Source organism: Flagellimonas halotolerans, assembly GCF_035818535.1.
GTDB classification, from domain to species: domain Bacteria; phylum Bacteroidota; class Bacteroidia; order Flavobacteriales; family Flavobacteriaceae; genus Flagellimonas; species Flagellimonas halotolerans.
The window spans coordinates 1-57671 of record NZ_JAYKYV010000005.1; the positions used below are offsets into that span (position 1 = coordinate 1).

The 57671-nt window shown below is 44.6% G+C and carries 46 protein-coding genes and 1 pseudogene (1 of these 47 running past the window's edge); 12 read left to right on the top strand and 35 right to left on the bottom strand.

Annotation, left to right across the window (positions count from 1 at the left end):
- The 4 genes and pseudogenes from VM932_RS07295 to VM932_RS16750 all read right to left on the bottom strand — a co-directional run.
- A pseudogene (locus VM932_RS07295) lies at nt 1-216 on the bottom strand (hypothetical protein); the annotation flags it as partial.
- A gap of 102 nt (nt 217-318) precedes the next feature.
- Nucleotides 319-528 (bottom strand): hypothetical protein, encoded by a 210-nt coding sequence (locus tag VM932_RS07300; protein ID WP_326278134.1) that lies wholly within the window; start codon nt 526-528, stop codon nt 319-321.
- A 41-nt stretch (nt 529-569) separates the two neighbouring features.
- Nucleotides 570-956 carry a metal-sensing transcriptional repressor gene (locus VM932_RS07305; protein ID WP_326278135.1) on the bottom strand — a complete coding sequence of 129 codons (387 nt, stop codon included), beginning with the start codon at nt 954-956 and terminating at the stop codon, nt 570-572.
- A gap of 136 nt (nt 957-1092) precedes the next feature.
- The gene (locus VM932_RS16750) at nt 1093-1326 is read right to left on the bottom strand and encodes an ArsR family transcriptional regulator (protein ID WP_428979724.1); all 234 of its coding nucleotides are present in this window, start codon (nt 1324-1326) and stop codon (nt 1093-1095) included.
- A 325-nt stretch (nt 1327-1651) separates the two neighbouring features.
- Here VM932_RS16750 and VM932_RS07315 point away from each other — a divergent pair, with 325 nt between their 5' ends.
- Nucleotides 1652-1903 carry a hypothetical protein gene (locus tag VM932_RS07315; protein WP_326278136.1) on the top strand — a complete coding sequence of 84 codons (252 nt, stop codon included), beginning with the start codon at nt 1652-1654 and terminating at the stop codon, nt 1901-1903.
- Nucleotides 1904-2142: 239 nt separating this feature from the next.
- On the opposite strand, the gene VM932_RS07320 is transcribed toward VM932_RS07315, so the two are convergent.
- Nucleotides 2143-3840 carry an AraC family transcriptional regulator gene (locus VM932_RS07320; RefSeq protein ID WP_326278137.1) on the bottom strand — a complete coding sequence of 566 codons (1698 nt, stop codon included), beginning with the start codon at nt 3838-3840 and terminating at the stop codon, nt 2143-2145.
- A gap of 342 nt (nt 3841-4182) precedes the next feature.
- Between VM932_RS07320 and VM932_RS07325 the strand changes: the two genes are divergently transcribed.
- From VM932_RS07325 to VM932_RS07345, 5 genes are all read left to right on the top strand, one after another.
- Nucleotides 4183-4479 (top strand): hypothetical protein, encoded by a 297-nt coding sequence (locus VM932_RS07325; protein WP_326278138.1) that lies wholly within the window; start codon nt 4183-4185, stop codon nt 4477-4479.
- Entirely contained in the window at nt 4479-4739 is a 261-nt protein-coding gene (locus VM932_RS07330) for a hypothetical protein (RefSeq protein WP_326278139.1), read from the top strand. Before VM932_RS07325 ends, VM932_RS07330 begins: the two co-directional genes overlap by 1 nt.
- Nucleotides 4740-4744: 5 nt before the next feature.
- A complete protein-coding gene (locus tag VM932_RS07335; protein WP_326278140.1) occupies nt 4745-5581 on the top strand; it encodes a helix-turn-helix domain-containing protein in 837 nt (278 codons plus the stop codon).
- A gap of 206 nt (nt 5582-5787) precedes the next feature.
- On the top strand, nt 5788-6174 hold the full coding sequence (locus tag VM932_RS07340; protein ID WP_326278141.1) for a hypothetical protein: 387 nt from the start codon (nt 5788-5790) through the stop codon (nt 6172-6174).
- 266 nt (nt 6175-6440) lie between these two features.
- A complete protein-coding gene (locus VM932_RS07345) occupies nt 6441-7496 on the top strand; it encodes an alpha/beta fold hydrolase (protein WP_326278142.1) in 1056 nt (351 codons plus the stop codon).
- A gap of 367 nt (nt 7497-7863) precedes the next feature.
- Here VM932_RS07345 and VM932_RS07350 read toward each other — a convergent pair whose 3' ends face one another.
- The 8 genes from VM932_RS07350 to VM932_RS07385 all read right to left on the bottom strand — a co-directional run bounded on the left by VM932_RS07350 (nt 7864) and on the right by VM932_RS07385 (nt 20055).
- Complete coding sequence (locus tag VM932_RS07350; protein ID WP_326278143.1) at nt 7864-8196, bottom strand: hypothetical protein; 333 nt, start codon at nt 8194-8196, stop codon at nt 7864-7866.
- 119 nt (nt 8197-8315) lie between these two features.
- The gene (locus tag VM932_RS07355) at nt 8316-9392 is read right to left on the bottom strand and encodes an alkaline phosphatase family protein (protein ID WP_326278144.1); all 1077 of its coding nucleotides are present in this window, start codon (nt 9390-9392) and stop codon (nt 8316-8318) included.
- On the bottom strand, nt 9382-10986 hold the full coding sequence (locus VM932_RS07360) for a fibronectin type III domain-containing protein (RefSeq protein ID WP_326278145.1): 1605 nt from the start codon (nt 10984-10986) through the stop codon (nt 9382-9384). Before VM932_RS07360 ends, VM932_RS07355 begins: the two co-directional genes overlap by 11 nt.
- Nucleotides 10986-12356 carry a (R)-1-hydroxy-2-aminoethylphosphonate ammonia-lyase gene (gene pbfA, locus VM932_RS07365; protein WP_326278146.1) on the bottom strand — a complete coding sequence of 457 codons (1371 nt, stop codon included), beginning with the start codon at nt 12354-12356 and terminating at the stop codon, nt 10986-10988. Before pbfA ends, VM932_RS07360 begins: the two co-directional genes overlap by 1 nt.
- The gene (locus tag VM932_RS07370; RefSeq protein WP_326278147.1) at nt 12334-13605 is read right to left on the bottom strand and encodes a ComEC/Rec2 family competence protein; all 1272 of its coding nucleotides are present in this window, start codon (nt 13603-13605) and stop codon (nt 12334-12336) included. Before VM932_RS07370 ends, pbfA begins: the two co-directional genes overlap by 23 nt.
- A gap of 2 nt (nt 13606-13607) precedes the next feature.
- On the bottom strand, nt 13608-15203 hold the full coding sequence (locus VM932_RS07375) for an alkaline phosphatase family protein (protein WP_326278148.1): 1596 nt from the start codon (nt 15201-15203) through the stop codon (nt 13608-13610).
- A 94-nt stretch (nt 15204-15297) separates the two neighbouring features.
- On the bottom strand, nt 15298-16851 hold the full coding sequence (locus tag VM932_RS07380; RefSeq protein ID WP_326278149.1) for a SusD/RagB family nutrient-binding outer membrane lipoprotein: 1554 nt from the start codon (nt 16849-16851) through the stop codon (nt 15298-15300).
- Nucleotides 16852-16878: 27 nt separating this feature from the next.
- A complete protein-coding gene (locus VM932_RS07385; protein ID WP_326278150.1) occupies nt 16879-20055 on the bottom strand; it encodes a SusC/RagA family TonB-linked outer membrane protein in 3177 nt (1058 codons plus the stop codon).
- A gap of 282 nt (nt 20056-20337) precedes the next feature.
- Here VM932_RS07385 and VM932_RS07390 point away from each other — a divergent pair, with 282 nt between their 5' ends.
- Nucleotides 20338-20904: a helix-turn-helix domain-containing protein gene (locus VM932_RS07390; protein ID WP_326278151.1), complete on the top strand. Its 567-nt coding sequence runs from the start codon at nt 20338-20340 to the stop codon at nt 20902-20904.
- Here VM932_RS07390 and VM932_RS07395 read toward each other — a convergent pair whose 3' ends face one another.
- From VM932_RS07395 to VM932_RS07405, 3 genes are read right to left on the bottom strand one after another with little or no spacing between them, the layout of a single operon-like run.
- Nucleotides 20905-21579 carry a phosphonatase-like hydrolase gene (locus VM932_RS07395; RefSeq protein ID WP_326278152.1) on the bottom strand — a complete coding sequence of 225 codons (675 nt, stop codon included), beginning with the start codon at nt 21577-21579 and terminating at the stop codon, nt 20905-20907.
- Nucleotides 21576-22748: a TIGR03364 family FAD-dependent oxidoreductase gene (locus VM932_RS07400; RefSeq protein WP_326278153.1), complete on the bottom strand. Its 1173-nt coding sequence runs from the start codon at nt 22746-22748 to the stop codon at nt 21576-21578. The genes VM932_RS07395 and VM932_RS07400 overlap by 4 nt, the downstream gene beginning before the upstream one ends.
- A complete protein-coding gene (locus VM932_RS07405) occupies nt 22738-24018 on the bottom strand; it encodes a DUF5690 family protein (RefSeq protein WP_326278154.1) in 1281 nt (426 codons plus the stop codon). The genes VM932_RS07400 and VM932_RS07405 overlap by 11 nt, the downstream gene beginning before the upstream one ends.
- A 621-nt stretch (nt 24019-24639) precedes the next feature.
- Between VM932_RS07405 and VM932_RS07410 the strand changes: the two genes are divergently transcribed.
- Nucleotides 24640-25263 (top strand): HPP family protein, encoded by a 624-nt coding sequence (locus tag VM932_RS07410; RefSeq protein ID WP_326278155.1) that lies wholly within the window; start codon nt 24640-24642, stop codon nt 25261-25263.
- A gap of 237 nt (nt 25264-25500) precedes the next feature.
- On the opposite strand, the gene VM932_RS07415 is transcribed toward VM932_RS07410, so the two are convergent.
- From VM932_RS07415 to VM932_RS07430, 4 genes are all read right to left on the bottom strand, one after another.
- Nucleotides 25501-27744, bottom strand: coding sequence for a xanthine dehydrogenase family protein molybdopterin-binding subunit (locus tag VM932_RS07415; RefSeq protein ID WP_326278156.1), 2244 nt, complete (start codon nt 27742-27744; stop codon nt 25501-25503).
- Between the two features lie 58 nt (nt 27745-27802).
- Entirely contained in the window at nt 27803-30064 is a 2262-nt protein-coding gene (locus VM932_RS07420) for a xanthine dehydrogenase family protein molybdopterin-binding subunit (RefSeq protein ID WP_326278157.1), read from the bottom strand.
- Between the two features lie 19 nt (nt 30065-30083).
- Entirely contained in the window at nt 30084-30548 is a 465-nt protein-coding gene (locus tag VM932_RS07425; protein WP_326278158.1) for a (2Fe-2S)-binding protein, read from the bottom strand.
- 81 nt (nt 30549-30629) lie between these two features.
- On the bottom strand, nt 30630-31082 hold the full coding sequence (locus VM932_RS07430; protein WP_326278159.1) for a nuclear transport factor 2 family protein: 453 nt from the start codon (nt 31080-31082) through the stop codon (nt 30630-30632).
- Nucleotides 31083-31304: 222 nt separating this feature from the next.
- Between VM932_RS07430 and VM932_RS07435 the strand changes: the two genes are divergently transcribed.
- Nucleotides 31305-32216 (top strand): helix-turn-helix domain-containing protein, encoded by a 912-nt coding sequence (locus VM932_RS07435; protein ID WP_326278160.1) that lies wholly within the window; start codon nt 31305-31307, stop codon nt 32214-32216.
- A 490-nt stretch (nt 32217-32706) separates the two neighbouring features.
- Here VM932_RS07435 and VM932_RS07440 read toward each other — a convergent pair whose 3' ends face one another.
- Entirely contained in the window at nt 32707-33225 is a 519-nt protein-coding gene (locus VM932_RS07440) for a DUF5004 domain-containing protein (RefSeq protein ID WP_326278161.1), read from the bottom strand.
- Nucleotides 33226-33410: 185 nt separating this feature from the next.
- Between VM932_RS07440 and VM932_RS07445 the strand changes: the two genes are divergently transcribed.
- A complete protein-coding gene (locus tag VM932_RS07445; protein WP_326278162.1) occupies nt 33411-33656 on the top strand; it encodes a hypothetical protein in 246 nt (81 codons plus the stop codon).
- Here VM932_RS07445 and VM932_RS07450 read toward each other — a convergent pair.
- Nucleotides 33643-34407 carry a 3-keto-disaccharide hydrolase gene (locus VM932_RS07450; protein WP_326278163.1) on the bottom strand — a complete coding sequence of 255 codons (765 nt, stop codon included), beginning with the start codon at nt 34405-34407 and terminating at the stop codon, nt 33643-33645. The genes VM932_RS07445 and VM932_RS07450 overlap by 14 nt on opposite strands.
- A gap of 165 nt (nt 34408-34572) precedes the next feature.
- Here VM932_RS07450 and trxA point away from each other — a divergent pair, with 165 nt between their 5' ends.
- Nucleotides 34573-34872, top strand: coding sequence for a thioredoxin (gene trxA / locus VM932_RS07455; RefSeq protein ID WP_163626072.1), 300 nt, complete (start codon nt 34573-34575; stop codon nt 34870-34872).
- Between the two features lie 11 nt (nt 34873-34883).
- On the opposite strand, the gene VM932_RS07460 is transcribed toward trxA, so the two are convergent.
- From VM932_RS07460 to VM932_RS07500, 9 genes are all read right to left on the bottom strand, one after another.
- Nucleotides 34884-35744, bottom strand: a complete 861-nt coding sequence (locus VM932_RS07460; protein ID WP_326278164.1) for a universal stress protein — start codon at nt 35742-35744, stop codon at nt 34884-34886.
- 4 nt (nt 35745-35748) lie between these two features.
- Nucleotides 35749-36594: a universal stress protein gene (locus tag VM932_RS07465; RefSeq protein WP_326278165.1), complete on the bottom strand. Its 846-nt coding sequence runs from the start codon at nt 36592-36594 to the stop codon at nt 35749-35751.
- A gap of 166 nt (nt 36595-36760) precedes the next feature.
- A complete protein-coding gene (locus tag VM932_RS07470; protein WP_326278166.1) occupies nt 36761-38380 on the bottom strand; it encodes a sodium:solute symporter in 1620 nt (539 codons plus the stop codon).
- Nucleotides 38381-38386: 6 nt separating this feature from the next.
- Nucleotides 38387-39577, bottom strand: coding sequence for an aldose epimerase family protein (locus VM932_RS07475; RefSeq protein WP_326407836.1), 1191 nt, complete (start codon nt 39575-39577; stop codon nt 38387-38389).
- 22 nt (nt 39578-39599) lie between these two features.
- Nucleotides 39600-41105, bottom strand: coding sequence for an L-arabinose isomerase (araA, locus tag VM932_RS07480; RefSeq protein ID WP_326278168.1), 1506 nt, complete (start codon nt 41103-41105; stop codon nt 39600-39602).
- Nucleotides 41106-41119: 14 nt separating this feature from the next.
- Entirely contained in the window at nt 41120-41821 is a 702-nt protein-coding gene (locus tag VM932_RS07485; protein WP_326278169.1) for an L-ribulose-5-phosphate 4-epimerase, read from the bottom strand.
- Between the two features lie 3 nt (nt 41822-41824).
- Nucleotides 41825-43501 (bottom strand): ribulokinase, encoded by a 1677-nt coding sequence (locus VM932_RS07490; protein ID WP_326278170.1) that lies wholly within the window; start codon nt 43499-43501, stop codon nt 41825-41827.
- 268 nt (nt 43502-43769) lie between these two features.
- Entirely contained in the window at nt 43770-45767 is a 1998-nt protein-coding gene (locus tag VM932_RS07495) for a glycoside hydrolase family 127 protein (protein WP_326278171.1), read from the bottom strand.
- Nucleotides 45768-45773: 6 nt separating this feature from the next.
- The gene (locus VM932_RS07500) at nt 45774-47306 is read right to left on the bottom strand and encodes an alpha-N-arabinofuranosidase (RefSeq protein ID WP_326278172.1); all 1533 of its coding nucleotides are present in this window, start codon (nt 47304-47306) and stop codon (nt 45774-45776) included.
- A gap of 381 nt (nt 47307-47687) precedes the next feature.
- On the opposite strand from VM932_RS07500, the gene VM932_RS07505 reads away from it, so the two are divergent.
- Entirely contained in the window at nt 47688-48425 is a 738-nt protein-coding gene (locus VM932_RS07505; protein WP_326278173.1) for an NUDIX hydrolase, read from the top strand.
- A gap of 21 nt (nt 48426-48446) precedes the next feature.
- On the opposite strand, the gene VM932_RS07510 is transcribed toward VM932_RS07505, so the two are convergent.
- The 4 genes from VM932_RS07510 to VM932_RS07525 all read right to left on the bottom strand — a co-directional run.
- On the bottom strand, nt 48447-50597 hold the full coding sequence (locus VM932_RS07510; RefSeq protein ID WP_326278174.1) for a family 43 glycosylhydrolase: 2151 nt from the start codon (nt 50595-50597) through the stop codon (nt 48447-48449).
- A 30-nt stretch (nt 50598-50627) separates the two neighbouring features.
- Nucleotides 50628-53330 carry a DUF5695 domain-containing protein gene (locus VM932_RS07515; RefSeq protein WP_326278175.1) on the bottom strand — a complete coding sequence of 901 codons (2703 nt, stop codon included), beginning with the start codon at nt 53328-53330 and terminating at the stop codon, nt 50628-50630.
- 72 nt (nt 53331-53402) lie between these two features.
- A complete protein-coding gene (locus tag VM932_RS07520) occupies nt 53403-55157 on the bottom strand; it encodes a DUF885 family protein (RefSeq protein ID WP_326278176.1) in 1755 nt (584 codons plus the stop codon).
- Between the two features lie 27 nt (nt 55158-55184).
- Nucleotides 55185-57671 carry the 3' portion of a beta-L-arabinofuranosidase domain-containing protein gene (locus VM932_RS07525; RefSeq protein ID WP_326278177.1) on the bottom strand. 564 nt of this gene lie beyond the right edge of the window, so the window shows 2487 of its 3051 coding nt (coding positions 565-3051); its start codon lies off the right edge, out of view; it ends in the stop codon at nt 55185-55187.

Sequence of the window (57671 nt, forward strand, 5' to 3'; positions counted from 1 at the left end):
AGGTGTCAAAAATGTAGAGTTCTTCCTATTTAGATTAACAACAATTTTTGCATAAACACAACAATTGGTCTTGATCCCAAAATAGGGTCTGATCGGGTCGAGCCAAGAAAAGGTCGAGGCCAGCCCGCTCGTACCTGCAACAAGCGCCAATACGGGGGTGATACAGCAAAATGAGCTTAACAGAGCCGCCCCCATGGCCATAAAAAGATGCTTCATTTGTTCTCTGTTTTTGGTTAACCGTCAATGCATTCTTTATATTCCATCCCTTTAAGGTCAAGAAGTTGAAAAGGGGAGTGGAACTCCCACTCCCCTCTCCCTTTACTTTTTCTTACAGCAAGCCGGGTGTTCCACTGCTGTTGCATTTTCATAGGGGCATTGTGGTGTCCCCACCAATGGGCAACCAATTTTTGGACAGTCCGGGCTTCCTTCAAGCGGACAGCTGTTATTGCTGGGTGCGGTAAGTCCATAAGCAAGTCCAGTCAAGGTCAACATTCCTGCTGCTGCAAGCACTATCATTTTGTTTTTCATGGTCTCTGTTTTTAAATTGAACAATGCCTCCAAGTTAGGGCTCAGGGATGGGGGGTGTCCAAGTTTTTTTCGGATAAATATTTTTTCATGCGAATCTCGACCCCTTCCGCTTCTTTGAGCTTTTGTGGAACATCTTCAAGGGAAAACTCAGGGAACAGCCTTCGCAACCGTTCTATATTGACCTCCTCCCCACAGTTTCCAGGGCAGTTTTGGTGTGCGGCAGATATCTTTTCCGCCATGGCCTTTCGGTACACATCGTCCAAAAGTTCAAATATGGCTTTGTCCAAAATGGCCCGGACGGCCTTCAGTTGGAGCAGGATATTCTCTGCCCGCCGTTCGTCATCCACCTGTTCCAACACGTAGTTCAACTGGCCCATGGCCGTTTTGATGGATACTTTGATGTCCTTGGTCAAATCTGAAGAGATCATAACGCTTCTGTTGTTTTCCTTTCGTCCAATATTTCAAAAAAGGGCATGAACAGTTGCTCATATTCCCCCGCAAGGGAGTAAAAAATGGTCTGTGCATGTCTTTCCCTTTCAAGTAGCCCTCGATCCTTGAGCTTTCTCAGGTGCTGCGAACCGCCGGGACCGTCATCCCAAGGATGTCACTGAGATTGCATACACAGAGCCTTTCCTCCCCATGGAGCAGATACAGGATCTTCAATCGAACTTGGCTGCCCGCCAGTGCAAGTCCGTTGGACAGATGTGCGAACGGGCCGCTGAGTTCTTCAACGCTCTCCCTGCAACGATCGATCTGCTCCGCATCTGCTTGTTGTCGTATACAGGATATGTTGTTCATAACATAAAGATAGGTAAAGATATTATTTAAGCAAATACTTAAATAAAAGTTCACTTGATTAATGGTTTATCTTGCTTTGGCAGAATTTCTAAATAATTAAACCCATTTAAACTTTCTTGGTTTGAATTTTTCAATGCTATTATTATAAATGATAAGAAGTTGAATCCTTTCTTGCTTTCAATGGTCAGATCGAACCGGTTGAGCAGCGACCTGAAACTGTCAATCCATGCGTTGGTGTGTTCAACGGCATATCTCTGGTCTTAAAGTCCTGGTCAAAATATTTGTTCCTTTTACACTCTGCCGTTACGTTTGTTGAAACATATGTTTGGCATTGATGTCCCTTCTGGCACAGGCCGAGCGAAAGTTCTTGGAGTCGAATCCCGCCGTTTTTATGTCCGCTCTGTCAAGGGTGGCGGTGACCAATGCCCAGCGGACACAGGACTGGAACGAATCGGTGTTCACCTACAACAAAATAATCCAGACCTATCGAAGCTACCAATATGACCAAATTGAGGTTCCCAGGGTTGCTGTTCAGGAAAGAGCAGATTTTGTACTGAAGTCGATCAATTCCAAGTGAACCATCGCCAGTAACAAATCCTTTCATCAAAGCATCCCCCTTTTCTGGAAGGTAGCAGTGGTTCAGCAACCCAATTTTCCCAGAGAGGGATTGCAGTGAAAGGCCCTGAATCCTTGCCATCAGGCCTTGCAACGAAAAAGCCCGGCCCCGAGGGGACACGCCCAAAAAATACCCTTGTTGTGGTATTTGTATACCGCCCTTAGGGCATAGTTCCATGGACAACTGGTTATTATGGCCTTCTACACGGTGCTCTGTTTTGCCTTTAGGCGCTCCATAAAGAACATCGGGGTGATGCCCACCCGGGATTTAAAGGCCTTGACAAAGGTGCGTTCACTGTTGAACCCCGCCTCCCCGGCCAGGGAACTATTGCTGTAATGGGCCAACTTTCGGTCCTGTTTCATTTGTGCAATGATATGGTCCACCCTTAGGTCATTGATATATGCCATCACGCGCTTTCCCTTGTAATGGGTAATGATCTGGGAGAGGTATTTCCCGTTCACTTCGGCCTGGACCGCCAATTTGCCCGCGGACATCTTTCGGTCCAGAAAGTCCCGACGGCCTTCAAAACGTTCCAGACGGGCCAACACCGCATCGATTTTCTCCTGGGAAATTTCCAAAGAGTGGGAAGGAACAATATGGCTTTTTTCCATTTTCCGGGCAGGCGGGTTTTCCCCGGAAAGTATGGCCTCGAACCTTTTTTGGTACAGCTTCCGGCTGCGCTGGTAGCGCCAGACCAACCATAGCGACAGGATTGACAACAGCACCGCTGTTGCAATCCCGATGTTCTTCTGCCGCTCCCTGACCTTCAAAATTCCTTCCATCTGCTGTTTCTCCCGTTGCATACTTTTCAGATCGTAGCCATCCTTGATAGTATCGTCCAGATATTGGTGCTGTTCGTGCAAAAAATCAATGGCCTCGATATGCCGCTCCAAATAGGTCAACTGCAGGTCGGGCCTTTCCATGACACCGTAGTATTCAGCCAGGTAGCTATAGGCCCCCAGCAGTTCCGCTTTGATGTAGTTCCGCTCCCTAAAATGGGCATCAACCTGTTTAAAATATCCCACGGCCCTTTCCCATTGGTTCGATTCCCAATGGCAGCGCCCAAGGTAAAATTCGGTCAGCACCTCATTGGCAAAATCATTTCCTTTCTGTCGTATCAATCGAAGACTACTGTCCAGGTGTACGATGGCCATGGGATAGTTCCCCTGCAGGGCATAATTGATTCCCTCGGACTGCACAAAATACCTGTTCAAGCCGAGATACCCCAGCCTTTGCCCCTCTTCCATGCCCAAGGTATTGGCCTTACGGCTTAGGCCATAGTTTTCCATCTGCTGGTGACAACGTCCGAGCAACAATAGGGAATTCAGGTACCCGGGCACGCTATGGGCCTTAAAATACGCCAGACCTTCATCAAGCAGGGCGACGGCCTCATCATAATGTTCGGTGTAATATTTCACCAGGGCAATATTGTATTGAAGCTTATGGTGCAGGTATGCATCATCGGTACGGGCCAGGAATCCATCGGCCATAAGGTAATTTTCCAGGGCCCGTTTGTACTTTTTTTCGCTGTAGAACACAATCCCCTTGGTGAGATAGGCCGACCCGATCAAAGCAGTGTCCTTGGCAGCTCTGGCGCTAAGGACCATACTGTCCGCATAAGCCAGTCTACCCTTTCCCAAGGAACGATGCAGATAGTTTTTATAGCCTTGTACCCGTTGGGATTCATTGTTTTCTTTTACAGCCTTTTCCAGATAGGCCTTAAGATAGAGTTGTTGTTGGATGGTATCCTGCCCTGCGCGCTTGATCCGCTCAAATAGGACCGGATATTCGAGTCCCAGAAGGGAATCGGGATTGCCCAACGGATGCTGGGCACATAGGGTGCCCATACCCATGAGGAACATCAATAGGGTCAGTCTACCAATCTTTGGTCGTTGCATGGCTATAGAACTAAAAAGGGGGAACCATGGTACCTCCATCTTCGGGGAACGGACCGGCGATACACCGGCGTGGACGATGGAAGGGCGATATCCTTCGAAGATAGTATAAATTGTGGGTTTTCACTTACATAACCTGAAAAAAGCAGCTATGACGATTTCAGGAAAGGCACCCGTCCTTTTCGGGAAATCACCGAACAAGCCCTTGCGCCGATACCTTGATCGCCCCTAGTTTTACATCGAATTCAACCCTTAACACCTCCGTAGCAACGGCGGTCAGCAAGGTTCAGATTACCCGGGTGAGCATGGACCGATTCAATTATTGGTCAATTAAAATCCATTACAATGAAACATTCCTTTTACACCTTTGCCCTGGCCATATGCACCCTTGTGGCCTGCACCCCCGATAACCTCAATGATGACTATCCACTAGGGGATAGCCTCTCTTCACCATCAAAACAACAGTTGCCATTGCAACCAATGGCCCATGACACCGACTCGGTCATCGAAGATGAGGACTGGGACCTGTCTATCCCCAATGCTGTTGGGAAGCCACAGGATATTATACGACATCTGGCCAATCCCGATTTCGATTCCATAGCCCCCATGCCCGAGGCCGAACCCTTTAGTCTGGAAAACTGATGGAATCCCGTGACCGTTCACAACGAAAATGGCAGCTCCTTGGGCCCATGGTCCTGATGACCATCAACCTATGGGCCATTTGGATTGTCATTGAACTGTTCGGTTACGATCAATTGGTCGACCATTTCAATCCGGAAGGCATTACCAAACGTGTTCATCCCGGAAAACCGGCCCGGCTCTTGTTCATCAGTGTGCTGTGCAACCTTTTCCCAACGCTAAGCACATTGTTTTCAAAACTCATGGATATCGGGGAACGTTGATTCTTTTGGAACGGTCCGACTACCGTGGAAAGCGACAGATAGCGGGGCTGGTTATCCTTTTTTTCAAGGATAGTAAGCAAGTAAGTGCAGTCCATACCCATTTTGACAGGCTGCACGCCCTGCTGTTCCTGGTCAAAAAAGGGAGGGTACAAATAGTAATCGAGCAAGTCGCCCATAGGCTATATTCCGGACGACCACTTTTACTGCCCCGAGGTAGGAACTGGTTCCTCCGGCTATCCCTTTCCCCTATTGAAATGGGCATTGTTGGCCTTGATCCAAAGCAGCTCCATGGAGATACCAACAGGGTATTCCCCAGAACCCTATTTCAGCATTGGGAGCGACAGACCCGCACGATTTATCTTAAAACCAAAGAGCTCCTTTGGTTGTTCAAACTCTTCAAGATCCATCCAACCACTCCCTCCCCTGCCCATGGGATTGCCCTGCGGTACGGGCTTTACATGCTATTGTGGGAACTGGATCGTTTGGTCCAAAAAGAAAACCCTTTGACCTCGATCATGAACACCTCCGGACATTTTTTGGTATTGCAATTCATGGAATTGCTTACGCGCCATTACGGCTCGCAGCACCAAGTAGCTTTTTATGCCAAGCGTCTTCGGGTAACATCGGACCACCTCACCAGGGTCCTCAAAAACAATACGGGACGTACGGCCAAGTACCATATCCAGCAGCTCTTGATGGAAGAGGCCAAAGTACTGTTAAGCGGCCCGAGATCCATCAAGGAAATTGCCTATCAGCTCGGGTTCAACACTCCCTATGCGTTCAGTAAGTTCTTTAAGCGCAATGCATCCGTATCCCCGACTTCCTACCGTAGCAGATATTAGGCCCACAAAAGATCTTGACCTCACTTTTCAACTGGCGAGCTTCGCGGAGTTAGAAGGGTTAAGGGAACAGCTGATTGAAAAAGGATTTACACAAAGCGAAGAAGACATCGTGAACTATCGGTTTCGATATGAAGATTTGAAGGTTGATGTAATGTCCACTCAAAGTGTAGGTTGGGCTCCATCCAACCCATGGTTTGCTAAAGGTTTTGAAAAGCTATGACCAAAACCTTGGACAAAGTAGTCATAAAAGTGTTACCACTACCCTACTTTGTTGCTACAAAAATGGAAGCTTTTTTGACAGGGGAATCAAAGATATTTACGCCAGCCACGATTTAGAGGATATAGCCTATCTATTTAACTACACCTCAACTATTGATGGGCAACTTCTTGCATCTGAAAAAGAAGTAAAACAATTCTTGGTCAAGAAGCTAAGTACCTTCAAAAATGATAAGACTATCTTAACCGCGATTCGTGGAAGCTTATATTACGAACAGGCTGATGAACGAATGGAAATCATCCAGAAGGGAATTCAAAACATAGCCAATGACTCACAATGGTTACTTTTAATTAGATCAAGGTTTTATGCGGCGTAGGCTTTCTGTAAAATTCCTACATTTAGGCTTTACAGCCTCCCGAAAATTTATTGTCGTAACATGTGTAATGCTTGAAAAATGGCATCAAAATTCTGTACTCTCAACCAATTATCAGTGAGTGACAAAGAAAGAAAGGTATATATAAATTAAGTTGTACTTTGTATATGAAAAATTTAAAAACTCAATATTTACTTTTTTTTGTTCTGCCTTTTTAAACTAGTTGTAGTGCATTTAACAACTAAATTGTGAATAACAGCCATATGACTATGGAAAAATCATTATCCATTCTAATCCTTTTAGTTTTGCCTTTTTGCAATATTCATGGCCAAAACAAAAGTGATTCAAATTATAATAGTGAGTTTATTGAAGTCAACGGAATCAAAACTCATTACCTAGATTTTGGAGGAGAAGGTTTACCCATAATCCTCGTTCATTCAGAAGCGTGGAGCGCATTTACTTTCCAAAACTTTGGGCAACTTTTGACTGAACATAATAAGGTTCTTGCTATTACCCGATCTGGATATGGTGATTCCGGTATGGGGGATTATGATGTAGAAAGCCAAGGAAACCACTTGATCGCTTTTGCCGATGCAATGAAAATTAAAAAGGCTGTATTTGTTGGTAACGCTTCGGTCACTGCCGAACTCACTTATTTAGCTGAAAATTACCCTCAAAGGGTAGCGGGGGTAATTTACTTAAACGGTTTATCGGTGCCATGGATAAAAGAGAATTATGAAGACCCAACTCATGCCTTTGAGATGTTCTTAAGAGCAAGCCCAAGTTCTAATCCGGAAAAAACCGATTTTTTGACTATCAATAAAGCCAGAAGATCTTACCGGCCGAAACATTACATATCCGATTCCATTAAAATAAATGTTCCTGCTCTTGCTATTGTATCAAGAAATGGAAGACAAGGTTCGGAAAAAGGCCTTGGTGCATTAGTATATGTGGGATCTCCTCTTATGGAGGATGTAAGAAACGAAATTGCTCCCTCTCGCACCAGGGATATGTTAGACCGACTAGCTGATGACCCATCATATAGACGGGCAATACTTTCTACTATCCAAGACTCTATTGCAAGAGAATATTTTTTAGAATTGGACAGCGACACCGTCAAACAAAAAAGGATGTACCAATACCATATGCAGGTTGTTTACCCCGCCATACTTGAAGCCCAGGACAAACTCATAAACGCTTATGGTGATAATATAAAGCTGCAAAAAATAGAGGTTGCCCAAATTGTGGGATACGAGTATAGGGATTCCCCTGAACTAATTATTGATCCAATTCTAAATTTTATAAACCACTTGAGCACCAAATAAGGGAAAACCAACTCCCCGGGAAGGCGCACAATCCCTTGAAAAGCGTAAGCTCTGCTTTAGGTTAAAAATAAAACTTGGGCATATAAAAACTTATCGGACAAACATTGCTCAATAACAAAATCCATTGAACGGCTATTTGAGTCGGAATTTGCCCAATACGCCCTCCCAATTTATCGATAAATTTTCTGATACAGCATCGGAAATCGGACCTTATTTTTCCCTTCAATTATTTTTGGTAATCCTTTTTTAAGCAGTCGTTCCCACTCAGGTGGAATGACTTGATTTTAAAAGGCTTTGCAAACCATCTTCTATTGCTTAAGTATGTGAGGATGAAATTCAAACACTAAAGACGATTCGTCCTTAAATCCTATCCTTTAAAATTTATTTGTAGCACCTGCTTTTTCTTAATTGCTGGATACAATGGATTTAAGAATTTTATTCCTTTGTATTCTTCACTATGGTCATAAAACAAGATTCTTTTTGCATCATTTTGTTGCTCCTCCTCATCTTGGAAATTGATTAAGGCTTCTGCTAGTTTGTTGTATTTTGGATGATTCTCAAATCTAGATAACAGTTGTTGGGCAGCTTCAACTAAGTATTGTTCATATTTTTGTAAAGGTTGCTGTGCAATGGTAAAGTTGGCACCAGAATAGGTATATGTTCTTTTACCTTCAGAAAGTGGTGCATCGAAGCCTATCACTTTATCTCTAAATACTTTAATGTCTTCACGTAATGTTCATTCTGAAACTTTATAGAAAAGGCACAGTATCAAAACCATGCCTTTCATACAACTTAAACTAAATAAAATCCACTTGTTTTCTATAATTTCATGGGAATGCGATTTATCCCTTTGGGAAAAGGAATTCGCATATATTGTAGTATGGTAGGTGCAAGCTGATTGGAGTACAACTGCTCTTCCCTATCTATTTCCCCTTTGGGTTTAATGCCTTTTCCAAAAGCGATCATCCAAACCGCACCGGCTCCTTTTATATCACTTCCGTGACTTCTCCAGGTATCCAATGGCTGTGTTCCCCTCCCATGGTCGGTGGTGATCAAAAACACGGTTTGGTCCTTGTAGAATTCATCTTGTCGGGTAAATTCCCAGATTTCTTCAATTAGGCCGTCCGTATTATTTGCAGATTTAAGATACGCTTGGTAATCGCCATCATGGGCAAAATCATCCGTTTCCCCGTAGGAGATATAGACCAGCTTTGGGTGCTCCTTTTTCATGTGCTCCAAGGCATAATGATGGGTGAAGGCATCCAATCGCACCGAGCCCCATGGACTTGGTATTTGCTCCTGAAGTTGGTTCAAGAACCTTTCCCTTTCGTTCAAATTTTCTGTGGCAGCTTCAAAACCTGCATTTACGGGAATCCCGGAACGTTCTTCGTTGATGATGAACGGAAACACGTCCCAACTGCCAAAAGCGGCTACTTTGCCTTTTCCTTCGGGAGTGTTATTGTACCGTTCCAAAACAGTAATGTTGGGGTTTGGTATTTTATCGTTGCTCCGGATGTTGCCATCGTCGGCGGTTCCCGTCAAAATTTCGTTGTAGCCCGGATAGGAAAACCACATGGAGTTGGTCAAGTTTACCTTGCTGCCCAACTTTCGGTTGCCATGGATTTGCCCCATCTTTTCCACTTGGCCCCAGATAAATGGCAATAGCGCTTCCCTTCTTTCTTTGGGGGTATCTCTCCAGAATGCCTCCTTTAACATTTCAGCATTATGGACATAATCTTTATTGTCGATCAAAAGGGAATCGGCTCCGGTGAACAATTCCTGCCAACGGAAACCATCCAAAGTGATCAATATCACTTTGGTTTCTGTTTCATTTTGCGCATGGCTATTGAATATTGCCGCAAAAGCAGCTATCAAAAACAAAATTCTATTTTTCATTTTCCTGTGGTGTTTTAAATGTAGCTGTTTCGGACCAATCGCTCCAGTTCAGGTTTTGATCACGATACCGAACCCTCCAATAATAGGTAGTATTGGGTTGTAATCGATTGGTTCTTTCATCGGTCAAATCGTCCTCTTTTTGACGGTTTTCCATGTAATACCAGTTTTCGAACTGTTTCCAGCTGTCCAAGTCCAACTTTTCAAAGTCAGGAGTTTCGGACATCTGCCAATGGGCGGCAGCATGAAAAGCACTACTCAGCGAACTCGAAAACCCATCTGCTTTCAACACGGCAAATTCGTCCTTCACAATTTCATTGTGCTTTGGGGAAACCACTGTTGGGGCATCGGGTTTTTTCTCCAATCGCCAAATGGTAATACTGTCCCGAAGCTCGTTCTGTCTAGACTTCACATTGTTTCCCTGACTAATTCTTTTAACGGTAAATTTAGGGTCGTTTCGGTTACCATCCACCTCCACCATGACAAAACCGTATTCATCTTGGGTAACAGTAAACTCATCATAGTCCCTGCCTTCAAACTCGCCCCAATTGTCTATGGCACCACCTGCCGAGGCCACATTGATCCACAAATGCTTATGATCACGGGACTGACCACGCGAATACCCATGGGTGTGTCCAAAAAAGTGGATACTTGGCTTTCCTGTTTTTGTGGAAAACTCCTCGAGCATTTTCACTACTTTTCCTGTCGATTCTTCCTCCCCTGGAATCCACAACTCGGATTTGTGCGGATGATGCAATTGGGCGAACACAAAATCAATGTCATTGTTCTTTTCGGTATCGGCCAACACTTTCTCCAACCATTCATATTGTTCGCGAAGGTCACGGTAACCCTCGTTGGAATTCAATCCTATGATTCGGGTGTTACCATAATCCTTGTACCACCAATGTTCGGCATAAGCAGCTGTTCCGTTTTCCGGAAGATTAAAATATTTAAAGTAAAAAACCGAATTTCTCTCATGATTTCCCAAAACGGGATATACGGGCACCTCGGCAAAGAGTTTTTTTGCGGGGTCGAAGAAGTGTTCTTTCCATTGATAGTATTTGCTTCCCGTAGAAACCAGGTCCCCTGGAATCAAAACCATGGCCAAGTTATCAGGTAGCTTGCCTCCATGCTCCTTTTCCAAATACTGAAGTACACCTTGGTTCACGATTTCCGAAAACTTGTTGGGGTGTTCACTATCATATTGCATATCGCTCATCGCCACAATATTGAAGGATTCTTCGTTACTTGAAAACGGTGGCGTCTTGAACTGGAAAATGTCCGACCGTACCTTTCCTGTTTTTACCCGATAATAGTACTCCGTAAAGCGTTTGAGTCCTTCCAATTTAACGGTGTGGACCCTAGAATCGGAAAAATTGATATCCTCTGCCTTTCCAGAGGTTTTTTTGCCCAGTTTTTTAGTGGGCCCCCATTCCACGATGCTTTCTTCCCCACTAGTGGTCTCCCACATGATCACAATGGAATTGGGTTCTGCATCCTGAAGATAGGGCTGCACTAAAATTTGGGGTTCGGTTTGGGCGGTAAGCTCCATCAGACCCAAACAGAATACGATGAGTAATTGGCTGATTTTTTTCATTAGGCTATGGTGTTGGTTTTTAAAAAGGCGCAGTTCAATATTTCAAAGGCTTTCCCTAGTTCTTCCCTGGTTATGGTCAATGGAGGCGAAAGTTGGAGCACATTTCCTTTGGAAACCTTAAAGCTCAATCCTTGCCTTAGGCATTCGTACATGATTTCTTCGGCTTCGGCCGTTGCTTTTTCCTTAGTGGCTCTATCGGACACCAGTTCAATGCCCCATAAAAGTCCCACGCCACGCACATCCCCGATCAAGGAATATTTACGGTACATTTTATAAAGGTTCTTCCGCATAAACTCTTGGTCTTCCTTTACTTTTTGAAGAATTTCTTCATCTTCGAGCACTTCCAATAGGGTTAATCCCGCTATGGAGCCCAACGGACTTTTTTCATGGGTGTAGTGTCCAAGTGAGATGTGTCCGAACTTGTTGTATTCTTCACGTGTAACAAGGGCGGCTTGCGGAATGATTCCTCCGCCCAGACCTTTACCTAAACATAGAATGTCCGGTTCAATATCAAAAAGCTCATAGGCAAACATGTTGCCCGTGCGTCCGAAAGCGATGGGGATTTCATCCAAAATCAGTATCACCCCATGCTTGTCGCACAACGCCCTTGCTCCTTTCCAGAATTTTTTTGATGGGATCTGAACATCGGTATTACGGATGGTTTCCGCCAAAAACGCCCCGATTTGAGAATCTTTCTCCAAAACATATTGCAGATATTCCAAGGCTTTTTCCTCATTACCTTCAAAAATACCGCGATAGGTGATTGGGGGCGGAATACGCTCCACACCTGGCATTAATGGCCCCATATGTTCCTGAAAAACGGACTCGCCCCCTACACTTATGGCATCCAGAGAAGCCCCGTGGAACGAATCCCAGAATGAGACTACTTTATGTTTTCCTGTTACGGCCCTTGCCAATTTTAGGGCAATTCCAATAGCAGAACTACCATTGGGAGTAAGCAAAATACGGTCAAGGCCTTTGGGAGTATATGAGGTTAGTTTTTCCGCAAACCGAATAGCGGTCTCATTGGCATATCTTCGGGTGGAGAAGGTAAGGCTTTGTAATTGCTCAGTTAAACGCGACACCATTTTTGGATGGGAAAACCCAATTTGATGTACGTTGTTCCCATGAAAATCCAGATATTTTTTTCCTGAAATACTTTCAATGTACGAGCCTTCACAATTCTGGAGCACATCCAAGCATGGTGTGGACATGGATTGATGCATAAAGTACTTGGCATCTCTTTCCAATAGGTTTTTGGTTTCTTCGCTCACCTCGTTTTCCAACCATTCGTTCCGAGCGGAAGTTAGGTTGATGTCACCTTCCACAACAGAATCTACCTTGTGCCTATCGTGCTTTGTATGGGCCATGTTCACTTATTATTTTTCTTTCTTCCATGGTGTCGTCCAACACATATACCTTATAGGTGTCGCCATTGTTGTACACCCGAACAACTATATGCCCGTTCTGGCTTTTGTATAGATCCAACCTGCCGCCAATCACATCTTTTGTGCCTTGCAGCATAATGGTCGAGAAAATATCACGGTCACCAGGGTATAGTTTTTTTGATGTAATCCTTCTGAGGACCTCCTCCCCCGGGTGGTCGGCCGTCCAATTTTGCTGAATCCATACCCTAGGGCGAATCGTCCGCACATAAAATGGGTTCTGTGAATCCCGATTGCCGTGATGATTCAATGTCGCCACATCCACAGCGCCGATAACGGGTGCCACATAAGACTCCAATGCATTCATATCGGTTTGCCCAAAACCATCTATTCCCGAGATATCACCGCCCGTATAATAATTGAATTTACCATAATCTATTCGGATGACATTGCTTAAAGGATTTTCCCCGGGATATTCCCCTTTTTTAAAAAGGGCGTAAAAAGTATCATCATATCCTGTCCAAATATTCCCGTTGGATGCTATGTTCTGGACAGAGAATCCAGGATAATCCTTTGGATTGTTCTGTAATCTTATTTGATTGTTGCTACCAATAACCAAAGCTTCATTTACAAGGCCCGCTTGCTTTGATTGAACCTGGATAAACTTCCAATATTCCTCCAAGGTAGGAACCATTCCGTAGGCATCCTTGGTGAATCGTTCTTTGGATTGTACTTGCTCGTTGGTTAGATCGATAGGATAATCAAAACCACGGTCGATCAATGTTTTAATCGGAATCAAAGTGCCCACCTCCATGATTCCCGTAAGTTGATAGCCCCCTGGAGCTAATTTGCGCAAGGAATCGACCTCTCCAAAGTGATCATCATGGTAATGGGTTATCAATGCGTAGTCCAACTTTCGTTCTAGCTTATTGGGCAGGAATTGATCGATATAACCCACAATCCATTCAGGTGCCGTTTTGGACCTGTTCGGTACCAATTTTGCATTTCTCCTAGATGTTGTCCTTGGATGTGTTTCGGACATATCGCCGGCATCCACCAACATAGTTGTCCCATCGGGAAAAACCATAAAAGCCGCATCGCCCCTACCTGTGTTGATGTGATGGATATCCAAAAAACCGGGTCGCCACTCGGGCAATTGTTGTTTTTGCCCATGTGAAAGCTGCACCATTAAAACAATGAGCAGTACAAAGGATTTTTTGAGGTTTGGATACATACTTATTTTGCTCTATACAACTGATTTGCCGGAATAATTTGTTTTGGGATGTCAGGACCGGAATATTTTACATCCAAATGATAGCCTCCGCCACCATTAAAAAACGTAACGCGTACCAAGTGCCTTCCTTCGGATAGTTCCAAAGAACCGCTGCGCTCCACAACGCCATGGCCACCATCGTTGTCTACGATTTCGATACCGTCTACATAAAGCTTGCTGCCATCGTCGCTATTGGTGAAAAAACTATAGTTTCCGCTTTCGATTACTTCCAAATAACTTTCAAAGACCATAGCTACTTGTTCTTGTGGCAAATCGTGGGTCAGTGCTTGCTTATGGGAAAACTCGATGACATCACCTTCATAAATGGGCTTCAACGATGTAAAATCGGGCAGTTTTTCTATGCCGCTCACCTGATACATCTTAAATTTGACTGGGTCTTGTTTGCTCTCCGATACAATTCTAAAATTACCCTCTGTAACCGTACTCACCAACTGATCATTCTGAAAGATACCTGCTTTGATAATGTTGGTTTGTTTCAAATAAAAAGTGTCTTGGTAGACTAGGCTATTTTCCAATGTTGGTAGGTTGTTTCCAATGGTGTACCGAATCTGCCCCACATTATTTGGATTTTGTATCACCACGGCAACAGAATCTGCTTTAAAAACTCCCCCAGCTGGTTCAAAATAGCCAGCATCCGGAAAAATTTTTGGCGCGGTTATCCGCTCCTTTCGCCCATAAATCAGTTTTGGGGCTTCTTTTCCGATAAAAGCGCCTTTTACAGGTCTGCCTATCCAAGCTTGCGGTGTTTGCAAGGCCATCGCATAGGCAACGGTCGTTGCATTGTCATATTGATACACGGTTTCTTCCATTTTGTAGCCCTTTTTGATGCCTGCTCCGTACAAAATGAATGGTATTTCCATTTCGGCCAGGCTTTCCCCTCCATGACCAAAGCCCAATCCTCCGTGATCAGCCGATACAATGAACATGGTTTTTGCGAAAATGCCTGCTTCTTTTGTGGCATCCACAATTTTAGCAATCAAGGAATCCGCTTTTTCCACGGACTTATAATAATCGGGGGTACCGTGGCCCTGGGCATGACCTGCGTGATCAACATGATCCAAATGCACAAAAGTGAACGTCGGCGTATTTTTTTTGATGTAGTCCACTGCGGCTTGGGTCGTCTTGTCCTCATGGTCTCCATCTATATCAAAATCAACATCCTCTTTTTCGAACAAACGTCCAAAACCGTCCCAGTCGTAGATGGCGCCCACATGCGCTTCTGGCTGTTGGTCTTTAAATAGTGTGAATATGGTCGGAAACGTCCCATTTTCGGTAACTACGACTGGAGGTAGTTGGTGGTCGAACTTTTCCCAACCATTCGAAGTTACTCCATGTTGTTCGGTATCGGCTCCCATGATCATACTGGCCCAGTTGGAACTGGAACTGGACGGCATCACAGATCTGGCATGCATGGTTGCCGCCCCATTTTGAATCATGGAATCCAAGGTTGGTGTATTTGCTTTTTGAATCCCGTCGGGACTCATACCATCTACCCCAATAACAATGATATGTTTTATACCGAAATCCTTCTTTTCCATATCTGGATTAGCACATGACCATAGGGATAGAACCCCTATGGTCAGTACTAAAACAAATGGTATGCTTGAAAAGTTTGGTGATTTTTTTGTGTCCTTAATCGACATCCCACCACAACTTTGTGTTGATATTGTCCCCTCCCATACGGGAAACGGCTGCATTATAGTTATCCTCATTTGTGGATTTTACCGAGTTGGGATATTGGAAACGCACCGGAACCTGACCATCATTAACAGCATCTGGACCAGGTACCACTTCCGGCATACCGGTTCTTCTCCAATCTGACCAACCTTCAAAACCTGTATAGAAAAGTGAAATCCATTTCTGAAGGGCAATTTTACCCAACTTTTCATCGGCAGTTCCAGTATAGGCCACAGCTGCCTGTCCCAAATAGACATCAAGGTCAGTGGCCTGCATGGCTGCAGCAATTTCTGACCAGCCGCCAGCAGTAACCCTTGCAGTATAATATTCAAAGGAAGCGCGAATCCCGTTCTCATAATAGGTCGCGGCATCCCCGACGGAAATCCAACCCTGCTCCCTAGCCTCTGCCAATATAAACTGAAGTTCGGAATAGCTCATGATGATGGTCTGTGAAGCCGTAGCCGATGCTTGCTCAGGATTACAGGCCCTACACGCCAAAAGTATCCCCAATCTTGAAATAAAGTTTGAACCGGCTTCATCCGGGTTACCCGATGGACTATAGCCAAGTGCCGCTTCGTCATCCAATCCGTTTGGCATTCCTACATAATCAGCAAAATCCTCAGAAAAAATGCCTTTTCCCGAAGCAGTCGTTGGCTGGGCAAAAACATATAACCTATTATCATTCAGCTCCTTAAGACGTGTTTCCAACGTTTGACTCAACCTAACCTCATCAAAACTACCACTACGGGTTTCATATTTGGGCTGTGGATTGAGGGAGTTCCATTGTACCATAGCGATATCCTCATTACTTTCAAAGATGGGATATGCCGTAGGATTTCCTACTATTTGGGCCATTCCGGCAACGGCGGTTGCATTGTCCACATCACTGATGCGCATCAACAAACGCAACCTTAAAGAGTTTGCAAACTTTCTCCATTTTAAAATATCCCCACCGTAGAAAATGTCCCCGGAAATATTGGATTCATCCGTCAGCACAGCGTTTGCGGTCTCCAAATCCGCCAACATACCCGCATAAATATTGGATTGTGGATCAAAGACCGGAGTAACATTGCCCTCACTGATACCCTTCGTAGCTTCTGAGTAAGGAACATCTCCATAAGCATCCGTTACATAGGACATAATCCAAGATTTCATGATCAAGGCCACACCATAATAATTTTGGGCTTCCATATTGTCCTTGGTACTTCTAATTATATTTTCTACGTCCCTTAGCGAAGCATATGCATCATTGTATGGATCTCCAGAGGGTGACCAGTTATAGGTGTCTCCACTGGTGAATTGAAGACGGGCTCCATACTGCACCACTGTAAAACCTTCTTCCCAACCTTGGCCACCCCAGTTATAGGCCATCTCCCTCTGAATTCCCGGCAACAAAAGATCTGGTTGTGCGGATGCAGGAAAGTTTGGGTTTATATTGATTTCGTCAAAATCTTCCGTACACCCAAAGATGAAGGAAAGTGCGAACATTGATAAGATTATTTTTTTCATAATATTTGAATTTATTCTGATGTTCTTTTAAAAGTTTACCTGTAGGTTAAATGTGAAAGACCTTGTACTAGGATAGGACATATTCTCGATTCCGGGCTGCAATGTTCCTCCGGACACCCCAACAACTTCAGGGTCAAAATGTGGGTTATCGGTCCATAACAATAAATTTCTACCTGTTAGGGAAAATCTTGCATTCGAAATCGGAAGCTTATCGATTATTCTTTTGGGAAAGGAATAGCCCAAGGTAACTTCCCGCAGTTTGGTATAGGAAGCGTCATATTTGGCCGCTTCCACGTTATCCCTTTCATAATACCTATTGTTATAGGTTCTTGCATCGACATTGGTAGTATTGGGAACGTAAACCGGATTTTCACTAGTACCTGTATTCACGACTCCTTCCGCAACAATTCCTGTCTCCCTACCTTCCAAAGTTTCCATTAATTGTCCTGAAGTACTTCCTATTGTTTTGGTCCTAGACACTACTATCCCTCCTTGTCTTGTGTCCAGAAGAAATCCAAAATCAACATTTTTATATCTAAAGCTATTTTGAAAACCCAGTGTAAAATCCGGGGCATAATCCCCTTGGTACACCAAATCATCGGTACGAATAGGGATTCCTTGATTATTTACGATTTTTTGACCGAAGAACTCGCTATTGGGGTCTTCCACCCTTTGAAATCCTCTACCATAAATGGCACTGATGGATCCCCCTTCCCTAGCCTGGATAAACGCTCCGTTGGCACTGGTAAGGGTAAAATTCACTCCGCCCAAATCCTTAACCTCACTCTGATTCGTGGAAAAGTTAAAAGTGGAAGTCCACTTAAAATTATCCGAGAGCACGGGCACAAAACTCGCAATTGCCTCGAATCCATAATTACGCACCTCCCCTGCATTAATCAACTGGCTGGAATATCCACTGGCAATATCAGTACTGATGTTGATGATCTGGTTCTTTGTTGAACTGTCATAATAGGTAAGATCAAAGTTCATTCTGCTTTGGAAAAACCTCAAATCCAAACCAAACTCGTAAGAAGAGGTAATCTCCGGTTTCAAATCCGCATTAGGTATCAAGGATGACTCCGTTAAAATGGGGGTTGAACCATCAAAAGGTCTTTCATTTTGATAAAAACTACGCAATCGGTAGGGATCGGTATCGTTACCTACTTCTGCATATGCAGCCCTAACTTTAGCAAACGTAACCCATTCCGGCATTTTAAAAATGTCACTGGCTATGGCACTTAGGGTAGCAGAAGGATAGAAATAGGAATTGTTGTCCGATGGCAAGGTGCTAGACCAGTCGTTTCTTCCCGTCAAATCCAAAAAGATTTTACTATCGTATGCAAAACGCGCATATCCGTATAAACTATTGATACGTTTTTCATAATTATTGGAGGAAACCTGTACGGCCTGTCTGGAATTATTGAAGGAATAAACCCCTGGGTTGATCAATTGGGGAGCAACACTTTTGGTGAAATCCTGTTTTTGTCTTAAGATATTACCCCCACCTGAAATGTTCACATTCCATTTTTCATTGAAGGTTTTGTCATAGCTCAACAGAAAGTCCGTATTGCTTTCCTCAAAGAAAATATTATCCTCTTGATAGGTTCCAAATGGAAATCGCTGTGTACTGAATGCCCTTTTTCTCTCCCTGAAATCACGATAAAAATCACGTCCCGAACGCAGTAACAACTTCCAATTATCGGTTATATCATAGGTAAGGCTGATGTTTCCAAAAATACGATCCTTGTCCTGGGCATTGGTATTCTCATACATCGTAAAGTACGGATTGTCATGATAATTATAGTTATAATTGAATTGTTGAATTCCTTCAAGACCCGGTTGCCAATAATCCCTCAAATTATTTGTGTTCAATTGTCTACCGTACCAGATAAAAAGATACATGATACTTTCCGTGCCATAACCCACGGCCGGTCTGTTATCGCTATCCGTTTTTACATAGTTGATGTTGGCATTGACCTTTACCTTTTCCGATACATTGAGACTGCCTGAAAAGTTCAAGGAGTTTCTTTCAAGATCTGTGTTGGGAAGTGTGCCTTCCTGATCCAAGTTCTGAAAGGACAAACGCATATTCCCCATTTCACCTGATTTGGAAATGGCGATACTGTTGGTTTTTGTAATTCCGGTTTCAAAGAAATCCTTGGTATTATCAGGATTGGAAACCCAAGGAGTAGGCGATATTGGCGCATTGCTTACAAATGTGTCACCACCTCGTGTTCCGTCCGCCCTTGGAGAATCAAACTGGGGAATCAAAAGTCCGGTATCCAACCTTGGACCCCAGCTTTCATCCACACCATCGGCAATTCCTGAACCACTGCCGTCCACGAAGGCAAACTGCTGATTATTACCTTGACCGTACTCATTTTGCCAATCCGGTAGCATGAGTACATTATCAATGGTCACACCCGTGTTAAAGGAAACACCTAGTTTACTTCCTTGTGACCTTCCTTTTTTCGTGGTAATGATTATGGCACCATTGGCCGCCCTGGCCCCATAAAGTGCTGCTGCTGCAGGACCTTTTAGCACGTTTATGGATTCAATATCCTGTGGATTGATTTCAGCCGCACCGTTACCATAATCCACACTTTGGGTTCCGGAACCGCTAGATCCGACAATTTCATTACTGATTGGAGTACCATCAACTACGAACAACGGTGAGTTTCCATTGATGTTCAGGGAAGCATCTCCTCGTATGGACACTCTGGCAGACCCTCCCAGACCTGAAGGACTGTTGGTAATCTGTAAACCAGCAACCTTACCAGACATACTATTAAGGAGGTTTGGTTCCCTTGCCTTCACCACATCATCATTGTCCAATTCCTGGGAAGCGTAACCTAAGGATTTTTTTTCACGTTCGATACCCAAAGCGGTCACCACCACTTCATCCAATTGTTGCGAATCTGGCTGCAAAACAACTGTTGCCGATGTCTTTCCTACTGTTACCAGTTCCTTTGGGATATATCCTATATAGGATATGACCAAGGTTTCCCCACCTTGTGGAAGTTCTATTTCAAAATTTCCATCAAAGTCTGTGGCGGCCCCTATTGACTTGCCTTTTACAACCACCGATGCTCCTGGCAAGGGTATGTTGTTTTCGTCAACTACCTGACCTGTAAAAGCAACTTGGGAGTAACCCATGATACTTACGGTGAAGGCAATTAAAAACGTTAAGATTGAATTTTTCATTTGTTGAGTATTTGTAAAATTTGGTTAATTATTTATCAACAAATATCCAACACAAGAGTTAAGGCATGCCTTTAAACAGATTAAAAAAACGATACGGAAAAGTTAAAAGAAATAGCGCAATGTTAGGTAAACATTATTTACAAATACTCAACTTTTATAAAAGCCTGTCTGCTTCGATTTTAACAAGATATCCTAGTATTTCAGTGGATTAATGGATATTTTTATTGATCTTGAACCATCAAAAAATATTATAAATACTAAAATTCAACAACCTCAATAAAAATGGAAGATTACCTCATCGGTATTGGAAAAAGAATCAAGCAAATTCGTAAGAACAATAAAAAGACCATTAACGATGTTGCGATCAATGCCGGAGTAACGGCCGGGCTTATTTCTCGAATTGAAAATGGGCGAACCATTCCCTCCTTACCTGTTTTTTTGAAGATTGTGGGAGCCTTGGAAATGGAGATGACCGACTTTTTCGAGGGTATTCCCAGAGCACACGGTCAGGTTTTTTTAGTGACCCGTAAAAATGAACAATCCATCATCGAGAAAGAAGACGAAGCGGTCGGATTTACCTACAACTACATTTTTGGAAAACAATTGAACTCCGTGGGTTTTGAAAGTGTGCTTTTGGAGGTGCAACCCAACTCAGAACGTGACAAGGTGATAACTGATGCTTTTGAGTTCAAATATATTTTAACGGGAGAGTGCTATTACGAGATAGGTGACCAAGAGGTGCTGCTCAAGGAAGGGGATTCCATTTTTTTTGATGGCAGAATCCCCCATGTGCCTATCAACCGAGGAAAAGTTCCCTCCAAAATGTTGGTGGTCTATTTCTTTATTTGATCAAGGAAACAATACTTCTTCCAGATCAGCCAATGAATCCAAAATCATTGATGGTTCAGCGGTTGCCAGTTGTTCGCGGGTCTGCGCACCGGTAAGTACACCTACTGTCCATCCACAATTCGCGTTTTTCCCTTCTTCAATATCGATGGCTGAGTCTCCAGCTTTCAAAACATTTTCGGATTCGGTGACACCGAACATCTCCATGGCTTTATCAATCATTTCAGAAGATGGTCTTCCCCTTACCACATCATCGGCCGTAATCACAGCATCAATTTGATTGCCTGCGACCCAACCCAATTTGTCCAAAAGTGATTGCGCCGTTTTTTGGTCGTATCCTGTATTTAAAACAATTTTTACCTCTTTGGATCTCAGTGTTTGGAAAAGTTCTTCCACACCATGGTAGGTGGTTACATCAAGATTGGTGTAGGCCTCTTCCAACATTCCTTTAAAATCCTCAAAAACCGCATTGGCGTCGACCCCGGTTGTCTTGGTTTCCTTCAATATATCGGAAATGGCCTTGAACTTTTCCTTACCGGCACCAAACCCCAGTACGGTATCCAGAGAAACCTCAACACCGTGTTTGGCCAAAGCGGCCTTAACTGTTTTGTAAACTACATTGTCCTCGTTCACCGTAGTGCCTGCCATATCAAAAACTGCCAATTCTATTTTTTTCATAATTTGATTTTCTGCTTATTAAATATAGTTGCAACATTCTTCTTTGAGAACCCTGCACTGCCCGTCATTCCCTTTCCGCCGATTCCTGTTACAATATGAATATTATCGTCAATGGTTTTTTGAAAAATATCGCTGTTCTTACATTGTGAGTATATCCCGTACCACCTTTTCTTGATTTGATAGGTGGGCAGGTCGATTATTTTATTGGCCTCCCCAATCATAAAATTGTCAATATCCATATCCAGGTCATAACCCAACTCTTCAATTTTGGCGGCATCGGCATATTGATGTGAATCTCCGAGAATTATCGAACCATCGGCTGCTTGTTTAAAAAGAATGTGCACTCCCCATTTTTTCTGAAGACTGTCCTTTGGCTCATTTTCCTTGATTCTTGCAAAAGATGGACATTCGTGAAATGCTTCGTACCTCCTAATGGACCATCCCGTTAAGATGGACCCCTTTAATTGATAATTCCCTTGCGGCTTGGTCTGCATCATCTGTAGTTTGGATACTTCCAAATCACTAGCTGCAAAAATTTGAGGATATAGATTTTTAAAATCCGAACCATTACAGATAATTACCTGTCTTCCAAAAACTTCTTCGTTTTTTGTGTTTTGTACGGAAACCCATTCCCCGTTGGGTTCGCAAGAGACTACTGGAAAATCAAACTTGAGATCCAAATCCTTCTGGGCAACCAAGTATTCTTGAAGTTTATGGATCATGGTTCGTGGTTCCACGGTTACTTCATCTGGGAAAAACAATCCCGCCCTTACATAATCGGTTCGCAATCCGGGGTAACGCTCCAAACATTCTTGTTTGGTGAGCATTTTGGATGTATAATTGTTTCCGCTATTTATCGCTCTAAGCTCAATAAGCAATTGCTCCTCTTCTTCATTGGAGGCCAAATAGACCGATCCATTTTGGCGGATACTGATATCGAACTGGGATTGAATTTCTTTATAGATTCGAAGACTTTCACGACCAAATTTTTGCCATTTGGAATTCATTCCCGAAGGCACCACTTGCCCAAAATTCTGCGTGGTAGCTCCCTTAGGATAGGCATCCTTTTCCACCAAACAAACTTTTAAACCCAATTCCAATGCGTGGTAGGCGTGAAAAGTTCCTAAAATACCGCCACCTACAATGACGGCATCATATTTATTGTCCATAATCCAATTGTTTCTTGGGTTCCTCCGCCTTGCTGAGAGCGGTAAAGTGAAAATACAATATCAGAGTACTACAAATACCTATAAAAGCGACGGCGTACGTACCGTACACAAAAAATTTAAGCCACGACAAACTCGTCTGTCCAAAGTTTTTATAAAGCAGTACCAAAACGCTCCCCACATAACCAAAGGCATCGGCAATATAAATAAGGAAACCTGAATTCCCCTTTACCTTAAAGGTGGCAATAAAGCGATCAAAAAATAGACAGTTGAACGGCACATAACAAATATAGAGTCCAAAACCAGTACAAACCATCCATATAAAAGGGTCCAAAATCCCAACTTGAAACATTAGGGTGCTCCCGGCCAAAACCACTGTTCCCAAAATAAGAAGCAAATGATAGGTAAGCAAGGCTTTAAAATTATCCTTGATGTAAAAAATGGTGCCAATAATCAAGAGCACCACAAGGGCAATGATAATCTCTGAAGTCGAAAATACGGAAACGTCTCCACGGTACCCGATACTGTCCCAAAGTTCACGGGCAAAGTTGTCCCTAAAATCCCGAAATGCAGTCAAAAAAGTGTAAAACACTATGATGAGAAGCAAGGGGAACATAAATTTTTTCACCAAGTCCTTTCTTTCCCGGGCAGTCATGGGGATACGCTCAGTTCGGTTGGCAATATCCCCTGTAGTCGGCGGAGGAACGCGTTGCAACATAAAAGAGCACAACAAGAGGGGAACAAAAAAAAGGGCTCCTGTAACTGAAGGCATCCAAAATTCGCCAACACCCCAAAATTGCATTACATAAAGCCCTACGGATTTCACCACACCGCTGGACACAATAAAGCTGGCAGACAACACCACGCCCAAAATATCGGTAAACCGCCTGCCCTCAATATAAGAAAAAACAATCCCCCAAATCATTCCCAAAGGAAAACCATTGAGGAACATAAGGGGAATATTGTATGGCGCGGGCACCCAGGCAAAAAGCACTAAAGATACCTCAGCAAAAAAGACCAGGGAAATCAAATACATTAACCTACGTTTGGGCGTAAGCTCCGAGATGACCTTGATTCCAACAAACTTGGAAAGAGCATAACCCAACACTTGTGCAATGACCAACAGAATTTTGTAATCGATCCCCATGAATGCCAGTCCATCAAAAGTGGCAACGGAGAAAGGCTTTCTAAAGGCGTACATGCAAAAATAGGTGCCAAAGGCGGCCAAAGAGGCATGCAGGAGAAAGATTACGTTGGATTGTTTTTTGGACATTGCAATGATGTGTCAAAAAAGTTTACAAATACTAAATTTATTTTTCAAATTACTCACTTTTATTAAGAAGAACGGCTATTTCCAAGATTAAAAAAACGTTAGTTTAAATGTAAAATGTTAACCCATAGCAAATTTGAACTTGATTAAAACCACCAATCAACAGATTTCAGGGCATCTTCACTCAGTAATGAATAGGATGATCCAAACTCCTAATTGAATTGTTGGATGGAAAACCTGACAAAGTATACCTCCCTACAAAAATTGAACATAGCAAAACATAAACCAACAGTTGAACAACAGGCTTCCAAGACAAATCTTGCGTTTTTATGGTTCTCTGTATCCGTCATATCCAATCCAAGCCCTGTAGTTTTTCCTTTTGGAGAGGACGCCATGTTTTGATTGCAATCCCCTCGGCACATACCGTGTTGACCAGCCAACATAATTCCATCAAATTGTGCCAACAATAAAATGCGTTTACACCCCAGAGCATGCACGATTCTTCTTTTAATCTGATTTACAGGGCTTTAAATTATCCATCCATTTGACCAAACAGACAAACAGCTGTGATTGCATTTAATTTTAATTATTTGGATACCTAACTTTGGGGCCCAATGACACTTTATGATCCGCAAAAAAATAAAACGAACCTATAGAATTGGTAAATACATTTTTTACAAGGAGACGGTGGTAGATTACCGGGAAACCTTTTGGTCCTTTGTAAGCTCATTCCTTGGAATGGCCTTGATCGGTTATGTGCAGAGCCTCTACTTATCGCCACTTGAAAATGTTTTCCTGATCGGTTCGTTCGGCGCTACCTGTGTATTGATTTACGGAACGGTCCATAGCCCTCTTGCACAACCAAGGAATTTGATTGGCGGGCACCTAATATCGGCATTGATAGGGGTAACCGTATACAAAGTAGTGCCCGAACCTATCTGGATCAGCGCTCCATTGGCCGTTTCCCTATCCATTATCGCAATGCAGTACACCAAGACCCTACACCCACCGGGTGGGGCCACTGCACTGATCGCTGTAATCGGAACGGAACATGTCAGGTCCCTCGGTTATCTCTATGCCTTGTTTCCCGTGCTGTCCGGAGTGCTTATTTTATTTGTCGTAGCTATTATCTGTAACAACATGACCCACCAAAGGAAATATCCATCGAACATCAATTTTTCAAATAGGGCCAAAGGTATTGGCCTGCCCCTAAAAAAAACCTTCAAAAAACTACAAGGAAACCTGTAACGCACCGTTATAGGATGCCAACCTATATTTTTTCCAACAATCTGATTTGGGAAGGATTTTCCTTTTCCCTTTTAAGATACTTTGATTTAACAATACAAACCCAAGAGTAGGTAGGTCGAGAACCTTTTTTGGATAAAAATTCTTTTTCTCGATACAAGTTTCGTTCATGCTGTCGTGAAACCGAAATGACGAATTTTATCAAAATCCACCACGGGTCACTATACTAATTTTAACGAGCTAGCTTAAATACTTGAGATAGGGTTGTTGGTATAAACGCTCCCCCTTGGCCTTATAAAGTGCATTGGCCACGGCGGCAAAAATCGGTGGAAAGGTCGGTTCCCCCAAACCTGTGGGGTCCGTATCACTCTCAACAAAATGAACCTCGATTTCTTTGGGCGCTTCGGCCATTCGGATCATCCGGTATGCATCAAAATTGGATTTTTTCGGAACGCCTTCCTCAAAGGTCAATTCCCCATACAGGGCATTGCCTATGCCGTCCACAATACCTCCCTCGGCCAAATTGGCGGCGGCATCCGGATTGACCACGATACCACAATCCACCGCACAGGTCACTTTTTGAACCACTGGCTTTCCTTCCTTTATTTCCAGATCCAGAACATGTGCAGCATAGGAGTTATGGCAGAAATAGGCCGAAACGCCCCTGTTCCCATTGGAAGTGGCATTCCAGTTACTCTTCTCCCTTACCAATCGAAGCACGCCGGCGTAGCGGTCTGGATCGTAATCGTTGTTTTCCCCAACAGGGTCTGTCCTGGCCCGATCCAAAAGCTCCAACCGGAATGCAATCGGGTCTTTGCCCGCAGCCTCGGCCACTTCGTCCAAAAATGATTGTTCCGCACTGGCCATAAAATTGGAACGGGGCGCCCTAAAGGAGCCTATCGTAATGTTCGAATCCACGGACCAGCTTTCCGCCAAGTAATTATCCACGGCTCCGGCAGGAAAACGGTTGGCGTACAACGGACTCTCTGGAATGCCCCCTGCATTGACATGAAAGGCGACAAGATTGTTGTTTGCATCCAGGGCTGCCCTGTATTTGGCTTGGTACATTGGCCGATAAATGCCTCCCGTCATATCATCCTCTCGGCTATAAATGAGCTTTACGGGGGCTTTGACCTGTTGGGATATGAGCGCCGCTTCAATGAGCCAATGGGCATAGGACCGTCGTCCGTACCCGCCTCCCAAACGGGTCATTTGTATGTCTATGTTTTCCACAGGTATGCCAAGGCGTCCAGATAAGGCCTGTTCGGTAAGCTCCGGTTTTTGCAGCGGTCCTTTGAGCCTTGCCCTATCGTTGGTGACATGGGCAAAAAAGTTCATGGGTTCCATACAGTTATGTGCAAGAAAGGGAGCGGTATAGGTTCTTTCAATGATCTTATCGGCATTTTGGAAAACTGATTCGGGATCACCATCCTTTCGGACCTGTGCGCTTTTTTGAGCAGCCATTTTTTCCATGAGCTCTCCATGGTCCGTACTATTTTCCAAGCCGGAGGGAATGGTCAATGTAGTCTGGGAACCACCATAAGGCACCCGCTCTTCGGTATAGGTTTCAAAAGGTTCCCATTCGACCTCCACGGCCTTCTTGGCATTCATGACCTCCCATGTGGAATTCCCCACAATGGCAACGACCTCAAGAAAAGTACAGGTATCAAAATGTTGTCTGACATAGTCATCATGGAGCACCTTAATGGTAAAAACATCCTTGATGCCGGGCATGCCCTTGGCTGCCGATCCGTCCATTGATTTCAAGCGAAGACCAAAGGCGGGAGGATGCAGGATCATCGCGATGAGCATATTGTCCTGTTGGATATCGATCCCGAACAACGGTTTTCCGGTAACAATGTCCAAGCCATCCACATTTTTTTGCGAAGTACCTATGATTTTAAAGTCAGCGATATCCTTGAGCTTGATGTCTTCAGGTACGGGTATTTGGGCCGCTGAAGAGGCCATATCCCCATATCCGGCGGATTTACCACTTGACCTATGGTGCAAGACCCCGCTTTCCGTGCTGATTTCCGACACCGGCACCTGCCATTGTGCCGCTGCGGCCTCCCTGAGCATTTGTCTGGCAGAGGCCCCCGCGGTCCTGAGTCCGTTCCAGCCCCTGCGAATCGCCTGGCTTCCACCGATAAACTGGAAGGAAAAGGCCTCGGTATCCAATGGGGCCTGTTCCACGATGACATCCTTCCAGTCCACGCCAAGTTCCTCGGCCACGATCATGGGCATGGAGGTCTTCACATTCTGCCCGCCTTCCGGGTTGGGCGACATAATGGTGACAAGGCCATTGTCCCCTATTTTCAAAAAACCATTGATCTTGAACCATTCCCCGGGCAGTTTACCCACTTCTTCCGGGGTCAACTTGCAAGAGGCCAACCAATTGAAGCTCAACATCAATCCACCACCTGCCATGGCCGAGCTTTTTATAAAGGAACGTCTGTTTATTTTGGTGCTATGTCGTTTTTCCATTTATAAAGGGTAAAGGAACAATTCATCCATTGGTCTTCAATCAAATTCAACTTTTCCGCTAGCCCACCAAAGGTGGTTTGTCGGTTGCAAAGGGCTGATGGTAATGCCTTCTTCCCGTCGCCTTGTATATCGCATTGGCCAAAGCCCCGAATACCGGGGGGAAGGGTGGTTCGCCCAAGCCCGTGGGGTCAATTTCATTTTGCACAAAATGGACTTCAATATTTTTTGGTGTCTCGGAATGGCGTATGATCTTATAACTGTCAAAATTGTTCTGATCGGGCTTGCCGTCCGTAAAGGACAGGTTGCCGTACATCGCATTGCCGACACCGTCAACAATGGCTCCTTCGGCCATATTGGCCGCCGCGTCGGGATTGATAACGATCCCGCAATCCAACGCACAGACCACGCTTTCCACTTTTGGCGTATTGCCCTCCATGGTGACATCCACCACATGGGCCGCATAACTGTTGTGACAGAAATAAGCGGATACGCCCCGGTGCGTTCCCGAGGGCACTTGGGACCAATTTGATTTCTCACGGACCAGTTTCAGCACTCCCGCCAAGCGATCTGGGTCATATTCGTTTTCCTCCCCTACGGGATTGTCCTTTGCCCGCTGCAATAGCTCCAATCGAAATTCGATGGGGTCTTTTCCCGCGGCTTCGGCCACCTCGTCCAAAAATGCCTGTTCCACGCCCGCCATAAAGTTCGAGCGGGGGGCCCTGAATGCACCAATGGTGATATTGGAATTGATCTCCCATTGCTGTGCCAGATAATTATCGACGGCGCCTGCGGGGAAACGGTTGGCAAAAAGGGGCGTTTCCGGTATACCGCCCGCCTTGACATGGAACGCGATCAGGTTGTTGTTCCCGTCCAGGGCTGCCTTGTAGTCGGCCCGGTACGAGGGACGGTAGATACCACAGGTCATGTCATCTTCACGGGTATAGACCAACTTTACGGGTGCCTTGGCCTCCCTGGAGATCAATGCGGCCTCCACGGCATAGTGGCCATAGGCCCTTCTTCCAAAACCACCGCCCATCCGGGTCAGTTCAATATCGATTTTTTCCACGGGCATGCCCAATCTGGCCGCCACGGTCGGAGCGGTCAGAACCGGTGCCTGCAAAGGACCGGCCAATTTTGCCCCTTCCTCGGTCACATGGGCAAAAAAGTTCATGGGTTCCATACAGTTGTGTGCCAAGAACGGACAGCTATAGGATCTTTCGATGGTCTTTGCAGCTGTTTTGAACACTTCCTCCGGATTACCGTCCTTGCGGGTCGTGGTCGCTGACCTTTCCGCCATTTCATTCATTTGGGCATAATGGTCTTCCGTGCTTTCCAGACCGCTGGGGACATCCACTTCCATTTCGGTGCCGAATCGGTCCATTGTAAACTTGGAATCCGCAATGGGTTCCCATTCGACCTCCAATTGTTTTTTGGCGTTCATGACCTCCCATGTGGTATTGCCCACAACGGCGACCAGGTCCGTGAACGCATTGGTATCAAAATAGCCCCGTGTAAAGCCATCTTCGAGTGTCTTTATCCTGAAAACATCCACAATGCCCGGCATGGTTTTGACCTGGGAACCGTCAAAGGATTTTAATTGCAGCCCAAAGGCAGGGGGGTGTACCACCATGGCCACAAGGGCACCATCAAACCGGTAATCCAGGCCGAACAATGGTTTTCCGGTTACAATCTTGTGGTTCTCCACACTTTTCTTGGAGGTACCGATAATGGTAAAATCCTTCACTTCTTTTAAAGTGACTTCTTCGGGCACCTCTAGCTTTGCGGCCAGGGAGGCCATCTCACCGTAACCCGCTGAGTTATTGGAGGCGCTATGGCTAAGCACTCCCCCTGAAACCGTGATTTCCGATGCGGGCACTTGCCAGGTATCGGCAGCGGCCGCGATCAACATTTGCTTTGCAGTGGCCCCGGCCATGCGCAGGCCTTCCCATCTGCGGCGGATGCCTTGGCTGCCCCCTGTAAATTGCCATCCGTAGTCCTCTTGGTCAAAATTGGCCTGTTCCACCAATACATCTTGCCAATCCACATCCAGTTCGTCGGCCACGATCATGGGCATGGAGGTAATGACCCCTTGTCCAAATTCGGGATTGGGTGCCATTATGGTCACCAGTCCGTTATCGCCTATTCTTAGGTAGGCATTGATCTCGAACCACTCGTCTGGCATTTCCCGAGCGGCCATTTTTTCGGCATCCTTAGGCCTACAGGAATTCAACATGCTGAACCCAAGTACCAATCCGCCACTGGCCAGACTTGTATTTCTGATGAAGGCGCGGCGGCCCATTTGTGTCTTTATCCTTGCCATCTTCTGAATTTCTTAATGATTAAACGTTTTCCGGGTTAGCGGCAGTTTTGACCGCCTTTTTGATCCTTGTATAGGTACCACAGCGGCAAATGTTGCCGTTCATGGCCATCTCGATCTCCTGGTCCGTTGGATTGGGGTTCTTCTTCAACAGGGCGGATGCCGTCATGATCTGTCCTGCTTGGCAATAGCCGCATTGGGGCACATCAACTTCCAACCAGGCTTTTTGAACGGGATGGTCCCCATCTTCAGACAGTCCCTCGATTGTGGTTATTTCTTGGTTCCCCACGGAAGAGACCGTGAGCATACAGGATCGTGTCGCCACATCCCCAAGATGTACGGTACATGCCCCGCATTGTGCGATACCACATCCGTATTTGGTCCCGACCATGTTCAAATGGTCCCGCAATACCCAGAGCAGGGGTGTATTGGGGTCTACATCTACATCACGCTGTTTCCCATTGATATTTAAAGTGTATGTTGCCATGATAAAAAATTGTTCCTTTTAAAGTTATCGAAATTCTTTTAAAGTGCCCTCGTTGTTTAGAGCCTTTGAAGAATTGTTGTGTCAATGTTCAATTTTATGGGTATCGCGGACACTGCTAAAAGTAAGGTCCAACAGCTTCCAGTCACCGCCCTCTTTTTTATAGAATTCGGTCACCGTAAACTCATTGGACACATCATTGCCACGAACATGGGCCACAAGGGTGATCCTGTTCCAAAGCACGGCGGTGTCATTGCCAAAAAGCTCGACGGCCACATCGTGGACATCTGCCTGTTTGTACCAGATACTTCCCGATTCAATGATTTCGAGTTCCCTGTCCTTTTTCCACGAACCGCTCATGTGCACAAATTTGGCCTTGTCATGAAAAAGAGATTCCAGTTTGTCCACATCCTTGTCCGCCATCCATTGCCATTTTGTTTTGGAAAGCTCCTTGATTTCTTGTTCAATTGCAGCGTCCTGTGCGTAGAATGACATGTTGATCATCACTAAAAAAATTCCAATCAATACTGTTTTCATTTTGAAAAGTTTACAACTGTTGTAATTCATATTGTTTATCCAAAATTCAATTTTGTCGCTATATTTATGGTAATTGAATCCTCAATACCCAAACATAAACATTAATTTTAGTGGCAAACCAACCCAGATTACGGTTATACTTACCATAACTACAGAATTCAGAAGGGGGTGTTTGATTTACTGGTAATCAACAGCTTATATTTATCAAAATTTAATACTTATATGCAAGATGTATTGACCATTAACACCATAGGTGATTATCTCGCTTTGAGAAAACAGGAAGTCCTGCACCCATTGGTGGGCATAGTCGACTTTAAGCATATTGTCGAAGAAGGAAACACGATTAAGGGATACGACTCCCTACATTTTAATTGTTACGCTATCTTTATTAAGGATACCAAGGGATGTAAGATAAAGTATGGGGGCAAGGACTATGATTATGATGAGGGAACCTTGGTTTTTATAGCGCCGAATCAGACTATTGGTTTGGGGAATTATTCCCCCAATTACAAACCCAAAGGGTATGCGCTTCTTTTTCACCCAGATTTATTGCTGGGGACAGAATTGGGTCGCAAAATCCATTCCTATAGCTTTTTTGCATACTCCAGTAACGAGGCACTTCACCTTTCCACAAAGGAACGAAGGGTGATTTTGAGCTTGTTGGAAAAAATTCAGTTTGAATTGGAACAGACCATTGACAAACACAGTAAAAAGCTGATTGTATCAAACATCGAACTGTTTTTGGACTATTGTACGCGTTTCTATGACCGTCAGTTCTTGACGCGAGAAATTGAAAATATAGGCTCTCTGGAGAAGTTCGAAAAATTGTTGAACGATTACTTTGCATCGGACCAACCCCAAAAATACGGTACTCCATCGGTTGGTTACTTTGCAGAATGCCTGCACCTTTCTTCCAATTACTTTGGCGATTTGGTTAAAAAAGAGACTGGGAAATCCGCGCAGGAGTATATCCAGAACAAACTCATTGAGGTAGCCAAAGAAAGAGTTTTTGACCCCAATAAATCGGTTAGTGAAATAGCGTATGGACTAGGGTTTAAATATCCACAGCATTTTACCAGACTTTTTAAGCAACGGGTTGGACATTCCCCTAGTGAATTCAGGAATTTGAATTAGCTATTGACAGCTCCAGGCAAAGCATGATTTATTACATCTGTATTATTGTCCCCAAGAGGTAAAGCCACTTCAGAAAAGGCTATGGTTACATAAAATCTGTCTGCCATAGCGGAAACCAAAAGCAACGGAAAAGAAACAAACAGTAACCGAAAGATATTTTTCATTCTTTTGAGGTTATATTAAAATCTAAAAAATTACCTTCAGTACCATGTCGACAAAGAAACGAATTGCACAAATGATAGGTCGTCCAGAACAAGGTATCATCATTTTTAAACCTTCTCCGTTTAATAGGGGTATCTGACCTGAGCTGTTTCTGGATGTCAGGATTCAGGAACATACAACATCTTAAAATCAGCACCATCAAATACAAGAATCATTACAAAAATATGGACAAAGCATAGCATCCGCCCCTAAAAAAGGCAAAAAAAAGAGGCTGAAAAGCAGCCTCTTTATTGGTTATGTCTTGGACATCGAATAAAGTTTCTTTATGCTAGGGCATTAAGGAGTATGTAAAATCAATTCTTGTTTGGACCACAGTTCCTGTCACCTCTGTTACACTGTAAATTTCTGAAAAAGTGAATTGAGAGGAATCCTCGTTAAATTCCAGGACAGTGGTTTGCAAACTACAGGAAGATACCAGACTAAGGTTTTGAGACGCCAATTCCCATGTTCCTGTTGATGCAGCAATGTACTCACAATCTTCTTCATATTTCCCCAGTTCGTAAGCATACGACCTATCTTCCCCAAATGTATAAGAAGCATCTTTTTTACATTCAGCGTATTGTGCAAACAGGTCAGTGGATGGGTTGTCCGTGTTATCATCGGTCAAATCCAATTCTTTGGCAGCTACAATTCCAGAAAGTACCCACTCCCCTACCAATTTTTGCTCATTGGCACTAAGATCTCCCGTAAAATCTTCGGCACATTCCACCCCGTCATCCGAAGTACACGATAGAAGCATTGCACCAATACACATCAAGATTCCAGCATTAAAAAGCTTTTCTTTCATTTCGATTTAAATTTTATTGTTTAATAAATGATGGGCAAGAGTGTAAATGGTTGTGTGCAAATGCTAAAAAATCCCTTGCCAAAACTTCATCCAATTAAGACGGTCAATGTCCATTAACCGGTTTTGGGCCGAGTTCACAAAATCGCATAAAATTAAATCTAAAAAGAGCGGGTACCTGTGTTTATGTGAACAAAAAGTCCATTGCCTATTTTCCCTATATTGAACAAGAGGATGATGAAATTGCGGATGAGTTATGGCATAATTCCAAGGACAGGCTCAAGAAACTCACAGAAAAAAGAAGCCCAATGTATTTATTGATGGTAAAATTTCTATTTTTTCCGCAATGGAAGTACTACCGGAAAACTGCTGATGAGCGCTCCGAAAGTTCCCTAACTAGTGATCTGATGAAGGATTTGCTTAGAGTTCCCTGATCTTTATATTTCGGAACCAAGTTTCAAAATACCAATACTGCAGTGCTATTTTGCCCTCGGTGGTCCGGCCAAACTCAGGATATTTGGAAAAATGGGTCTCAGCGATCCTTTCTTTCCATTCAGGTGTGCTGAAATCTTCCTCAGCAGTGAGAACCCCATTCAGGTAAAACGCTACTTTCCCGTCCACTTGTTTTATTCGGGTCTTGTTCCACTCCCCTTGTTTTACCTCCACTTTATTTTGCTGAGGCTGAAAAACGTACAAACAACCCGGCCTTTTCTCTGGTACATCGTAATCCATGTGGTCCGCTCCCAACATTTGATATTCCGGGCCACTTTGCCATGCGGTTGGAACATCCGGCATTTCTTGTACGTTGATGAAAATTCCGCTATTTCCGTTCCCAGCCACCTTCCATTCCAAGACTAGTTCATAATCGTCATAAGGCTGATCGGTAACCAAATCGCCTGCCGTTAAAGATTCATCGCTGGTATTGCTATGCAATTCACCATCCACAACCTCCCAAACCGAATTGGCGTTGGGATTGTTGTACAGATGCCATCCGTCCATCGTCTCTCCATCAAAAAGCAACTTCCATCCTTCTTTCCTTTCCACATCCAATAATTGGTTATGGGCAGCATTTTCAATGGCAGCTTTTTTGGTTCGCCAAGTATTGGACTCTTCCTTTTTGGTCTCGCTCTTACAGGAAGCCAGCACCAATAATGCGATAATACATCGGGTAATTCTTGAATACATTTGTGGTTTAGTTTGATTTATAGTGCAGTGGCTAAAGATAAAAAAAGAAATCCATCCAATGTTGCCCAGATATATATCAATACAATTTTTGATGGTTAAGTGACTTAAGTCACTTTGGGAAAAATCGGGTTTTTATAAATTGCAGTCTATAATTTTTTAGAAACAATGAAAGGAAATTTTGCAGCTTTGATCAACAGCGACCAATTAACGCTAGTGGATTTTTCGGCAGAATGGTGTGGTCCCTGTAAAATGTTGGCCCCAATTTTAAAACAGGTAAAAGATGAAATGGGCGATGATCTAAAAATTGTGAAAATAGACGTCGATAAAAACCAAAGCCTTGCCAACACCTACCAAGTAAGGGGTGTTCCCACAATGATCTTCTTTAAAAACGGCGAACAACTCTGGAGAAAATCCGGAGTACTCCAAAAGGGGGAAATTGTGCAATTGGCAAAATCGTTCTTGTAATCTTGTACCGATTATTCAAATAAGTGGATGACCAAAAAAGGCACCTTGGAATTAAAACTTACTTTTTTGATGACAGGTTCCCGTGTCAACCTTTCAAAGAAAGTATGGTTTTGATTGATCATTACAACCATATCAATGGTTTTGTCTTTTTCAACCAATTGCTGAATGGCATTGTTAACTGAAGTATCCTTTTCCACCTCAATAAATTCGTAGTCGATGGATTTAAGGCGGTTTTTCAATCCTTTTTTGGAAGCTTTTTGTTCAGGGGCCAGTGCATCCAAACTGCCTACATGGGCTATCCATAATTTAGCTTTGAAATGTTCGACGAAATTCAAAAGTGGTTTCAGTTCGTAGTTTTCAAAGAGATGCTCATAACCCGTTGCCAATAGTATGGCATCTATTTCTTTGTCTATTTGATAATCATCCGGTACCGCAATAACAGGGCAAAAATCCACTTCCTTGATAACTTTATAGGTATTGCTTCCCATAAAGACTTCTTTTAATCCCGAGGCCCCTTTGGTTCCCATAATAACGTAATCAATCTCCTCGCGGTACACTGTCTTGCCAATGGCATTGACAAGGTTATCCGGAACCGAACGGGCAATAAATGTATGTTCGGGGTTTTTGTCAAAGCTTTTTATTTTTTCCAATTCCCTTTTGAGGTCACGGTCGGATTGTTCCTTGATCAAATTGTACAAACGGGTATCGTTGGCTCCCGCCATTTTGGTTGATAAGCCAGAGGCACCCACCTGATAAGAATTCAGGATAAAAAAATCACAGGGAACATCCTTAAAGATCGTCAAAGCATAAGCAATGGCGTTCCAAGCATTATTGGAAAAGTCCGTGGGCAATATGATCCGTTTTTTCTTCACGATTTTATCTCTTAATGTTCTGCATTACCATAAATGGTATTTTAATCTTCAACCCAAGTAAATCTACTGTCGACCTATAGAGCATATCCTCAAAAAAGGAGTGCCTAGAGTTCAACATAACCAGCATCCCTGCGTCTTTTTGCTCAATCTGCTCCAGAATGACCCCTGCTTTGTTTTTAACAGGCGTTGTCTCAAAATGGAGATAGCTATTGGCCAAGGTTTCTTCCAAAAACAACTTGTTATCTTCTTGTCGAGGACTGAGTTCCTCAAAATCCGTGATGTACAAACAGTATACCTTGGACTTAAACTTACCGGCCAGGTCACCTAAAAGTTTTAACTCCCTTCGCTTATAAGGAAGCAAATAATCTGTTGGAAAAAGAATGGCCTTAGGTTGTCTGTACTCGAAATCTTCCGGTATGGCCAGCACCGGACACTTTACATATTTAAAAATCTCTATGGTGAAACTCCCGAATGTGGTTTTGTGATCGCTGGTCTCCCCTTTGGTTCCCATGATCACCACATCAATGTTCATTTCATCCACAAAATCATTTATACTATCCACTAGGTTGTCAAAACGTGCTACGGTCTCAAAATTGTGCAAGGGGTTTGGTGGTTCTCCAATTACGGAGTTGACCAATTTATCCAATTTCTTTACCGTTTGTTCCCTTTTCTCTTCTTTCAGTTTCCCAACACCCTCTAACACTGCCGTTTTGTACTTGCCGTACACCTCCTCGCCATAGGCGTGCAGCACAAAAAAACAAGCGCGCTCACATTTAAAAAGCTCTTGTGCATATTGCAGGGCATGCAAAGCATTTTTGGAAAAATCGGTAGGAATCAATACGGTTTTCATGGGTATCTCGCTTTTATCAAAGATAAATCGATGAAAACGTATAAAAAATGACCTAGGTCACGATATGGATGGAAAATATCTTAACATCCTTTATTTTGAAGGACTTCCATAAAACAATAGTGCCCCTTAAAAGGAGCACTGTTTATACTATATATTCTAATAGTTATTATTTACCATTGAACCATATCATCACATAGGCAACGATAGCTATAATAATGACAGAAATGGCAATATCTTTCCAATTGTAGCTGCTTTTGTTCTTCTTTCTTTCTTCATCTGAAATAGTGGCATAGGTAAGGTTCTTTAGCTTTTCATCTGATGGTGCCGGGGTAGCATAACTCACGACCACAATCAATATAATGCAGAAAAGGAAGAACCATGATGCAAAGGACAAGAAGTTCATATCCCCTAAAAGGAACCAGAAACTTCCGGGATCCAATGAATCTTTGACCAACTCAAGAACAATCCTTAAAGCCCCAACGATAAATCCAACCACCATGGTTACAAATGCGCCCTGTGAGTTGATTCGTTTATGGAAAATACCCAGTAAGAACACCGCCGTAATCGGAGGCGCAATATAAGATTGGACGCTTTGCAGATATTCGTAGAGCACCCCGGAGATATTGGCCATGATCGGAATCCAAATAATACCGATAATCACAACTATTATTGTTGCGATCTGACCTGTTCGCACCAATTTTTTCTCTGGCGCATTGGGTCTTAGTTTTTTATAGATGTCCACCGTAAACAAGGTAGAGCACGAATTAAATACGGAAGCCAAAGAACTCATCAAAGCGGCCAAAAGTCCTGCTGCCACCAAACCTCGAAGTCCCGATGGCAACAAGTTACTCATCAAAACCGGGAATGCTTCATCTGGACTGTCCCAGTGCAATTCTCCCCTCATCTTTAAGGTAAGGGCGATCACACCTGGAATCAAGAACAAGAATACAGGGAAGAGCTTTAACAAAGCACCAAAAATCGTTCCTCGCCTACCTTCTTTAATATTCTTTGCGGTTAAGGCACGCTGCACAATATATTGGTCCGTACACCAATACCAAATACCGGTAATGGTACTGGCAATTAAAAGTGATGGCCAAGGAAAATCAGGGTCTGAGGCCGACCTCCACATGTTAAGGTATTCAGGGGTTACGGTTTCTTTCATACTTTCCCATCCGCCTACATGGTCTAAACCAATAAATGTTAGGGCCGCGGCTCCTATTACCAAGATAATGGCCTGCAAGGTTTCTGTATATACCACGGCACGCATACCTCCAAGCACAGTATAAATCCCTGTAAGCACAACGGTTGCTATGGCACCTGTCCAAAAGTCGATACCCAATAATGCCGACACCACTACTCCACCAGCATAAATGGTTACGGAAATTTTGGTGAGCACATAGGCCACGATGGAAAATACGGAGAGAATCCATCTGGCCCTTGCGTCAAATCGTTTTTCCAAAAATTCGGGCATGGTAAACACTCCCGCTCTTGCGTAGAAGGGCAAGAACACCCAACCAAGAATAAGAACGATCCAAGCCTGTATTTCGTAAATGAGCATGGGCAAACGGTCCCCTGCACCAGCTCCTGCCAATCCCACAACATGCTCCGAACCAATATTCGATGCGAAAATTGAAGCACCAACAACAAACCATCCCACATTTCTACCTGCCAAGAAATAATCCTCGGTGTTGTTCTCTTTTTTTCGGATTACCCATAGGGCTATTCCTAGAAGTACCAGAAAATACATGGATATGGCAATCCAATCAAAAGTATCCAGCGTCTGCATAATAGTTTATTGTTTGGTTGATAGTCTGAACATGGTCCTAGTAGAATACGTTTCCCCGGGATTTAACCTAACTGAGGGAAAATTAGCTTGGTTAGGGCTATCTGGATAATGTTGTGTTTCCAAACAGAACCCAGAACGTTTCCCGTAGGCACCCCCATCCTTTGCCGGTAATGTGCCATCCAAAAAGTTTCCGCTGTAAAATTGTATGCCCGGCTCATTGGTATACACCTCTAACAATCTACCCGTGTTGGGATGGTACGCCGAAGCTGCCAAACCAAAATCTTCTTCTCCCTCGTTGAGCACCCAACAATGGTCGTATCCTCCCCCAAGGTCCAACTGTTCATTGTCGGCCTCTATCTCTTCTCCGATGGATTTAGGTTCTTTAAAGTCAAAAGGAGTTCCAGCAACTTCCCTAAATTCCCCTGTTGGGATCAAACCTCCATCAACCGGCAGGTACGTATCTGCATTCAAATAGATCTCATGGTCCAAAACGGGCTTGGAAAGTTGCCCCGAAAGATTAAAATAACTGTGTTGTGTTAAGTTAACTACCGTTGGTTTGTCAGTAACAGCTTCATATTGGATATCCAATTCGTTCTCATTGGTAAGGGTATAAGTAACTTTTACATCCAATTTCCCAGGGTATCCTTCTTCCCCATCTTCACTGGTGTAGGTAAGCTCCAAAGTCGCTCCCGCTCCTGTATTTTTGGGTATAGCGTTCCAAATTACCTTATCGAATCCTTTTTCCCCTCCGTGAAGGTGATTGTTACCATCGTTCGTGGCCAGCGTGTAGGTCTCGCCATCCAAAGAAAACTTCCCTTTGGCAATACGATTCCCATACCGCCCAATAAGTGCTCCAAAGTATGGGCTACCATCAAGGTATTGTTCCAAACGATCAAAACCTAGGACTATATCCTCATAGTTTCCCTGTTTATCGGGGGCCGTCCAACGAGTGATGATACCACCATAGGTGATGACATCCACTTCCATTCCTGCTTCATTTTTTAAAGTGAATTTCTTCACCTTTGTGCCATCGGGCATTTCCCCAAAAATGGTTTCTTCAATGGGGTTTTGTTCACTTTCAGTTTTTGCGGTTTCCATTTCTGACTGGCTTTCTTTTTTGTTTTGCTTACAGCCCATAGTTGTAAAGACCAAAAGTAAAACACAGTAAAATATAGAAGGTTTGGCTATCCTCATCATTTATAGTTTTATGTTAGTATGATTACATTCCATGCTGAAACAAATGATAGTATGCTTCGTTGGCGTGGAGTTGATCTTTAAATGCTCTAAGTTTCGTGTCCGAATCTATGACTAAAAGTTCTATTCCGAAAATATCGGCGAAATCTTCCATGTATTCGGTGGTCAATGCTTGTGTATACACGGTATGGTGCGCCCCACCAGCATGAATCCATGCGGTAGCGGCAACATCCAGATTTGGTTTTGCATCCCAGAGCACACGTGCCACGGGCAGTTTTGGCAAATCGGCCATAGGCTCCACGGCCTCCACTTCGTTCACGATCAAACGGAACCTATTGCCCATATCGATCAACGAAGCGTTCAAAGCGTTACCCGCTGGTGAATCAAAAACCAAACGCACAGGGTCTTCTTTGCCTCCGATGCCCAAGGGATGCACTTCGCAAGATGGTTTTGCACTTGCAATGGAAGGACAGATCTCCAACATATGCGAGCCCAATACATAATCTTTTTCAGGGGTGAAGTGGTAGGTATAGTCCTCCATGAACGAAGTTCCACCGTCCAATCCGTCGGCCATTACTTTCATGGTTCTTACCATGGCAGCGGTTTTCCAATCGCCTTCGCCACCAAAACCATATCCGTCGGCCATTAAACGTTGTACTGCAAGGCCTGGCAACTGTTTCAAGGCACCAAGATTCTCGAAGGTATCGGTAAAGGCCTTGAACCCGCCTTCATCCAAAAAGGTGCGAAGTCCCAATTCAATTTTTGCCGAATCTATCAAGGATTGACGTTGTGCTCCATTTTTTTGAAGGGATTCCGACAAATTGTAACTGGCTTCGTATTCATCAACCAATTGATCAACGGCATGTTGGTCCAATCCATCAATAATATTGGTTATATCTGACGAATCATAACCGTTCACAGCTACGCCAAAACGCATCTGGGCGGCGACCTTATCGCCTTCGGTAACTGCAACTTCACGCATATTATCGCCAATACGGGCTACTTTCATGTGCTGCAATTCGTCAGCCCCCAAAGCAACTCTCGCCCAAACAGCCAGTTTTTGTTGCACGCGCTCATCTTTCCAATGACCCACCACTACTTTGCGATTTTTGCGCATTCTGGACATCATAAATCCAAACTCACGGTCACCATGCGCGGATTGGTTCAGGTTCATAAAGTCCATATCAATATTGTCCCAAGGGATTTCAGCATTAAATTGCGTATGTAGATGACACAATGGCTTACTCAATATCTTAAGGCCGGCAATCCACATTTTTGCCGGTGAAAAGGTATGCATCCATGCTACCAAACCAATACAGGATGGATTGTTGCTCGCTTCACGACAAAGAGCGGTTATTTCTTGCGGTGTGGTAACAATAGGTTTAAAAACCAAGGAGACAGGCAATTTCCCGGCTGCATTCAAGCCATCAACAATATTTTTTGAATTACTGGCCACTTGTTTTAAGGTTTCGGGACCATATAAATGTTGGCTTCCTGTTACAAACCAGATCTCTTTTTTGGATATTTTCATTTACTGTAATTTTTTTATTGACCGTAGTAAGCATTTTTTCCGTGCTTACGTTCATAGTGTTTTTTTATTAGTGAATCTTTTAATCTAGGCGCTTGGGGGTTTATCTGTAAGGTCAAGTAGGCCATTTGGGCCACTGTCTCCAACACTTTGGTATTGTAAACCGCCTTGGCCGCGTTTTTGCCCCAAGCAAATGGGCCATGGTTTCCAATGAGTATCATTTCAACCTCGTTGTAATCCAAATTTCTTTCCTTGAAGCAATCCAAGATTTGGATGCCCGTATTGTGCTCGTAATTTCCTTCAATCAGTTCATCTGCCATCGGCGGGGCACAGGGAATATCCTGGGTAAGGTGATCGGCATGTGTGGTTCCAAAAATTGGGATATCCCTTTGCGCCTGCGCCCAGGAAACGGAATACATGGCGTGGGTATGGGCCACCCCCCCAATATTTTCCCATTTTTTATAAAGATAACCATGGGTTTTGGTGTCGGATGATGGCCTAAGGTTTCCTTCAACCACATTATTATCATAATCCACAATTACGATATCCGCTGGTTTTAGGGTTTCGTATGGCACACCACTGGGTTTTATAGCGAAAACAGCATTGTCCCTGTCCACGGCGCTTACATTACCAAAGGTGTATATGACCAACCCCAGGGCATTGAGTTCCATGTTCGCCTCGTAGCATTCTTCCTTAAGCGATTTGTATTTTGAGCTCATGGCTTATTTGTTTTTGTTGGTTTGCTGTTCCACAAAACTTCCAAGTTGTTTGTAGTCTTCCAATAATTTGGCGTACACTTCCACTTGGGAGGACTGTGGAGAATATTTTGCTTCAAAGTCACTTCCCATTACTTTGCTGGCCTCGATCACATTTTTATGGATTCCTGATGCCACCGCAGCATAAATAGCTGCACCCAAAGCTGGGGCTTGGTCCGATTCTGCCACTTTTATGGGCATGTTGAGCACATTGGCCAGGGTCTGCATAATGAATGGCGACTTCCTCGCCACCCCACCGATTCCGATTACGGTATCGATTTTCACCCCTTCATCTTCAAACCGGTCCACGATCATTTTGGAACCAAAGCAAATGGCATTGACCAAGGCCTTGAAAATATGGGGGGCTTTGGTTCCCAGTGATATTCCCGAAATGGCACTTTTCAATTCTTGATTGGCGTCTGGCGTTCTTCTTCCATTTACCCAATCCAAGGCTATCGGGACCACTTCCGACAGAGGGATACTTTCGGCCTGTTCTGCCAAGCTGCGAATAAATTTGGATTCGATCTCAGCTTTAAGTTCTGCCTTTTGTTCTTCGGAAAGCACTTTGGAGTTCAAAACCAGGTTATCAATGGGCCATTGCAACACGCTTTTGAACCAGGCCAGCACATCTCCAAAGGCAGATTGCCCGGCTTCGAGACCGACCATGCCAGGGATTACGGAGCCATCAACCTGACCACAAATACCTTTGACGGTCTTGTCGCCAATGGCTTCATTGGAGGACACCATAATGTCACAGGTGGATGTACCCATGACCCTTACAAGTGCGTGATGGTCCACTTTGGCACCAACTGCCCCTGCATGGGCATCAAAAGTACCTACGGCAATCACTGTATCGGTGGTTAGGCCCAATTTGCCCGCCCATTCTTTATTTAGATTTCCTGCTATTTCGTTGGATGTAAATGTTTCTTCGTACAAATCATCACGAAGTGAGGCCAAATAGGGGTCCAGTTTTGATAAAAATGCCGCATCGGGCAGTCCGCCCCAGCTTTCGTGCCACATGGCCTTGTGGCCTGCTGCGCATCTGCTACGCTTGAATTTTTTCAAATCCTTTTCATCCGCCAAGAGATAGGTGATAAAGTCGCAATGCTCCATCCACGTGTGCGTGGCATCGATTACATCCTTGTCTTCCCTGGCCACATGGAGTATTTTGGCCCAGAACCATTCCGAAGAATAGATTCCGCCTTCATACTTGGTGAAATCCACACCGCCCCAACCTCTTGCCAATTCGTTGATCTCATTGGCTTCCTTAACCGCTGTATGGTCCTTCCAAAGTACCATCATGGCATTCGGATTTTCCTCAAAGCCCGGCACCATGGCCAATGCCACACCACCTTCGGTCACTGGCATGGGCGAAGAGCCTGTGGTATCGATACAGATTCCCTTTACGGTTTCCGGGGCCACGCCACTCTGTTGTACCACAGTGGTTATGGTGTGTTCCAATCCTTCGATATGGTCCAGGGGGTGCTGCCGGAATTGGTTGATTTCCGGCTTGCAATATTTCTGTGCCCTCCATCTGGGATACCAAAATACTTCCGATGCCAGTTCCGCCCCATTTTGAGCATCGATCATCACCGCCCGTACCGAGTCGGAGCCGTAGTCTAGTCCTATTACGTATGCTTTCATTATGTTGGTCAGTCTTCATAGGGCATTTTTCAATGCCGAGTGTTGTATTTATGTATAAATATGTGTTCTTTAATATATCAACATCAATAGCTTTTAAGCCCAAAACCTATTTTCGGTACAATTCTTCAAAACGCTGTTTTGAAAAACCACTCAAATTGACGGTTTTGAACATAAAAACACTTCAGTTCCAGTTTTTTTGCTCGATCTTTTAAAAAAATGTCCGAAAAATGTATCAAGAACAAATGCTTTTTTTTATCCATTATTCAAATTAATCCCAATCCGTATTGCCTTCTGCCTTAGCGGGCAACCATACCTTCATTTTCCCGATTCCCCTATTGGACCAAGCATAATAGGGTATGGCGGTCAATTTTTCGTTTGATATCGTATTGACCCCTTTCAATAAATCGGGCTGCATCTCCACCTTGAATTCTTCGTTTGCAGATAGTTGGATATCATCAAACTTGCCTTTGTTATCGATTTCTTCTACCGCATAAACAATGGGGCCATATTCAAGTGACATTTTCCCTTTATCTTCCTCTACTTTTGGATTGGCGATTACTTCTCGAACAGACATTGGAAATTCCAGTTCTAACACATCCCCCTTTGTCCACTCCCTTGAAATGGTGAAATAGCCATCCTCGGCTTGAACATCGAGTTCTTCGCCGTTCAGGCTTATCTTGTTTGTTTCAGTTGTAGTTGTGCCATATTGGTAGAGGTTCCCGGGCAATACCTCGTTCCTAGCCCAGCCGGGAATCCTGAGTTTCATGGCAAAGTTTCCTTTTTCCTCTTTTGGGTCGATGGAGAGTTTTACCTTTCCGTTCCAAGGGTATGAGGTTTCCTGTGATAGTTTTACGGTTTGGGCTTTAAGATCGACCGTGGCATCGTTCGTTGCGTATAGGTTCACAAAAACCGTATCGTCCGTTTTGGAATAGATCAGACCGGGCATTGCGGGAAGGAATCGTATGACGTTGGTGGGGCAACAGGAACAATCGAACCAGTCCTTTCGGGTGCAGGCCCCTTGATTGAATTTGTATACCCCATCGGATTCCAAGGCATTGGGATAAAAGAATTTTTGTCCGTCCAAAGAGAGTCCAGAGATCAACCCATTGTAGAGGGTCCGTTCAATCACATCAAAATATTTTACATCCCCTGTCAGGTTGTGCAATCTGTGGTTCCAATAGACATCGCCAATGGCGGCACAGGTTTCATTGTAGGCCGTCAGGTTGGGCAATTCGTAGTTCTCACCAAAAGCCTCCCCTTCGTGTTTGGCCCCGATCCCACCAGTGATGTACATTTTTTTGTTCACCATATTCTCCCAAAGGGCGTTCACAGCCTTCAGGTAGGCCGTATCCTTTTCTATGGCTGCTATGTCCGTCATACCGGCGTACATATATACTGCCCTTACGGCATGCCCCACCACTTCATCTTGGTCTGTCACGGGCACATGATCCTGGGAATAATCACCAAAAAGTTCGTGGTGTTCCGGTTTTCCTCTATGGTCCAGGAAGTATTTGGCCAAATCAAAATAGTCCTTCTTTCCAGTAGTTTGATAGAGTTTTATCAAACCTGTTTCAATGATCTGGTGTCCCGGCACAGCAGCAACTTTGCCTTCCCCCTCACCAAAAGTCCGCACCATCAGGTCCGCATTTTTGATGGCAATGTCCAGAAAGTTCCGCTTCCCAGTGGCCTTGTAATGCACCACGGCAGCTTCGAACAAATGTCCTGCATTATAGAGTTCGTGGCTCATGTCCAAAGATTCCCAACGTTCGCCCCTGTCCACTTTTACCCAACTTGCCGGGGGCTTTGCGGGATCTATGGTCCGCCAGGTAGTAAGATATCCGTCCGTTTCCTGCCCCACTTTTATGATGTACACCAAGGAATCCAGCAATTTTTCCAGTTCGGGGTTGGGTGCGCTGATCAGCGAATTGGAGGCTCCCTCTATAATCTTATACACATCCGTATCATCAAAGGGCATGGCCCCTTTAACCGAGCCTTCCATCTCTCCGCCGGCAATCAAAAAATTATCGAACCGTCCCTCTTCCCTACACTTTTCTATGGCATATTCGATGGTTTTTTCCTGTACTCTTTGGATGATGGGCAGCCAAAAATCGTCGTGCACTTTTACATTTCTGATATTTATGGGCTCAATGGGATACCCAGATGCCACATGGGCCTTCTCCTTGCTCTCTTGTTGTTTTTCTTGCTGCTCCTTACATGATGTGGTCAACACCAGAAAACTGGTCATTGCCAATAATGCTTTTTTCATTTGGTGCTATTTTCCTTGTAAAACAATAAGCGAGTGTGCGGGAATGACAAGCGAGATTTTCCCTTTTTTCAATTTGGCTCCTTTGAATTCCTTTGGGGTCACTTTTTCGGGATCATCAAAGGAATTATAGTCCTGCAACCTATCCGATGTCAAAACCTGTCCATTGATGTTTTTGATGTCCAGACCGGAAATATCCAGTTCTACGGGCATATTGTTTTCAGGGTCTATGTTCACCAAGGAGATATGGATCTTCCCCGCTTGATCCCTTGACGCGGATACAGATAGGGCCGGAAGTCCCCTGAACATTTTATTTTTATCAATTTTGGATGGCAACAACTGCGCATCTTGGTGCACTTTGTACATGTGCATGACATGGTAAGTGGGGGTTTTGATCATTTTCTCCTCGTCAGTAAGGATCACGGCCTGTAGCACATTGACCATTTGGGCCAGATTGGCCATTTTCACCCTTCGGGCGTGGTTATTGAACGTATTGAGCACGGTTCCTGCGATCATTACATCACGGATGGTGTTCTGTTGGTAAAGCACTCCGTTTTTTACTTCGGGCTCGGCATCGTACCAGCCTCCCCACTCGTCCACAAAAAGGTCCACTTTCCCTTCGGGATCGTACTTGTCCATGATCTCGATGTGCTTGGTGACGTACTCTTCCATCTTCAGCGCCTGCTCCATCGACTTGAAGTAGATCTCATCGTCGAAATTGACAGATGGCCCTTTGTTGGACCAATCAATCACTGCGTAATCGTGAAGGGCCACGGCTTCCATTAATTCATGAGGCACATTTTTCATAAGGGTTTCCGTCCAGTGATAATCGTCTTCCGATGCACCTGATGCAATCCTATATACTTCCGTCTCACCAGACCAACCGGGCATGAAAGTGGCATATTGTCTGTAGATATCCGCGTAGTATTCCGCTGTCATGTTGCCACCACAGCCCCAGGTTTCGTTGCCAACCCCCCAATATTTTACTTTCCACGGCTCTTCCCTGCCATTTTCACGGCGCCAATCGGCCATGGGACTGATCCCGTCATGGTTGGTGTACTGTACCCAGTCTATCAACTCCTGTACAGTGCCACTGCCCACATTGGCAGAGAGGTAGGGTTCCGCACCCAATTCTTCACAAAGGTTCAAAAAGTTATGGGTCCCAAAACTGTTGTCCTCTGTGGTTCCGCCCCACCATCGGTTCACGATGGTAGGTCTATCTTCTTTGGGCCCTACCCCATCTTTCCAGTGGTAGGTATCCGCAAAACAACCTCCTGGCCACCTTAAATTAGGGATATTGAGTTCCTTGAGGGCCTCGATAATATCATTTCGGACTCCATCGGTATTGGGAATGATTTTGTTTTCCTCCCCAACATAAAGCCCCTCATAAATACAACGTCCCAGATGTTCGGCAAAATGGCCATAGATGTGTTTACTAATTTGCGGCGAACCGGATTCTTCTGTTATTTGGACCACAATGGATTGTTGTGCGGACAACTGCATGGAGAAGATCAAGCTGAAAAGTAAGGCAAAATATTTCATGAAAAACTAAATTACGGATTACAAAAAGTCAAAAAAGGACCACGAACCTACCATGGCCATAACCATATATCACTAAACTTAAACCAACCCAAACAAGTCGCTTTGATCAACTATTGAAGGCCATTTCTTTAAGTGTTGTTTATACATTTATAAATATAGCAAAAGTTTTTGCGTTAAAACAAATTAAATTACAATTTTTATGTGTTTAATTTACACAATTAAAACCAAAAATACATTCAACTGATTTTATGGACCTTAAATATCCACAGGTATCAAGCAATTATTCATTATTGTGAATTTTGAAGGGACCAAAAGTGATTTTGGGGCCATTTCCGTACTGGATATTTGTCAAAAAAAGTTAGTTTTAAGAATTTAGAGCCCATGGAAATACCCAAAGAAGCGAAATTGTCCAAGGACATCAACACACAACTCAATTTCTATCAAAAAGAAGACCAAGTACTTTTGGCCGTGGACTGCATTATTTTTGGTTTCGACAAAACCAACCTGAAAATTTTGCTGATCAAACGAAATTTTGAACCTGAAAAGGGAAAATGGTCCCTAATCGGTGGGTTCTTGAAAAAAAATGAAAATCTCGACCAAGCTGCGACACGGGTGCTGAACACCCTCACCGGATTGAGCGATATTTACATGGAACAGCTCTACACCTACAGTAAAGTGGACCGAGATCCCGGCCAACGCACCATATCGGTGGCATATTTTGCCCTGATCGATGTGGATTCCCACCAGTTTGACGGGATTCAAATCGATTCTGCCCGTTGGTTCGACCTTGATGAAGCTCCCGAGCTCATTTTTGACCATAATGAAATGATCCGGAAGGCCATTTCAAGATTACAGCGTAGGGCCATGACCATGCCCATCGGGTTTGAACTGCTCCCTGAAAAGTTCACCATGCGACAGCTTCAAAACCTGTACGAATCCATTTTGGACAAAAAACTGGATAAGCGCAACTTCATCAACAAGATCAATTCTTTGGACGTATTGGTGAAATTGGACGAAAAGGATATGACCGTCTCGCGTAAGGGTGCCTATCTGTATGTTTTTGATAAAGAGAAGTACGAGAAAAAGGTCGAGGAAGACGGATTCAGTTTCAAACTGTGACCATTGTCAAAAGCTGTTCGGTTACTTTTTACCGTCTGACGGTCTTGTTGCCTCCATCAGCTTTTTGATTTCACTTTCGGTCAGCGCATAATCATACATCTGCATGGATGCCATATGGCCAGAATAGTTCTCACCCACATCCGAGGCACCTATCCTTATTTTGGCAGCATCGATTTGCGAGGCAAGGGCCATGACTTGGGAATTGTCCAATTTCCCATCCACATATATATTTTCCACTACTCCATCAAAGGTCAGCACTATATGGTGCCATTGATCGGCTGATGGAAGATTATTATATTCCATATCAAAATGGCCATCCAAATGTGCGGCTGCCCCATAATGTCCACTGTTAAAATGCAAAGCATTGTAGGAATTGGCCAAATTGAACCTGAACCTGTCGCACCAAGACACCAAACACTCGTCTTCTTTGGCTATTTGAGGGTTTTTGACCCATGTGGCCACGGTAAAAGAACCGTTCCATTCCAGACTTTTTGGAACCGGTCTGTCCAAAACAAGTGCCCCCTTGGTGAAGTTCAATGCCCTTGTCCCTTCCGCATCCTCTTCAACGGTCACTTCGCCTTCCTTCTCAAAATTTCCCCCGATGTTTCCCCTATTGGGCAGACTGGCAAGGTCATGTTGGATAGGTAAATCATTTGCATCAATAGCTACCAATTTCCTATTCAAACTTTTGGCCCCAGGTCCTTCTTTTGATGGTTTGCTTTGCAAATCCAACGGAGCCTCAAACAAGGAACCGAACACCTTGATGTTCCAGACCGCTGCGTACAGACCCGTCTTTTCAACGTCCAACACGGTAAGTTTCAAATAACGGGCCTTGACATCCCTGTCATCGATCATGGGACTCCCTGCAATCCTATTTTTAGAACGGTCTGCGAAAACCTCCCAATTTTTCCCATCCAAGGAATATTCCAATTTGTATTGATAGTAGTATCCGGCAAACTCAAATTGGGTCATCACCCTTTGTATTGGGGACACTTTTCCCAGATTCAAGGTCAAATGCTGCGGAAATGAATTGTTGCCAGCTTTCCACATGGTCGCATTGTGGTCGTCCGTGGCAAAAGATGGCTTGTACCGATAATCGTATTGGAGCGATTGTAAATGGTAAAAGGAAGAGGCGGTTGCCTTAGCTCCAAGCGCCAGGTTCTTCGGAGCATTGGATTTTACAAAATGTTGAAGGTCCTTGCTTCCCGGAACTACCTTCCTTATGGTGGAATCGTTTTCAAAAACCATTTCATCCATAGTAACTTGACGCGAGAGACCTCCCCTTGTCATGGGGTAATCGTGCTTATGATAAACAATATAGTAGCGTCCATCTTCTTCCAAAACCGAATGATGTCCGGGCCCGTGGACAGTTCCTTCCCCATTGGTACCAAGAATTGGATTGTTAGCACCTGGGGTAAAGGGTCCATAGGGGGTGTCGGAATAGGAATATCTGACGTTGTAGGTTTCATCATGGCAGGAGCCACCGGAATACATCAAAATGTATTTGCCCCCTTTCTTCATCATATAGGCGGCTTCAAAAGGTTTTGGGGTCTCCTCCAAAGGAATGTTCTTTGCATTGCTGACCTTTGACATGTTTCCACTGTCCAATTCGCCTACGGCATATCCGCCATTGTAGTGCACCCAAGTGCCCCAAAAGGCATAAATTCGTCCATCATCATCCTTAAAGAATTGGGCATCGAGGGACGGAAATCCTTTTCTGGGATAGTTGTGGGCGATTACCGGGGTATCATCCTTGTTCAATTTTTCCCAAGGGCCAACGGGGGTGTCGGACACATATCCATAGATATTGCACCCCGCCTGACAATTACCAAAATAGAGGTAATATCTACCATCATCCCCTTCAATGATATCCGGCGCCCAGAAATTCCTAAGGTTGATGGATTCCAGCGAGGGAACTTCCATGGTATAGTTGTACCAATGCCCAAAATCCTTGCTATACCAAACCGTAGGCACCCCGGAGGCCAACATTTCATTGTCGGTAGTGGCGTAGATGTAGTAGATATCTCCAAACCTTTTGATGGTAGGGTCGGCAAAATATCCGGGAAGAATCGGGTTGATATCTTCCATGGAAAGTGGTCCCATACGTTGCTGACCGGAAATGGTCCCCCATGCCAAAATCAACAACAATATGTTCAGCACCCTACTCTTCATTCAATTCCCCGGATTTGATTTCTTTGGTTTTTATAGTTTGACCTCGATTTCTTTTTTGCCCAGTTCAATTTGGTATGCTCCCCTTACTTTCTTGTATGAAAGTTCAACATCGCTTCCATCCACGCGTAAATAAGCGTAGGGAGTATGCGCTGTTTTTCCATTCAAGGTCAAGATCACCTCACCAGTACTGTCGTTATAGGCCACCTTTTTAAACGAACCTGCATCCAAGGTCAACCATAACTTTTTAGGCGCAATGAAGACCTTGGACTTTGCTGCCGTGGTCAATTCCATTTCCACCTCATCCCCTTTTTGGGACAGATTGCCGCCAAAGGCCAACCATCCCATATCCTCATCCTTGACAAGGTAGGAAGAAGTGTTCACGGCATATCCATAGAAACCGGAACCATAATCCCCGGAAATGCCATCAATTTTAAGGGTTGATGGGTATGAATGGAACGCTGCCGGGCCAAAGCCATCTTGAGTGATGTTGGAAATTCCGCCCAAAAGGCCTCCGTAACCCACTTTCAACAGATACAGATCGTCAGGCTTCTTTCGGAAGTGGCTCAGTACGGGAATGGCATTCAACGATGACCCATAATGATGGATCTGTCGTTCGACACGCGATGTTTCCCCCGCCTTTCCTCCATACAAAAAGTCCCAATACCTTCTGGCATTGCCGTTATAGCCCCAATGCGGCATAGTGGGCATATAGGCCAAAATGGCATTCAGGGTAACCATCGCCTTTCGGTCATACCCAAAGTAATCGGACCACATATACACTTCTTCCTGTCCTGTGGAATCCCAGGGCATCTCACTGCCAAAGGGATAATCCAAGGCCTTCCAGTGGTCCGCCCTTTCCTTCATCCGTTTTTCCAAATCGGTGGCCATCCCCGTAAGCCCTTCGTTTTTCAGATCTTCCAGAATCAAGAGGAATACGGATCCTTCCATCTGCCCAAACTGGGCATAGTAGGGAGCTTTCTCTACCATGGCAACACTGGTGTGGTAGGCATTTTCCAAATACCAATCCCAAGGACGGTTGTCCACCAGTCCCTCATGATAACGGGACAAACGATACATTGTCCAATAGGCCGCTGCCACGTGCGGATAATTGTACGATCTTCCGGGATCATTGGCATGCTTATGGTCCCAAGCAGCCCATGTATTGTAGTTGATCTTGTAGCTGTACGTTCCTTTCGGCAAAGAGTCGGGTTCGTAATAGAACACACTTTTCTTCACTCCATACTTTAGGGGCCCCTCATTGTACTGGATACCCCCCCATAGGGTTTCATCCACAAAGGCTTGTAATTTTTGAATCTCTTCCTTGTCGGGCTGCACCAACTGCTTCATAACGGCGGCCAACCAACTGCCCGCACCACCCTCATCGCTCAATCCACTGATCCAGACCCTTCCATCCTGTGCCACCTGTTCTTTCTTTTCATAGTCATAACTGATGGCCGATGGATTACGTCCAAAAGGGTCGTTGGGATCATCGAACCACTGTTCCGTGGTCAAAAAATGTCCGAAATCCTTGATGACCTCTGTTTCCGGTTTGATGGTTTTGTAATTGATGGTCTGCTCCACGCCATCAGCATAGGTTATGGTAAGCCTTGCCCTGCCCCATTTTTTACCTTGGACACTGTATTTTTTCTTTCCTGATGGGGTCTTGCCATCCTCTTTGATTTCCAAGGAACCTTTAGGTTCAATCCCCAAAGAAGCCACTTCACTTGTGTAATCAATGAACAACTGGCCCTCCACATCTTGGGGCAACACATAACCGGGCACCCCGACCGCTACGGGACGCTCTTCTTCCACTAAAGTCTCCTGAATATTTTTGATTCCTTCAGAAAGCACAAATTTCAAGGAAAAGCTTTTGGTTGCCTTGGGCCGGAGGGTGAGCGATGTAGGCTCGTTCCACTGCTCCACATCTTTCCATTCTTTCTCTGCGTAGGCCTTACTGTGGGCCATCCACTCGTGAAAACCTTCAAAAACAATGCTTTTAGGGGTGGGGTCGTCCAACAAAGGCCTGTACGCCTCAAAGGCCATGTTCTCTTTGGGCAACACCAATAGTGCCGGGCCTCTTCCGCTCAATCTTTTCACTTCCAGATATCCCGCATCTTTTCCAATGTAAGGATCAAAAAACACATTTTGGGCATGGGTCTCGGTCAATGATTTCCCCTCCAGGATGTTATTGAAGATCATGGGAACGCCCAAGGCTCCGATTTCCACAGGGACATTTTGCTTATTGGTGATCTCAAAACGCATCACCAATTGTTCATTGTCCAATTCATAATAGCGTTTCACCGATACCGGAATGTCACCGGGCAAGGTGTTGGCCAAATCGGCACCGGCAAGGATATTTCCACTAACCTCCAAAGGCTTTACGGCTGCACGGCTGGTAGCGGTGGAATAATTTTTCCAAATACCGTTGGCATCCTTTATCCGAAGGTTGATGTCGCCAAGGTGATAGAGACTGTCCTTATCCCTGATTTCGAGCCGTTCCCCGGGGGTAAAATCAAAGTAAGGCTCGCTGTTTGGATTAAGTGCAGCAACCGTTTGCGAGGCCCGCACCAATTTTAACCGGAATTCGGGTGTATTGAATTTTTGATAGATATCGGCAATGCCCAAGGTAGATTCCCTTTTCTCGACCCTGCTCCAATAGGTTTCTTGTGCTTTTAGGGTTGATATGGTGGCAAAACAAAATGCCGAGACCATCCAATACTTTATATGCTTCATTTTAGTGCTAGTTTGGTTTTTGGGGGAAGTGTCTATTGACACCTCCCTATCCTTAAAATAATCTGTAGGTTCCTATTGGAACGCTGTGGAGAACTTCCACTTGGTTTTATAGTTTTTGTTGAGCGGTAGGTCCTGCAAAAGACTGCGAAGGAGCTCCACTGGCATTCTTCCTTCTTGCATTACCCGATCGTGAAATTGTTTTTCTGTCCAACCCTTTTCCAACATTTCATTTCGGAGCGCGTAAAATTGGAGGCCACCCATCATATAGGCCAATTGGTACAGTGGTGGATAATTGGTCGTAAACGAACGCCGCACCTCTGCTTCGGCATTGGCATACTCGTGGCCCACTTCATCCACCAAAAGGTCGATACACTCCTGTGGGGTCATTTCGCCCAAGTGGAATTTGAGCGAGAAAATGATCCGTGCACACCTGTGGATCCTCCAGAACAGCATTCCGAGTTTTTGCTCGGGTGTTTGCGGAAAATCTTTGTTCCATAGGTTAATTTCCCAATAAAGGGCCCATCCCTCTGTCCAAAAAGGGGTGGAAAAAGCCCTTCGGTAACTCTTGTGGCGGCTGGTCATGAAATATTGTAGATTGTGTCCGGGCAACAATTCGTGCTGCACCGTGGGAAACGAAAAGTTGGGATTGTTTCCGCGCATGCTCATCAACTTGTCATCATGGTCCATTTCCATGGTCGGATAGGAAATGATGATGTCCCTACCGCCCAAAAAGAACGGATTGACCTTCTGTCTTTCGGGGCTCATCATTTTCATGCCCCAGGTTTCCTTGGCCAAATCCGGCAAGGTGATCAAATCTCTCTCTTCTATAAAATCCACGGAATGTGAATACAGGTCCATGATGGCCTGTGGCTGCTCCCCGGCCGGAACGTAGGTATTCTTCACATGTTCCAAGGCTTTTTTCCAATCATCGCCATATCCCAATTCACGGGATGCCTTTATCATTTCATTTTTGCACCACTCAAATTGTTCTTCGGCAGTTTTTATAAGTTCGGCCGGCGTGTAGGGAATGAATGCCATGGCAAGGCTTTCATTGAGTGCTTCCTCTCCAATGGGCTTGCCAATGATACCGCTTCCATCGTCCTTGACACTGCCCTGCGCGTAATTTTCTTTGAGGAAATCCGCATAAGCGGTCAACTTTTCGTTGAGTTTTTTATAGGGTTCTTCCACCCACCAAGTAAAATCTGGGTCGTAGCCGTAATAAAAGTTGTATGCTTCCTCCAATCCCCTTTGCAATGAAAGTACAACGGTCGAGGCTTTGTCCGCAGTTTGCCAATCCTTGAATGGTTTTGATTTCCAGGATTCCATTTCCGAATCAATGGTTCTGGTGGCATTTTGAAATAACTGTGCCAAATTTTTGGCATCCGGTTTTTTGCCCCTGCGTCGTTCTTGGATGAACGGAAGGATATCCTTGGCAAAATGGCCTACTTCATCAACTTCCTTGAAGGCATTGTAATCTTGGTTCAAAAAATACTCCCCCTTGGTCACCAAGTTCTTCAAAAGAACATAATCCACCTTCCCCTGTTGGGATAAAGAACCAAAATCTATACTGGCCATTTTCTTTTGCCAGTCGGAATAGAATTTGGAGAAGCGCTGATAGTACTCGTCGGATTCGTCAACGATGTAGGTTCGGTCCAAGGCCCAGTTGTCGGCTTCGAACTCGGTGACAAGGTCGGCCAATTGGCTGGTCTGCGCTGTTGCGAGGGAGCCAACCATGACCGCTGCAATGATTCCTATTTTTTTAAAACCCATATTGTTCGTGTTTAGTTTTTGTCCGTTTCTACCTAAAGGTAGCGATTGGTTTTTCATTGTATTGGTTTCATTGATAAAATGGATCTACTCCAGGGTGACATCCAAATAAACCGAGTGGCGCCCGTAGGTTTCATAAAACGGCTTATAAACCACACCGTCAATGATAAATTCAAGTGCCTTGGGGTCACCTTTTATGGTTTTTCCTATATCCTCGGCATCCAAAGTCACTTTACGCCATTCATTTCGTGGTTCTGTTTCTTGGGCCACCAACAAAATGGGGCCATAAAAAAGACTTGCTATGTTTTGTTGGTCCATCACCGGATCCAAATGGAACTGGAACGGCATTTTTATGTCGATTTTATCACCATTTTTCCACTTGCGGCTCAGGGTAAGATATGTGCCTGGCCTGGCTTGGACTTTTTCTTCCTTACCGTTCACTTTTACATAAAAACCTTTGGTCGCCCACTGTGGCACTCGGATGTTGAGATCAAATTTTCCTTTGCCCTTTATGGTCAATTGGGTATTGTCCTCTTTTGGGAAAGCGGTTTTTTGCTCAACAGTAATATTCTTCTCGGTCCATTCCAAGGTTGATGGAACGAAGAGATTGACAAAAAGTGTACTGTTGTCCCTGCTTTTGAAATAAATGGAATTCTGGAGCTTGGTGCTACTCTCCAAAGCGGTACCGTTGCAACAGGTGAACCCGGTCATCTGAGGGTTCCCAAATCTTTTCACGGAACCCGGTCTCAAGGGCACGTGATAGGTATTGGCCGGGCTGTCCTCGGCCACAGAGGCCAGGATATGGTTGTACAACCCTCGTTCGTAATAGTCCATCAACTCGGTACGCTGGTCAAAAAGAAACAGGTTTTTGGTGAGCTTGAGCATATTATATGTGGCGCAGGTTTCATTTTGCCCCCCGGATGAAAACCCATTTTCGTACAATGAGGCCGGCTGGGCGATAAAACATTCGGCGTTCGTGGGGTTTCTTGCCCCGGCAACCCCACCAATGCTGTACATATAATCATTTTTGGCCTTGTACCAGAAATTGTCGGCCACATGGTAATACTCTGGGGATTCCGAATCGCGGTAGATTTCCAAGGCCCCCACAATTTGGGGAATGTGCTGGTTGGCGTGCAATCCACGGAAGGAGTCCACGTTTTTGGCCAATCCGTGTGAATGTTCCGCATCACCAAAAAACATTTTGATGTTGTCAAACAATTGGGCCACTTTGAGGTAGCGGGGTTCATCGGTGATCCTGTCCAAGCGGGCCATGGCTTCGTTCATTCCGCCAAACTCCCCTGCAATGTACCTGTTCCACATACTGATCAGGGTCTCTGTGGACAACTGGTTCAATCGGGCATAAACCCAATCGCCCATTCCCTTGGCAATGTCAAGCGCCTTTTTGTTGCCACTGACCTCATAAATGTCCATCAAGCCCGCCAATATTTTGTGCAAAGTGTAGTAAGGTGCCCAAACCTGTGTTGGCTGGGTGCCATAGGTGGCCCCATTTTCCAACATGATGAACTGATCGGGAGGATAGGCACTGATAAATCCTTCGCCCCAGTTCCAATAATCTGTTCGGATGCCATTTTCGCTCAAGTCGGAATCGTAGGTCGATTTACCTGGACCTGGAGGGACCGCCGTTGGGTCGGCGACATGCTCTCTCCCAGCTTTGGCAGGTTGCCCAGACATCTGCGACAGCTCATAGAGCACTTCCACCATATAGTCCATCTTGTCCGCAAAGTTGGCCTGCAATTCCTTATCATAACCGGTGCTGGCGTAAGCCTGTGCAATGGCCGTTAGATAGTGTCCCGTGGCGTGTCCCCGCAATTTGGTTTCCTGACTGTCCCAAACACCCAATGGTTTTGCTCCTTCGGGCTGTTGTTGTCCAAAGGCATTGCGGAACATATAGAGGAAGGAATCCGGATCGGTCTGCGCCAAGGTATTTATAAACTTGTCACGATTTTCAATAAATTTTGTTTGCTGGCCGTGTGCATCGGCGTTGAGTGACACTTGGTCCAAGCCGAAAACATCCAATTTGAGGCTTGGCGTATCCGATTCCTTGCTTGCTTTTACCGTAACCCGGGCCTTGGGTTGAAGATCCGTTCCGGAAACCCTACCGGTAATCACATAGCTTCCGGGTTTTGAAACATCGGAATTGTCGGTCGGGGCTGGCCAAAGCACCCTTACTTTTGGACCTTCGATCCCATTGCGGTACGTACCTTTAACATAGCGGGGCAATCTTGGCAAAAAGCCCACTTTGGTTTCAACCGCTACATCGGACACTCCTGTTAGATATTCATTGTACAGTTGGGGGGTGTTTGGGGGGAACTTTGGTAGGTCGTTCTCTGGTTTTTCCCTTTGTGCCAAACCATCGCCCCCGCGAAGGGCAATATAGCGGATCCTGGCAATCTGATTTTCGCTCAAGGGAGTCCGGTACAATCTAAAATCATGGATCTTGGCATTGACGTAAGTGTCTCCCGATGCTATCGCCTTTCCGATGTAGAGTTGGTTTTCATGGGTGAACAATTGTCCCAGCTCCATTTCCATATTCCCTGCTTTCCCTACTTGCTT

Coding starts and splice junctions, on each gene's coding strand:
- VM932_RS07440 (WP_326278161.1), bottom strand. CDS start 33,225: ATGAAAGAAAAGCTTTTTAATGCTGGAATCTTGATGTGTATTGGTGCA.
- trxA (WP_163626072.1), top strand. CDS start 34,573: ATGAAAGGAAATTTTGCAGCTTTGATCAACAGCGACCAATTAACGCTA.
- VM932_RS07320 (WP_326278137.1), bottom strand. CDS start 3,840: ATGCAACGACCAAAGATTGGTAGACTGACCCTATTGATGTTCCTCATG.
- VM932_RS07410 (WP_326278155.1), top strand. CDS start 24,640: ATGATCCGCAAAAAAATAAAACGAACCTATAGAATTGGTAAATACATT.
- VM932_RS07325 (WP_326278138.1), top strand. CDS start 4,183: ATGAAACATTCCTTTTACACCTTTGCCCTGGCCATATGCACCCTTGTG.
- VM932_RS07465 (WP_326278165.1), bottom strand. CDS start 36,594: ATGAAAACCGTATTGATTCCTACCGATTTTTCCAAAAATGCTTTGCAT.
- VM932_RS07495 (WP_326278171.1), bottom strand. CDS start 45,767: ATGAAAAAAGCATTATTGGCAATGACCAGTTTTCTGGTGTTGACCACA.
- VM932_RS07420 (WP_326278157.1), bottom strand. CDS start 30,064: ATGGCAAGGATAAAGACACAAATGGGCCGCCGCGCCTTCATCAGAAAT.
- VM932_RS07505 (WP_326278173.1), top strand. CDS start 47,688: ATGGAAATACCCAAAGAAGCGAAATTGTCCAAGGACATCAACACACAA.
- pbfA (WP_326278146.1), bottom strand. CDS start 12,356: ATGGCCCATACAAAGCACGATAGGCACAAGGTAGATTCTGTTGTGGAA.
- VM932_RS07300 (WP_326278134.1), bottom strand. CDS start 528: ATGAAAAACAAAATGATAGTGCTTGCAGCAGCAGGAATGTTGACCTTG.
- VM932_RS07415 (WP_326278156.1), bottom strand. CDS start 27,744: ATGGAAAAACGACATAGCACCAAAATAAACAGACGTTCCTTTATAAAA.
- VM932_RS07470 (WP_326278166.1), bottom strand. CDS start 38,380: ATGCAGACGCTGGATACTTTTGATTGGATTGCCATATCCATGTATTTT.
- VM932_RS07330 (WP_326278139.1), top strand. CDS start 4,479: ATGGAATCCCGTGACCGTTCACAACGAAAATGGCAGCTCCTTGGGCCC.
- VM932_RS07385 (WP_326278150.1), bottom strand. CDS start 20,055: ATGAAAAATTCAATCTTAACGTTTTTAATTGCCTTCACCGTAAGTATC.
- VM932_RS07430 (WP_326278159.1), bottom strand. CDS start 31,082: ATGAAAACAGTATTGATTGGAATTTTTTTAGTGATGATCAACATGTCA.
- VM932_RS07360 (WP_326278145.1), bottom strand. CDS start 10,986: ATGAAAAAAATCAGCCAATTACTCATCGTATTCTGTTTGGGTCTGATG.
- VM932_RS07345 (WP_326278142.1), top strand. CDS start 6,441: ATGGAAAAATCATTATCCATTCTAATCCTTTTAGTTTTGCCTTTTTGC.
- VM932_RS07500 (WP_326278172.1), bottom strand. CDS start 47,306: ATGAAATATTTTGCCTTACTTTTCAGCTTGATCTTCTCCATGCAGTTG.
- VM932_RS07405 (WP_326278154.1), bottom strand. CDS start 24,018: ATGTCCAAAAAACAATCCAACGTAATCTTTCTCCTGCATGCCTCTTTG.
- VM932_RS16750 (WP_428979724.1), bottom strand. CDS start 1,326: ATGAACAACATATCCTGTATACGACAACAAGCAGATGCGGAGCAGATC.
- VM932_RS07395 (WP_326278152.1), bottom strand. CDS start 21,579: ATGAAAAAAATAGAATTGGCAGTTTTTGATATGGCAGGCACTACGGTG.
- araA (WP_326278168.1), bottom strand. CDS start 41,105: ATGAAAATATCCAAAAAAGAGATCTGGTTTGTAACAGGAAGCCAACAT.
- VM932_RS07435 (WP_326278160.1), top strand. CDS start 31,305: ATGCAAGATGTATTGACCATTAACACCATAGGTGATTATCTCGCTTTG.
- VM932_RS07475 (WP_326407836.1), bottom strand. CDS start 39,577: ATGATGAGGATAGCCAAACCTTCTATATTTTACTGTGTTTTACTTTTG.
- VM932_RS07515 (WP_326278175.1), bottom strand. CDS start 53,330: ATGAAGCATATAAAGTATTGGATGGTCTCGGCATTTTGTTTTGCCACC.
- VM932_RS07490 (WP_326278170.1), bottom strand. CDS start 43,501: ATGAAAGCATACGTAATAGGACTAGACTACGGCTCCGACTCGGTACGG.
- VM932_RS07425 (WP_326278158.1), bottom strand. CDS start 30,548: ATGGCAACATACACTTTAAATATCAATGGGAAACAGCGTGATGTAGAT.
- VM932_RS07370 (WP_326278147.1), bottom strand. CDS start 13,605: ATGTATCCAAACCTCAAAAAATCCTTTGTACTGCTCATTGTTTTAATG.
- VM932_RS07400 (WP_326278153.1), bottom strand. CDS start 22,748: ATGGACAATAAATATGATGCCGTCATTGTAGGTGGCGGTATTTTAGGA.
- VM932_RS07380 (WP_326278149.1), bottom strand. CDS start 16,851: ATGAAAAAAATAATCTTATCAATGTTCGCACTTTCCTTCATCTTTGGG.
- VM932_RS07485 (WP_326278169.1), bottom strand. CDS start 41,821: ATGAGCTCAAAATACAAATCGCTTAAGGAAGAATGCTACGAGGCGAAC.
- VM932_RS07305 (WP_326278135.1), bottom strand. CDS start 956: ATGATCTCTTCAGATTTGACCAAGGACATCAAAGTATCCATCAAAACG.
- VM932_RS07520 (WP_326278176.1), bottom strand. CDS start 55,157: ATGAAAAACCAATCGCTACCTTTAGGTAGAAACGGACAAAAACTAAAC.
- VM932_RS07450 (WP_326278163.1), bottom strand. CDS start 34,407: ATGTATTCAAGAATTACCCGATGTATTATCGCATTATTGGTGCTGGCT.
- VM932_RS07390 (WP_326278151.1), top strand. CDS start 20,338: ATGGAAGATTACCTCATCGGTATTGGAAAAAGAATCAAGCAAATTCGT.
- VM932_RS07510 (WP_326278174.1), bottom strand. CDS start 50,597: ATGAAGAGTAGGGTGCTGAACATATTGTTGTTGATTTTGGCATGGGGG.
- VM932_RS07375 (WP_326278148.1), bottom strand. CDS start 15,203: ATGGAAAAGAAGGATTTCGGTATAAAACATATCATTGTTATTGGGGTA.
- VM932_RS07355 (WP_326278144.1), bottom strand. CDS start 9,392: ATGAAAAATAGAATTTTGTTTTTGATAGCTGCTTTTGCGGCAATATTC.